Annotated in this window: 35 protein-coding genes and 1 riboswitch; of the genes, 19 read left to right on the top strand and 16 right to left on the bottom strand. The window is 54.4% G+C overall.

Annotated features, from left to right (window positions below):
- The coding region (locus HED65_RS21575; protein ID WP_147279780.1) for an IS3 family transposase at nucleotides 1-97 on the top strand (97 nt) is incomplete at its 5' end.
- Between the two features lie 515 nt (nucleotides 98-612).
- On the opposite strand, the gene rraA is transcribed toward HED65_RS21575, so the two are convergent.
- From rraA to priA, 7 genes are all read right to left on the bottom strand, one after another.
- A complete protein-coding gene (gene rraA, locus HED65_RS21570; protein ID WP_014172197.1) occupies nucleotides 613-1,098 on the bottom strand; it encodes a ribonuclease E activity regulator RraA in 486 nt (161 codons plus the stop codon).
- 92 nt (nucleotides 1,099-1,190) lie between these two features.
- Entirely contained in the window at nucleotides 1,191-2,117 is a 927-nt protein-coding gene (menA, locus tag HED65_RS21565) for a 1,4-dihydroxy-2-naphthoate polyprenyltransferase (RefSeq protein ID WP_168112424.1), read from the bottom strand.
- A gap of 62 nt (nucleotides 2,118-2,179) precedes the next feature.
- Nucleotides 2,180-3,514: an ATP-dependent protease ATPase subunit HslU gene (gene hslU / locus HED65_RS21560; protein WP_049004905.1), complete on the bottom strand. Its 1,335-nt coding sequence runs from the start codon at nucleotides 3,512-3,514 to the stop codon at nucleotides 2,180-2,182.
- Between the two features lie 9 nt (nucleotides 3,515-3,523).
- Nucleotides 3,524-4,054 (bottom strand): ATP-dependent protease subunit HslV, encoded by a 531-nt coding sequence (hslV, locus tag HED65_RS21555; RefSeq protein WP_014172194.1) that lies wholly within the window; start codon nucleotides 4,052-4,054, stop codon nucleotides 3,524-3,526.
- 94 nt (nucleotides 4,055-4,148) lie between these two features.
- Complete coding sequence (gene ftsN, locus HED65_RS21550) at nucleotides 4,149-5,144, bottom strand: cell division protein FtsN (RefSeq protein ID WP_114980098.1); 996 nt, start codon at nucleotides 5,142-5,144, stop codon at nucleotides 4,149-4,151.
- A 93-nt stretch (nucleotides 5,145-5,237) separates the two neighbouring features.
- On the bottom strand, nucleotides 5,238-6,263 hold the full coding sequence (gene cytR / locus HED65_RS21545) for a DNA-binding transcriptional regulator CytR (RefSeq protein ID WP_114980097.1): 1,026 nt from the start codon (nucleotides 6,261-6,263) through the stop codon (nucleotides 5,238-5,240).
- A gap of 119 nt (nucleotides 6,264-6,382) precedes the next feature.
- On the bottom strand, nucleotides 6,383-8,578 hold the full coding sequence (gene priA / locus HED65_RS21540; protein WP_114980096.1) for a primosomal protein N': 2,196 nt from the start codon (nucleotides 8,576-8,578) through the stop codon (nucleotides 6,383-6,385).
- Between the two features lie 200 nt (nucleotides 8,579-8,778).
- Between priA and rpmE the strand changes: the two genes are divergently transcribed.
- Nucleotides 8,779-8,991, top strand: a complete 213-nt coding sequence (rpmE, locus tag HED65_RS21535) for a 50S ribosomal protein L31 (protein ID WP_003862040.1) — start codon at nucleotides 8,779-8,781, stop codon at nucleotides 8,989-8,991.
- 48 nt (nucleotides 8,992-9,039) lie between these two features.
- On the opposite strand, the gene metJ is transcribed toward rpmE, so the two are convergent.
- The gene (metJ, locus tag HED65_RS21530) at nucleotides 9,040-9,357 is read right to left on the bottom strand and encodes a met regulon transcriptional regulator MetJ (protein WP_003862042.1); all 318 of its coding nucleotides are present in this window, start codon (nucleotides 9,355-9,357) and stop codon (nucleotides 9,040-9,042) included.
- 276 nt (nucleotides 9,358-9,633) lie between these two features.
- Here metJ and metB point away from each other — a divergent pair, with 276 nt between their 5' ends.
- From metB to katG, 4 genes are all read left to right on the top strand, one after another.
- Nucleotides 9,634-10,794 (top strand): cystathionine gamma-synthase, encoded by a 1,161-nt coding sequence (gene metB, locus HED65_RS21525; protein ID WP_114980095.1) that lies wholly within the window; start codon nucleotides 9,634-9,636, stop codon nucleotides 10,792-10,794.
- A 2-nt stretch (nucleotides 10,795-10,796) separates the two neighbouring features.
- Nucleotides 10,797-13,229: a bifunctional aspartate kinase/homoserine dehydrogenase II gene (locus HED65_RS21520; protein WP_114980094.1), complete on the top strand. Its 2,433-nt coding sequence runs from the start codon at nucleotides 10,797-10,799 to the stop codon at nucleotides 13,227-13,229.
- A 203-nt stretch (nucleotides 13,230-13,432) separates the two neighbouring features.
- Nucleotides 13,433-14,323, top strand: a complete 891-nt coding sequence (metF, locus tag HED65_RS21515; RefSeq protein WP_114980093.1) for a methylenetetrahydrofolate reductase — start codon at nucleotides 13,433-13,435, stop codon at nucleotides 14,321-14,323.
- Between the two features lie 207 nt (nucleotides 14,324-14,530).
- Nucleotides 14,531-16,702 carry a catalase/peroxidase HPI gene (katG, locus tag HED65_RS21510; RefSeq protein WP_114980092.1) on the top strand — a complete coding sequence of 724 codons (2,172 nt, stop codon included), beginning with the start codon at nucleotides 14,531-14,533 and terminating at the stop codon, nucleotides 16,700-16,702.
- 51 nt (nucleotides 16,703-16,753) lie between these two features.
- Here the strand turns inward: katG and gldA are convergent, their stop codons facing one another.
- Genes gldA through ptsP form a run of 3 tightly spaced genes read right to left on the bottom strand, consistent with a single transcriptional unit; the run spans nucleotide 16,754 to nucleotide 21,048 of the window.
- On the bottom strand, nucleotides 16,754-17,857 hold the full coding sequence (gene gldA / locus HED65_RS21505; RefSeq protein WP_114980091.1) for a bifunctional L-1,2-propanediol dehydrogenase/glycerol dehydrogenase: 1,104 nt from the start codon (nucleotides 17,855-17,857) through the stop codon (nucleotides 16,754-16,756).
- 12 nt (nucleotides 17,858-17,869) lie between these two features.
- A complete protein-coding gene (fsa, locus tag HED65_RS21500; RefSeq protein ID WP_114980090.1) occupies nucleotides 17,870-18,532 on the bottom strand; it encodes a fructose-6-phosphate aldolase in 663 nt (220 codons plus the stop codon).
- A 14-nt stretch (nucleotides 18,533-18,546) separates the two neighbouring features.
- Nucleotides 18,547-21,048: a phosphoenolpyruvate--protein phosphotransferase gene (gene ptsP, locus HED65_RS21495; protein ID WP_114980089.1), complete on the bottom strand. Its 2,502-nt coding sequence runs from the start codon at nucleotides 21,046-21,048 to the stop codon at nucleotides 18,547-18,549.
- Between the two features lie 306 nt (nucleotides 21,049-21,354).
- Here ptsP and HED65_RS21490 point away from each other — a divergent pair, with 306 nt between their 5' ends.
- Genes HED65_RS21490 through HED65_RS21470 form a run of 5 tightly spaced genes read left to right on the top strand, consistent with a single transcriptional unit; the run spans nucleotide 21,355 to nucleotide 26,316 of the window.
- Nucleotides 21,355-22,434, top strand: coding sequence for a PTS fructose transporter subunit EIIC (locus tag HED65_RS21490; protein ID WP_114980088.1), 1,080 nt, complete (start codon nucleotides 21,355-21,357; stop codon nucleotides 22,432-22,434).
- 14 nt (nucleotides 22,435-22,448) lie between these two features.
- Nucleotides 22,449-22,769, top strand: a complete 321-nt coding sequence (locus tag HED65_RS21485) for a PTS fructose-like transporter subunit IIB (RefSeq protein ID WP_114980087.1) — start codon at nucleotides 22,449-22,451, stop codon at nucleotides 22,767-22,769.
- Between the two features lie 52 nt (nucleotides 22,770-22,821).
- Nucleotides 22,822-25,116 (top strand): formate C-acetyltransferase, encoded by a 2,295-nt coding sequence (locus HED65_RS21480; RefSeq protein WP_114980086.1) that lies wholly within the window; start codon nucleotides 22,822-22,824, stop codon nucleotides 25,114-25,116.
- A complete protein-coding gene (locus tag HED65_RS21475; RefSeq protein ID WP_114980085.1) occupies nucleotides 25,082-25,957 on the top strand; it encodes a [formate-C-acetyltransferase]-activating enzyme in 876 nt (291 codons plus the stop codon). Before HED65_RS21480 ends, HED65_RS21475 begins: the two co-directional genes overlap by 35 nt.
- 2 nt (nucleotides 25,958-25,959) lie before the next feature.
- Entirely contained in the window at nucleotides 25,960-26,316 is a 357-nt protein-coding gene (locus tag HED65_RS21470; protein WP_114980084.1) for a PTS fructose-like transporter subunit IIB, read from the top strand.
- Here HED65_RS21470 and HED65_RS21465 read toward each other — a convergent pair.
- The 3 genes from HED65_RS21465 to argE all read right to left on the bottom strand — a co-directional run bounded on the left by HED65_RS21465 (nucleotide 26,303) and on the right by argE (nucleotide 31,255).
- On the bottom strand, nucleotides 26,303-27,151 hold the full coding sequence (locus HED65_RS21465) for a helix-turn-helix transcriptional regulator (protein ID WP_114980100.1): 849 nt from the start codon (nucleotides 27,149-27,151) through the stop codon (nucleotides 26,303-26,305). The genes HED65_RS21470 and HED65_RS21465 overlap by 14 nt on opposite strands.
- A 54-nt stretch (nucleotides 27,152-27,205) precedes the next feature.
- Nucleotides 27,206-29,857, bottom strand: coding sequence for a phosphoenolpyruvate carboxylase (ppc, locus tag HED65_RS21460; protein ID WP_114980083.1), 2,652 nt, complete (start codon nucleotides 29,855-29,857; stop codon nucleotides 27,206-27,208).
- A 246-nt stretch (nucleotides 29,858-30,103) separates the two neighbouring features.
- Nucleotides 30,104-31,255: an acetylornithine deacetylase gene (argE, locus tag HED65_RS21455; protein ID WP_114980082.1), complete on the bottom strand. Its 1,152-nt coding sequence runs from the start codon at nucleotides 31,253-31,255 to the stop codon at nucleotides 30,104-30,106.
- 88 nt (nucleotides 31,256-31,343) lie between these two features.
- Here argE and argC point away from each other — a divergent pair, with 88 nt between their 5' ends.
- The 4 genes from argC (at nucleotide 31,344) to oxyR (ending at nucleotide 35,809) form a co-directional block, all read left to right on the top strand.
- Nucleotides 31,344-32,348, top strand: coding sequence for an N-acetyl-gamma-glutamyl-phosphate reductase (argC, locus tag HED65_RS21450; RefSeq protein WP_114980081.1), 1,005 nt, complete (start codon nucleotides 31,344-31,346; stop codon nucleotides 32,346-32,348).
- A gap of 6 nt (nucleotides 32,349-32,354) precedes the next feature.
- Nucleotides 32,355-33,131, top strand: a complete 777-nt coding sequence (argB, locus tag HED65_RS21445; RefSeq protein WP_114980080.1) for an acetylglutamate kinase — start codon at nucleotides 32,355-32,357, stop codon at nucleotides 33,129-33,131.
- A 74-nt stretch (nucleotides 33,132-33,205) separates the two neighbouring features.
- Nucleotides 33,206-34,579: an argininosuccinate lyase gene (gene argH, locus HED65_RS21440; RefSeq protein WP_114980079.1), complete on the top strand. Its 1,374-nt coding sequence runs from the start codon at nucleotides 33,206-33,208 to the stop codon at nucleotides 34,577-34,579.
- Between the two features lie 303 nt (nucleotides 34,580-34,882).
- Nucleotides 34,883-35,809: a DNA-binding transcriptional regulator OxyR gene (gene oxyR, locus HED65_RS21435; RefSeq protein WP_028018090.1), complete on the top strand. Its 927-nt coding sequence runs from the start codon at nucleotides 34,883-34,885 to the stop codon at nucleotides 35,807-35,809.
- Here oxyR and sthA read toward each other — a convergent pair.
- Nucleotides 35,783-37,183 carry a Si-specific NAD(P)(+) transhydrogenase gene (gene sthA / locus HED65_RS21430; protein ID WP_114980078.1) on the bottom strand — a complete coding sequence of 467 codons (1,401 nt, stop codon included), beginning with the start codon at nucleotides 37,181-37,183 and terminating at the stop codon, nucleotides 35,783-35,785. The two genes, oxyR and sthA, sit on opposite strands and share 27 nt — an antisense overlap.
- Nucleotides 37,184-37,379: 196 nt before the next feature.
- Here sthA and fabR point away from each other — a divergent pair, with 196 nt between their 5' ends.
- Both fabR and HED65_RS21420 read left to right on the top strand, forming a co-directional pair.
- Nucleotides 37,380-38,018 (top strand): HTH-type transcriptional repressor FabR, encoded by a 639-nt coding sequence (fabR, locus tag HED65_RS21425; protein ID WP_028018088.1) that lies wholly within the window; start codon nucleotides 37,380-37,382, stop codon nucleotides 38,016-38,018.
- Between the two features lie 9 nt (nucleotides 38,019-38,027).
- On the top strand, nucleotides 38,028-38,387 hold the full coding sequence (locus HED65_RS21420; RefSeq protein ID WP_008501783.1) for a YijD family membrane protein: 360 nt from the start codon (nucleotides 38,028-38,030) through the stop codon (nucleotides 38,385-38,387).
- Nucleotides 38,388-38,477: 90 nt separating this feature from the next.
- On the opposite strand, the gene trmA is transcribed toward HED65_RS21420, so the two are convergent.
- The gene (gene trmA, locus HED65_RS21415) at nucleotides 38,478-39,578 is read right to left on the bottom strand and encodes a tRNA (uridine(54)-C5)-methyltransferase TrmA (protein ID WP_114980077.1); all 1,101 of its coding nucleotides are present in this window, start codon (nucleotides 39,576-39,578) and stop codon (nucleotides 38,478-38,480) included.
- Between the two features lie 104 nt (nucleotides 39,579-39,682).
- A riboswitch (cobalamin riboswitch) is annotated at nucleotides 39,683-39,858 on the top strand.
- A gap of 66 nt (nucleotides 39,859-39,924) precedes the next feature.
- On the opposite strand from trmA, the gene btuB reads away from it, so the two are divergent.
- Together btuB and murI are read left to right on the top strand one after the other, a co-directional pair.
- Complete coding sequence (btuB, locus tag HED65_RS21410) at nucleotides 39,925-41,772, top strand: TonB-dependent vitamin B12 receptor BtuB (RefSeq protein WP_114980076.1); 1,848 nt, start codon at nucleotides 39,925-39,927, stop codon at nucleotides 41,770-41,772.
- Entirely contained in the window at nucleotides 41,717-42,568 is an 852-nt protein-coding gene (gene murI / locus HED65_RS21405; protein ID WP_114980075.1) for a glutamate racemase, read from the top strand. The genes btuB and murI overlap by 56 nt, the downstream gene beginning before the upstream one ends.
- Nucleotides 42,569-42,805: the final 237 nt, after the last annotated feature.

The following is a 42,805-nucleotide window of genomic DNA, read 5'->3' as shown; positions in this document are numbered from 1 at the left end:
GTACATCCACTACTACAACAACGAACGAATCAAGCTAAAACTAAACGGCCTGAGTCCGGTACAATACCGAACTCAGGCCATGTCAGCCGCCAGTTAAGAAAGTGTCCAATATATGGGGTTCACTTCAAGAGGCGGCCTTAACGCTACTTGTCCTGCGCTGTCATAGTAAGAGCAATCAACACATTCGGTTCATCACTCTTTACTACGAGTACGCTGGCGACAATGAACGCAATACATAAATAGCGTTTCATTATGCGGTCCCTGCAGCTAACCGCTCCACCGTTCACCACCGGTGATAAGTCGGTGGACACAAGCCCTGGTGTTAGCCTGCTTTACGGTAGTGAATACACCTTTCCCTGGACCGATGCCCATGTGCGAGATGGCGGAAAGGGACGCTGTATCATAAAGAGCATCAACCGTGGCGTTAAGGTTTTCATAGACAAATAGGATTTTATAAAGGTTCTGAGGGGTTGCCCAAGGTTTAGACGAGAGTATGATGAAGTTCCTTGGTGTTAGTCTGTAATACTTCCCAACGGACCGCGAATCCCGAGGGACAAAAAAACCGCCACATTCCTGTTGGCGGTTTTTTTATGGCCCACGCTTACGGTTTTATTACTCAATATCCAGCGGATCTTCGGAAAGGATAATGCCGGTATTATCGGCGTAGAGATGGTCCCCGGAGAAGAAGGTCACGCCGCCGAAGTTAACGCGCACGTCGCTTTCACCAATGCCTTCACCCGCCGCTCCGACCGGAATGGCGGCGATGGCCTGAATACCAATATCCAGATCTTCAAGATCGTCTACCTGGCGCACGGAACCGTAAACCACAATCCCTTCCCACTCGTTTTGCACGGCAAGGCGAGCCAGTTCAGCATCAATAAGCGCGCGACGCACAGAACCCCCGCCATCAACTAACAGAACGCGGCCACGACCATTCTGTTCGAGCAGATCGTACAGCAACCCGTTGTCCTCGAAACATTTCACCGTGACGATTTGTCCGCCAAACGACGACCGCCCACCAAAGTTGGAGAACAGCGGTTCAACGACGTTGACATCTTCCTGGTAGATGTCACAAAGCTCGGAGGTATCGTATTTCATAGGTTTAACGCTCAGTTGCTGCGAATGTGTTCAGTATATCGTGCGAAATGCGTTGTTGGCAAAATCATCAATTGTTAATTGATATTTGTCAGCTAACGAAGTGTCTGGCTTAAGACAATCCCGATGACGAACAACAGGTTAGTCAGGAGTGCGCCTTTTACCGTGCGTTCCAGCATCGGTGGCATGGCTGCAGGGCTCAGTTCGCGCATGACAAATCGCGCCTGCTTAACTAGCAGAGGGGCGGCAAGTACAAACAGCCAGCCCCATACGCTGTGCAGCGAGATCAGGTTAAACAGTGCCAGGCAGACCAGCGCACCCATCAGCAGGCAGGCGTGGTAGCGGCGCGCGTTAACCGGACCCAGACGTACCGCCAGCGTGTTCTTACCGTTCTCACGATCGCTGTCGATATCGCGCAGGTTGTTGATGTTGAGCACTGCCGTCGCCAGCAGTCCGCAGGCGGTTGCAGGCAGGAATAGAGCAGGGATAAGGGTATGTGCCTGTAAGTACCAGCTCCCCATCACGCTCAGCCAGCCGAAGAACACCAGCACGGAAATATCACCCAGACCAATATAACCATAAGGACGCGTGCCGACGGTGTAGGTGATGGCCGCGACGATGGCCAATAAACCTAACACCAGGAAGCCAATAAAATCGCTGGTGGTTTTAGACGCCACCGTCACCAGTGCCAGACCCGATAAACAAATCAGCACCACGGTGATAATCAATGCGCGTTTCATCTGCGCCTGAGTAATCATCCCTTTCTGCATCCCGCGCAGTGGCCCGATACGGTCAGGTTTATCGCTGCCTTTTACTGCGTCACCATAATCGTTGGCGAGATTGGAGAGAATTTGCAGCAGGCCGGCGGTAATCAATGCCAGCGCGGCGACCAGCGGGTCAAAATAACCTTGCCACCAGGCAAGAGCCGTACCGACGACAATCGCAGCAAAGGCCAGAGGAAGTGTTTTAGGGCGCAGACTTTCGAGCCACGCCTGAGTACGGCTGATATCAGTCATAGTTATTTAGCCAATAAAAATGGGGGCATTAGCCCCCATTAAACGTGATGAGAATCCAGTAACCGCGATTATAGGATAAAACGGCTCAGATCTTCATCTGCCACTAACGCATCCAGATGTTTACTCACATATTCTGCGTCAATGGTAATAGTTTGACCGTTAAGGTCGCTCGCATCATAAGAGATATCTTCCACCAGACGTTCCAGCACGGTATGGAGACGACGCGCACCGATGTTCTCGGTGGTTTCGTTCACCTGCCATGCGGCCTGGGCGATACGTTTGATACCGTCTTGGGTGAACTCGAGGTTCACACCTTCGGTCGCCATCAGCGCTTTGTACTGTACGGTAGCAGAGGCATTTGGCTCGGTCAGGATACGTTCGAAATCTTCAGTGGTCAGCGCCTGCAGCTCAACGCGGATTGGCAGACGACCCTGCAATTCCGGGATCAGGTCAGACGGGCTGGCAACCTGGAATGCACCGGATGCGATAAACAGAATGTGGTCTGTTTTTACCATGCCGTGCTTAGTGGAAACGGTGCAGCCTTCAACCAGCGGCAGCAGGTCGCGCTGAACGCCTTCACGGGACACATCCGGGCCGGAGCTGTTGCCGCCACGTTTACAGATTTTATCGATTTCGTCGATAAACACGATACCGTGCTGCTCAACCGCTTCGATAGCATCCTGTTTCAGCTCTTCCGGGTTCACCAGTTTTGCCGCTTCTTCTTCGATAAGCAGCTTCATCGCGTCCTTGATTTTCAGCTTACGCGCTTTCTGCTTCTGGCCGCCCAGGTTCTGGAACATGGACTGCAACTGGCTGGTCATCTCCTCCATACCTGGAGGCGCCATGATTTCCACGCCCATCGGTGCGGCAGCGAGATCGATCTCAATCTCTTTATCATCCAGCTGGCCTTCACGCAGTTTTTTGCGGAACGCCTGACGTGCGGCTGAAGGTTCAGACTGTTGTTCAGCCTGGCCCCAGTTGTTTTTTGCCGGTGGGATCAACACGTCGAGAATGCGCTCTTCGGCCATCTCTTCTGCGCGGTAACGGTTTTTCTCAATCGCCTGAACGCGCACCATCTTGATAGCAGAATCGGTCAGATCGCGAATGATAGAATCCACTTCTTTACCGACATAACCCACTTCGGTGAACTTGGTGGCTTCAACTTTGATGAATGGCGCGTTCGCCAGTTTTGCCAGACGACGGGCGATTTCAGTTTTACCGACACCGGTCGGGCCGATCATCAGAATGTTTTTTGGTGTCACTTCGTGGCGCAGCTCTTCGTCAAGCTGCATGCGGCGCCAGCGGTTACGCAGGGCAATTGCCACGGAACGCTTGGCGTTATCCTGGCCGATAATGTGTTTGTTCAGTTCGCTGACAATTTCGCGTGGGGTCATTTCAGACATGGGAGATCCTTACGCTTTAGACGGTAATTCTTCGATGGTGTGGTTGTGGTTGGTATAAATGCAGATATCACCTGCAATATCCAATGCCTTCACCGCGATATCTCGCGCGTTCATGTCGGTATTTTCCAACAGCGCGCGGGCTGCAGCCTGGGCATAAGGGCCGCCAGAGCCGATGGCAATCAGGTCGTTTTCCGGCTGAATGACGTCGCCGTTACCGGTGATAATCAGCGACGCGGTTTCGTCGGCTACGGCCAGCAACGCTTCGAGCTTGCGCAGCATGCGGTCGGTACGCCAGTCTTTCGCCAGCTCAACGGCGGCTTTCACCAGATGACCCTGGTGCATTTCCAGTTTGCGTTCAAACAGTTCAAACAGCGTGAAGGCATCAGCGGTGCCGCCAGCAAAACCGGCGATCACTTTGTCGTTATAGAGACGACGTACTTTCTTCACGTTGCCTTTCATGACGGTATTACCCAGCGTGGCCTGGCCATCACCGGCGATTACCACATGGCCGTTACGGCGTACACTTACTATTGTTGTCACGAGCAGACCCCCTGGTTACAGAATCGGGAAACAGAAGCCCTGAGCCTGTGCTCAGGGCTGAATAGAATGATAGATGGGGGGGAAATTGGGGGTTTCAACCCCCGGATGCGAGTCGAATACAGTTTGTGTGACCGGCGACTTTCAAACGTGAAATGGTGCCATCAGCATTTTCTTTGCCTTTAACCGGGCCAATCACCACGCGATTCCAGCCATTGTTGGTGGTAATACGTGAATCAAACCCTTCAAAGGCCAGCTGTGCGCGCACCGTTTCCGCCTGCTCAGCACCTTTAAACGAACCGCACTGAACCATCCAGCGGCGCTCATCTTTTTTCTCCGCCGTCTGCTTCGGTGCATCGGTCTCTTTAGTGATCGGTGCGGCCTGCTGCGTTTTCGGCTGCTGAGCGGTGGTATGCGCTGGCGTCTGCAAGAGATCCTGATATGGCTGAGCCGTCTGCTTCTGCGGCTGAGCCTTCGGCTGTTGCTGAACCGGCTGGGACTGCACCGTACGCGTCTGCTGCTGGTAAGGCTGTTCCGTTACCCGCGGCTGTGCTTTCGGCTGCTGTACCGGCTGGGTTTGCGCCCACTGTTGTTGCTGTTGCTGCTGAATTTGCTGTTGCGCCTGACGTCGCTGTAACGTTTGCTGACGCTGTGCCGGAGTCTGTTCATTCCACGGAACTTCATTCAACTGTGTGGGTTGCTGGCGCATATCAGCCTGCATTTGTGCCAACAACTGACGCTGTTCATCCGTCAGCTGATTCGCATTCTGCACTTCTCCACCTGCGGAAGGCTCGGTTGGCGCACGTACGCCAGGCTGACGGCTTTCCAGCTCTTTGATATAGCGCCAGCGTTCTTCAGGCTTCGGAGGAAGACCGTTTCCGGCCACTTTGCTGGCCTGAAGCGCCTCAGACTCTTCTTTTTTATGGTGCGTAATAAAGTACAGTCCACCAATAAAGGCGACGACTACAGCCGCAGCAATAGCGACCATTGCTGGCGAGACAGCAGGCAGGTTACTCTGCTTTTTCCTTGAGCTACTCTTTTTGCGTCGCGAAGGTGCCGGCTGGCCGCGACGTACATAATCTCGTTGTGCCACTATCGTTTCGCTGTATTTATTCGTTCGTCAGTCCGCCATGTTACTTAAGCGGCGGGGCTTTGACCAGATAAGGGTGTCCTAAAGACGTTTACTTTAAGTCAATGCCTGGGTAGTGCCGCGAACAATCAGTTCGCAGTCCAGCAAACGCGAGCCGCTGCTAACTGTTTGACCGTGAAGCTGATCCAGCAGAAGAAGCATCGCTTCGCGGCCAATTTGATAGCGCGGCTGAGCGACCGTTGAGAGCGGCGGATCGCAAAATTCTGAAAGCGAAATATTATCGAATCCGATGATCGATAAATCTTTCGGTATCCGCAGACCACGACGTTTGGCATACGACAATGCACCCAACGCCATTACGTCGCTGTGACAGAATACGGCGGTGGGTGGCTCAGGCAGGTCCAGAAGTTTTTCCAGCGCCTGTCCACCCGCAGCGAAGGTGAAGTCACCACGAACAATATAGTGCGGATCGACAGTGACGCCGGTACGGCGCAGCGCCTGAACGTAACCCTGCAGGCGGTAGTGGCACAGTGGCATCTCTTCCGGCCCGGCAATGCAGCCAATACGTTTATGCCCCAATTCCTGGAGATAGTTGACGGCGTTGAATGCGGCGGTGAGGTTATCGATATGGACCGTCGGCAGCTCCAGCTCTGGCGCAAACTCGTTGGCCATGACCATCGGCGGTAAATTACGCTGCTCTTCAATGCTGGCATCAAACGGCAGGCGAGAGCCAAGCAGCAACATACCGTCGATCTGCTTGGTGATAATGAGGTCGATAAAGGTTTTTTCCTGCTGGTTCTGGTGCGCGCAGTCGCCAATCAGCACCAGATAACCCTGTTCAGCTGCGGTCACTTCAATACCGCGGATAATCTCGCTGAAAAAGGGATCGCAGATGTCCGGCACAATCACCAGGATGGTGCGCGACTCATTGCGCTTGACGTTACGCCCCATCGCCTGTGGAAAATAGCCCACTTCCAGCGCAGCCTGCTCAACCCGGTTGCGGGTCGCCTGGGAGACTTTATCCGGATTCATTAATGCGCGGGATACCGTTGCCGTAGAGACTTGTGCTTTCTGGGCAACGTCTTTCATGGTCGCCGGTGCAACCTCTTTGCTGGACTTCAACGTCTTCTCCTCGCCTGAACACCGAACTTCTGACATCACCATTTTTACAGATAGTTAATGGAATCGGTTACAGAATTTTCATAAAAAGTGTGAGGAACGTTAAATTTTTCGATCCGTCTTCAGCCTTCGATGGGATCGACGTCCAGTACCCACTTCACTTTTCGCGCTTCCGGAAGGGTGTTAATCAGTACCAGCGCGCCGCTGACGATATGCTGAAGACGAATTCTCGAGGGGTGCTGGAGCAAAATTTGCCAGCGAAAACGTCCGCCGCGTTTCGGAGCCAGTGCCGGAACCGGGCCCAGGATCCACAGCTGGTTATCCACCAGTGGACTGGCCTGCAGGAGGTTTCTCAGCTGCTGCAGGAAAAGAGGGGCCTGTTGGTTGTTATGATCTTCTGCACGAATGATCACGTGGCTGGTCCACGGCGGCAGCTGCAGGGTCTGGCGTTCTGCCAGCGCCTGTTCAGCAAAAGCATCGTAGCCTTTGTGTAGCAGGGTCTGGAGTAACGGGTGTTCAGGGTGGTGCGTTTGCAGAACCACTTCACCCTGTTTGCCCGCGCGTCCGGCACGACCGGCGACCTGGGTATAAAGCTGGGCAAAGCGTTCCGCGGAACGGAAGTCTGCTGAGAAGAGTGCGCCGTCGACATCCAGCAGGGCAACCAGCGTTACATCAGGGAAATGATGCCCTTTCGCCAGCATCTGGGTGCCAATCAAAATGCGGGCACCGCCACGATGCACTTCCGCCAGTTGCTGTTCCAGCGCGCCTTTGCGGCTGGTGGTGTCCCGGTCGATGCGGGAGAGAGGTACGCCAGGGAAGAAGGGGGCAAGAGCCTGTTCCAGCTGTTCCGTTCCCAGACCCACCGGCACGATATGCGTTGAGCCACACGAAGGACACTGGCGTGGAACAGGGCGCTGGCTGTCGCAGTGGTGGCAGCGCAAATGACGCTGGGCCTGATGGAAAGTGTAGTAATGGTCGCAGCGCGGGCACTCGGCAATCCAGCCGCAGTCGTGGCACAGCAGGGCTGGCGCAAATCCGCGTCGGTTGAGAAACAGAATGACCTGGTTCCCGGCCTGCAAATGCTGGCGCATCCGGGTGATAAGTGCGGGTGCTAACCCCGCCTGCACCTGCTGGCCTTTCAGATCCAGTACGTGCTGAATGGCCGGACGCGCATTTCCCGCGCGACGCGTCAGGCGCAGCATATGGTATTTACGCTGGCGCACGTTGTGTAGCGTTTCGAGCGCCGGTGTGGCGGAGCCGAGAATAATAGGGATTTGCTCACTGTGAGCACGATAAACCGCCAGATCACGGGCGTGATAGCGCCAGCCTTCCTGTTGTTTATAGGAGCTGTCGTGCTCTTCATCGATCACGATAACGCCGAGATTTTTAAACGGTGTAAACAGCGACGAACGGGTGCCGATCACAATCGCTGCTTCACCGTTTTTCGCTTTCAGCCAGGCGCTGAGGCGCTCGCTGTCGTTCAGGCCAGAGTGCAGTACCTCAACAGGCGCGTTAAAGCGTTCGCGAAAGCGGGCGATGGTCTGCGGTGTCAGGCCGATTTCCGGCACCATCACCAGCGCTTGTTTACCCTGGGCGAGCACATTTTCCAGCACGCTCAGGTAGACTTCGGTCTTACCGGAACCGGTGACCCCCGCCAGTAGCCAGGCGGAAAAATGATCGGAGGCGCTATGAATCGCACCCACGGCGGTGGCCTGCTCGGTATTCAGACGCAGTCTGTCGCCTGATACGGAAAAACTTGTTCGCCAGTCGTAAAGTGCAGGCGCTTCGCTGCCCAGTTCACTTAACCCTTTCTTTCTCAGAGCCTGTAGCGCCGTTTCGCTGACCTCAAGTTCGTCGACCTGATGACGCCAGATTTTCCCCTGGCGCAGCGCCGCAAGCGCCTGCTGCTGTTTCTGCGAGCGTTTGAGGCTGTTGATGTCGACTGCCTGACCTTCTTCGGTGGCAAACCAGTACCACATTGGCGCATGGCTGGCGCTTTTACCCTGGCGTAGCATAACCGGCAGGGCATGGAACAGGACGTCGCCGATGGGGTGGTGGTAGTAATCCGCCGCCCACAGCAGCAGGCGCCAGATGCTGGTGGAGTAAACCGGCTCACTGTCCAGCACCTCAACAATCGATTTCAGTTCATTGAGCGGTAACTCGCTCTTATCGCTGACCGAAACCACAATCCCCACGCGCTGCTGTTTGCCAAAGGGCACGGTCACGCGACAGCCCGCTTTGGCGCTCATGCTGTCAGGCAGCAGATAGTCAAAGGTGCGGGGAAGCGGAACGGGCAGGGCAACGTGAGCGACGGGCATCGAATCTTCCTGACTTGAAAAGTGGCGCGTTAGTATACACATTAGTAAAAGCGGCGTGCGGATCAGTTTGCATACGTTGGTCAAATTCTGTATGATTCGCCGCCTTTGGTGTACTTTGCGCCAAAGAACTTACAATCAACATCGCGTGGTGTCTGGCGTTAGGGCTGGAAGAGCGACGCGGCCTTAACTGAGGTTCTCCCATGAAAAAAGATATTCACCCGAAATACGAAATGATTACTGCAAACTGCTCTTGCGGTAACTCTATCCAGATCCGCTCTACCGTGGGTCACGATCTGAACCTGGACGTGTGCGGCAAATGCCACCCGTTCTACACTGGTAAGCAGCGTGATGTTGCAACCGGTGGCCGTGTTGACCGCTTCAACAAGCGTTTCAGCATCCCGGGCGCTAAATAAGTTTCCCGAAAAAAAGGCACCGCAAGGTGCCTTTTTTGTATCCGCTTTTCAGTATTCCCACGTCTCCGGGTCAATACCCAGTTCACGCATGATCACCTTCGCCTCTTCCGGGATTTCGTCGCTACGCTCTTTGCGCAGATCGTCATCGTTCGGCAACGGTTGACCGGTAAACGCATGCAGAAACGCTTCGCACAACAGTTCGCTGTTGGTTGCGTGGCGCAGGTTATTCACCTGACGACGCGTACGTTCATCGGTGAGGATCTTCAACACCTTCAGAGGAATGGAAACCGTAATTTTCTTTACTTGCTCACTCTTCTTACCGTGCTCAGCGTATGGGCTGATATATTCGCCGCTCCATTCAGCCATGAGATACCTTTAATCCTCTCAGTCATTTATCTAAGGGTGCAAAACCTGTAACTCTGGGTTTTGAACCGTAATCTTGCCTAGTTTACCGTAGAGACGATACCGTGGCACGGATATTGCCGCTGCAGCGTGCACTAAAGCATATAATTTTAACGGCTATTTGCGCATTGCTCAATCTATACGCAAAGAAGTTTAGATGTCCAGATGTATTGACGTCCATACTTTCAATGTTTACTCTGGTGCCTGACTTTTCACCTAATTAGCCAGGAAGCCTTCACCATGACGCGTAAACAGGCCACCATCGCAGTGCGTAGCGGATTGAATGATGACGAGCAGTACGGCTGTGTTGTTCCGCCCATTCATCTTTCCAGTACCTATAATTTCACCGGATTTAATGAACCCCGCGCGCATGACTACTCGCGTCGTGGTAACCCCACGCGTGACGTGACCCAGCGAGCGCTGGCAGAGCTGGAAGGTGGCGCAGGTGCAGTATTAACCAATACCGGTATGTCCGCCATTCATCTGGTGACCACGGTGTTCCTGAAACCGGGTGACCTGCTGGTTGCGCCGCACGACTGCTACGGCGGCAGCTATCGTCTGTTTGATAGTCTGGCGAAGCGCGGCTGTTATCGCGTGCTGTTTGTCGATCAAAACGACGAACAGGCGCTGAAACAGGCGCTGGCAGAGAAACCGAAGCTGGTACTGGTGGAAAGTCCAAGCAACCCATTGTTGCGCGTTGTCGACATTGCGAAAATTTGTCAGCTCACAAAGGATGCGGGAGCGATAAGTGTAGTGGATAATACGTTCCTCAGTCCGGCCCTTCAGAACCCATTAGCATTGGGTGCTGATCTGGTATTGCATTCATGCACTAAATATCTGAACGGCCATTCTGACGTGGTAGCGGGCGTGGTGATTGCAAAAGACCCCGAGGTTGTCACGGAACTGGCATGGTGGGCCAATAATATTGGCGTCACCGCGGGTGCCTTCGACAGCTATTTGCTGTTACGTGGCATTCGTACGCTGTCGCCGCGTATGGAAGTGGCGCAGCGTAATGCTCAGGCGATTGTCGATTTCCTGAAAACGCAGCCGCTGGTGAAGAAGCTCTATCACCCGTCGCTGCCGGAAAACCAGGGGCACGAGATCGCCGCGCGCCAGCAGAAGGGATTTGGCGCGATGTTAAGTTTTGAACTGGACGGTGACGAGCAAACGCTGCGTCGCTTCCTGAGCGGGCTGTCATTGTTTACGCTGGCGGAATCCCTGGGTGGGGTTGAAAGCCTGATTTCCCACGCCGCAACCATGACGCACGCAGGTATGGCACCCGAAGCACGTGCCGCCGCCGGTATTTCTGAGACGCTGCTGCGAATCTCAACCGGTATTGAAGATTCTGAAGATTTAATTGCCGATCTGGAAAATGGCTTCCGGGTCGCAGCCAAGGGGTAATCATGAGTGTGATAGCGCAGGCAGGGGCGAAGGGTCGTCAACTGCACAAGTTTGGTGGTAGTAGTCTTGCTGATGTGAAATGTTATCTGCGTGTCGCAGGGATCATGACAGAGTATTCGCAGCCGGGGGACATGATGGTTGTCTCTGCGGCGGGCAGCACCACCAACCAGTTGATTAGCTGGCTGAAATTGAGCCAGACCGATCGCCTTTCTGCGCATCAGGTGCAACAGTCCTTACGTCGTTATCAGAGCGAGCTGATTGCCGGCTTGCTGCCTGCAGACGTAGCAGACGGGCTGATCAGTGCCTTCACCCATGACCTTGAGCGTCTGGCTGCCCTGCTGGACAGCGGCATTACCGATGCGGTGTATGCCGAAGTGGTCGGTCACGGGGAAGTGTGGTCTGCTCGCTTGATGGCTGCTGTTTTGCAACATCTCGGCGTTGAAGCCGCCTGGCTCGACGCGCGTGACTTCCTGCGCGCTGAACGTGCTGCACAGCCGCAGGTCGACGAAGGATTGTCTTACCCGTTACTGCAACAGCTGCTGGTGCAGCATCCGGGTAAACGCATTGTGGTGACTGGCTTTATCAGCCGCAGCAACGCAGGTGAAACTGTGCTGCTGGGGCGTAACGGCTCCGACTACTCTGCAACCCAAATTGGGGCTCTGGCGGGCGTGTCCCGCGTCACCATCTGGAGTGACGTGGCCGGTGTTTACAGTGCCGACCCGCGCAAAGTGAAAGATGCCTGTTTACTGCCGCTGCTGCGTCTTGACGAAGCCAGCGAACTGGCACGTCTGGCGGCGCCGGTACTGCACGCGCGCACGCTGCAGCCAGTTTCCGGCAGCGATATTGACCTGCAGCTGCGCTGCAGTTATACCCCGGATCAAGGTTCTACTCGTATTGAGCGCGTGCTGGCGTCCGGTACCGGCGCTCGTATCGTTACCAGCCACGACGACATCTGCCTGATTGAGTTCCAGGTTCCGGCAGGACAGGATTTCAAACTGGCACATAAAGACATCGACCTGGTGTTAAAGCGTGCTCAGGTGCGTCCGCTGGCTGTTGGCGTGCACAACGACCGCCAGCTGCTGCAGTTCTGCTACACCGCTGAAGTGGCGGACAGCGCGCTGAAAATTCTGGATGAAGCGGGCTTGCCGGGCGAACTTCGTCTGCGTCAGGGGCTGGCGCTGGTGGCGATGGTTGGGGCGGGTGTCACCCGTAACCCTCTGCACTGCCACCGTTTCTGGCAGCAACTGAAGGGACAGCCGGTTGAGTTTACCTGGCAGTCCGAAGAGGGCATCAGCCTGGTCGCCGTGCTGCGTAAAGGGCCTACCGAGAGCCTGATTCAGGGTCTGCATACCTCTCTGTTCCGCGCGGAAAAACGCATCGGCCTGGTGCTGTTCGGCAAAGGCAACATCGGTTCCCGCTGGCTGGAGCTGTTCGCCCGCGAGCAAGTGACTCTCTCTGCACGTACCGGGTTTGAATTTATTCTCGCAGGCGTGGTGGACAGCCGTCGCAGCCTGTTGAATTACGAAGGGCTGGACGCCAGCCGTGCGCTTGCTTTCTTTAATGATGAAGCTGTCGAGCAGGATGAAGAGTCGCTGTTCCTGTGGATGCGTGCGCACCCGTATGACGATCTGGTGGTGCTGGACGTCACTGCCAGCGAACAGCTGGCCGATCAGTATCTTGATTTCGCCAGCCATGGGTTCCACGTCATTAGCGCCAATAAGCTGGCGGGGGCAAGCAGCACCGATAAATACCGTCAGATCCACGACGCGTTTGAAAAAACAGGGCGTCACTGGCTCTATAACGCCACCGTGGGCGCGGGCCTGCCGGTTAACCACACCGTGCGTGACCTGATTGAAAGCGGCGATAGCATTCTGGCGCTGAGCGGTATCTTCTCCGGCACGCTCTCCTGGCTGTTCCTGCAGTTTGACGGCACCGTACCGTTCACCGACCTGGTAGATCAGGCATGGCAACAGGGTTTAACCGAGCCCGATCCGCGTGTTGACCTCTCCGGTAAAGACGTAATGCGTAAGCTGGTGATCCTGGCGCGTGAAGCCGGTTACGACATCGAACCGGATTCGGTACGCGTCGAATCACTGGTGCCTGCTGGCTGTGAAGAAGGTTCTGTAGATCATTTCTTTGAAAATGGTGAAGAGCTTAACGAACAGATGGTACAGCGTCTGGAAGCGGCGAACGAGATGGGACTGGTACTACGCTATGTGGCGCGTTTTGAGGCCAACGGTAAAGCGCGTGTGGGCGTTGAGGCGGTGCGTCCTGAACATCCGCTGGCAGCACTGCTGCCGTGCGATAACGTCTTCGCAATAGAAAGCCGCTGGTATCGTGATAACCCACTGGTGATCCGTGGACCGGGTGCGGGGCGCGATGTGACCGCTGGCGCAATTCAGTCCGACATCAACCGTCTGGCTAAGCTGCTGTAATACCTAAAGTTCCCTCTCTCGCCGGGAGAGGGAATTACCCTCATCATGAATTTTCCTCATATTCCCTGAGCAAACCTCACCTTTATTGTTGATTATTTCTGTTGACGTCCCTCCGCTTTTCCGTCATTTTTACATCTGGACGTCTAAACGTATAGAAGTTCACAATACAACAAACAACGACACGCGAAAGATAGAGGTACGGTATGAGCTTTTTTCACGCCAACCAGCGGGAAGCCCTGAATCAGAGCCTGGCCGAAGTAAACGGCCAGATTAACGTCTCTTTTGAATTTTTCCCGCCGCGCACCAGTGAAATGGAGCAAACCCTGTGGAGCTCTATCGATCGTCTCAGCAGCCTGAAACCGAAGTTTGTCTCCGTAACCTACGGGGCAAACTCTGGCGAGCGTGACCGTACGCACAGCATCATTAAAGGCATTAAAGATCGTACCGGTCTGGAAGCGGCCCCACATCTCACCTGCATCGACGCAACCCGTGAAGAATTGCGTGCTATCGCCCAGGATTACTGGAACAACGGCATTCGTCATATTGTTGCCCTGCGCGGTGACCTGCCGCCGGGTAGCGGTAAGCCGGAAATGTATGCTGCCGACCTGGTCGCGCTGCTGAAAGACGTGGCCGATTTTGATATCTCCGTTGCCGCTTATCCTGAAGTTCACCCGGAAGCGAAAAGCGCCCAGGCCGATCTGCTTAACCTGAAGCGTAAAGTGGAGGCGGGTGCAAACCGCGCGATTACCCAGTTCTTCTTTGATGTGGAAAGCTACCTGCGCTTCCGCGACCGTTGTGTTTCAGCGGGCATCGACGTTGAAATTATCCCGGGTATTCTGCCGGTCTCTAACTTCAAACAGGCGAAGAAATTTGCTGACATGACGAATGTGCGCATTCCGCTTTGGATGTCTAAAATGTACGAAGGGCTGGACGATGACCCGGAAACACGCAAGCTGGTGGGCGCAAATATCGCGATGGACATGGTGAAGATTTTAAGTCGTGAAGGGGTGAAGGATTTCCACTTCTACACGCTGAACCGTGCGGAGATGAGTTACGCTATATGCCACACGCTCGGTGTTAGACCAGGCGTGTAACAAAAAAGCCCTCTTCGGAGGGTTTTTTGATTTATAAGGGTTTTATTTTCCTGTCACATCGGCAATCCTGCCAAAGACGTACAAAAGTCACAAATTTTCAAAGTGTAATTAAACGGAATTAACTATCGAATCTGTGGGTTATCCCAACTGTACCTTATCAATAAGGGCGTATATCGTAACGGTAACACTGTAAAAGGGAGCATAGCGATGAGCACGTCAGACGATACCAATAAAGTCGGCAAATGCCCGTTCCATCAGGGCGGTCACGATCAGAGCGCGGGGGCAGGTACCAGCAGCCGTGACTGGTGGCCAAAACAACTCCGTGTCGACCTTCTTAACCAACATTCCAACCGTTCGAACCCTCTGGGTGAAGACTTCGACTACCGCAAAGAATTCAGCAAACTTGATTATTCCGCGCTTAAAGGCGACCTCAAAGCACTTTTAACCGACTCTCAACCATGGTGGCCAGCCGACTGGGGCAGCTATGCCGGTCTGTTTATTCGTATGGCCTGGCACGGTGCAGGCACCTATCGCTCCGTTGACGGGCGCGGTGGTGCAGGACGCGGTCAACAGCGCTTTGCGCCGCTGAACTCCTGGCCTGATAACGTCAGTCTGGATAAAGCACGTCGCCTGCTGTGGCCAATTAAGCAAAAATACGGGCAAAAAATCTCCTGGGCTGACCTGTTTATCCTTGCGGGTAACGTGGCGCTGGAAAACTCGGGCTTCCGCACCTTTGGTTTTGGTGCCGGGCGTGAAGACGTCTGGGAACCGGATATGGACGTTAACTGGGGCGATGAAACGACCTGGCTGAAGCACCGCGATCCGGAAGAGCTGGCGAAGCGTCCACTGGCCGCAACCGAAATGGGCCTGATTTACGTTAACCCGGAAGGGCCAAATGCCAGCGGTGAACCGCTGTCAGCGGCAGCGGCGATCCGCGCCACCTTCGGTAACATGGGTATGGATGACGAGGAGACCGTCGCGTTGATTGCGGGGGGGCATACTCTCGGTAAAACCCACGGCGCAGGTGAAGCGACCCATGTAGGTGCTGATCCGGAAGCCGCACCGATTGAGGCGCAGGGTCTTGGCTGGCATAGCACGCACGGCTCTGGCGTTGGCGAAGATGCCATTACCTCTGGTCTGGAAGTCATCTGGTCACAAACCCCGACCCAGTGGAGCAACTATTTCTTCGAGAACCTGTTCAAATATGAGTGGGTGCAGACACGTAGCCCGGCCGGTGCCATTCAGTTTGAAGCCGTAAATGCGCCGGACATTATGCCTGATCCGTTCGACCCATCGAAAAAACGCAAACCAACCATGCTGGTCACCGACCTGACGCTGCGTTTCGACCCGGAATTCGAGAAAATTTCCCGTCGTTTCCTGAACGATCCGCAGGCCTTCAATGAAGCCTTCGCACGTGCGTGGTTCAAACTGACCCACCGTGATATGGGGCCAAAAGCGCGGTACATTGGTCCGGAAGTGCCGAAAGAAGATCTGATTTGGCAGGATCCGCTGCCACAGGCGGTGTTCAACCCTTCGAAAGAAGATATTGAAAGTCTGAAAGCGGAAATTGCGGCATCGGGTCTCTCCGTAAGCGAACTGGTTTCTGTTGCCTGGGCGTCTGCTTCAACCTTCCGCGGCGGCGATAAGCGCGGCGGTGCGAATGGTGCACGTCTGGCGCTGGCACCTCAGCGTGACTGGGATGTGAACGCCGCAGCGGTTCGTGCACTTCCTGCTCTGGAAGCTATTCAGCGCACCACTAACAAAGCTTCCCTGGCAGATATCATCGTGCTGGCGGGTGTAGTGGGCGTGGAGCAAGCCGCGAAAGCGGCAGGCGTTTACGTCACCGTACCGTTCACGCCGGGCCGTGTGGATGCTCGTCAGGATCAAACGGATATCGAGATGTTTAACCTGCTCGAACCGATTGCCGATGGCTTCCGCAACTACCGTGCACAGGTTAATGCCTCGACCACGGAATCACTGCTGATTGATAAGGCCCAGCAGCTGACGTTGACCGCGCCTGAGTTGACGGTGTTGATCGGCGGCCTGCGCGTACTGGGGGCAAACTTTGATGGCGGCAAGAATGGCGTGTTCACTGACCGTGAGGGCGTGCTGAGTAATGACTTCTTCGTCAATCTGCTGGACATGAATACCCAGTGGAAAGCGACCGATGAGTCAAACGAACTCTTTGCCGGTAGCGACCGCATCAGCGGTGAAGTGAAATATACTGCGACCCGCGCTGACCTGGTCTTCGGCTCTAATGCCGTCCTGCGCGCGCTGGCAGAAGTTTATGCCAGCAGCGATGCCAGCGAGAAGTTTGTCCGTGACTTCGTTGCAGCATGGGCGAAGGTGATGGATTTGGATCGTTTCGACCTGCAGTAATAAAAAATCCCCGCTTCGGCGGGGATTTTTTTCACACCATGTGGGCTGCGACTATTCCCACTCCTGTAAGAACCGCTGTCCGTACTGATCGGCAACCAACAGTGCCGCGTAAACCTGGTCCGGCGACACGCCGCCCGGCATGTTATGAATGGTTTCGCCTTCCGCGCAGGAGGCTTCCGCAATCAGACGCATTTTAGCCGGGATATCCTCTTTGATGTTCAGCTGTGCCAGCGTGATGGGCAAACCAACGCTGTGACAAAGCGCCGCGACGGTCTCTATTTCTTCTACCGGGGCGTTTTCCAGTACCAGCTGCGTCAGCGTACCGAATGCGACTTTTTCACCATGATAGAAGTGATGTGCGTCCGGCACTGCTGTCATGCCGTTGTGAATGGCGTGTGCTGCAGCCAGCCCGCCGCTTTCAAAACCGACGCCGCTGAGATACGTATTGGCTTCAATGATGCGTTCCAGCGCCGGTGTTACGACGTGCTGTTCCGCCGCCAACATCGCTTTTTCACCCTCTTCAATCAGCGTGTTGTAGCACAGCTCGGCGAGCGCTAACGCAGCCTGCGTACATTTGCCCCCTGCCATGGTGGTTGCGCCACTGCGGGAACAGGCTCGTGCTTCAAACCAGGTGGCCAGTGCATCGCCAATCCCCGCAGCAAGCAGACGTGGTGGTGCTCCTGCAACCACATTGGTGTCGACGATAACCATGTTCGGGTTGTGCGGTAGCATCAGGTAGCGATCGAACTCGCCGTTGTCGGTATAAATCACGGAAAGCGCGCTGCACGGCGCATCAGTGGAGGCGATAGTCGGGGCAATGGCGACCGGCACGTTCATAAAGTGTGCCAGCGCTTTGGCGGTATCCAGCGTTTTTCCGCCGCCGATACCCAGTACCGCCATACAGTCAGCACTGTCTGCCAGTTTTTTCAGTCGATCGATTTCATTTTGCGAACATTCGCCACCAAACGGTGCGATTTCAGCATGCAGTTCTGCGTTTTTGAAACTCTGCCGTAAAGTCTCTTCAGCAAAGCCCAGTACAAATTTATCGCCGACTACCAGCCAGCGCTGTGCTAGTGGCTTCAGATAGTCGCCGAGACGGGTAAGCACATTAGCGCCCTGGATGTATTTCCCCGGCGATTGAATGATACGGTCCATAACAGTTCTCCCTTAGAGGTTGAGGTTACCAAACGCGTTTTTCCAGTCTTGCTCGAACTTCTCTATGGCTGACTCTACCGCCGGGGTGCCGAGCATTTGTTGCGCTACATCTAAAGGAAGCGTGATTGCTTCACAGCCGGCAAGCAGGCAGTCCAGCGCCTGTCGCGGAGTTTTAAAGCTGGCGGCAAGTACCTTGCTCTCTGGCGCATGCATTTCAAGCAGGGATTGCAGTTCTTGCACCATACGAATACCGTCACCGCCTTGAGCGTCGACGCGGTTGACATACGGGGCCACATACTTTGCTCCTGCCAGTGCGGCGAGTAACCCCTGTGCTGCGCTGTATACGGCGGTTCCCAACGTGGTAATGCCCTCTTTTTTCAGAGCCTGAATCGCGATAAGGCCCTGAGCCGTCACCGGGATTTTGACCACGATGTCCGGTATGACATTACTCAGGCGTTTAGCTTCCGCCACCATGCCCTCTGCATCGCGGCTCATGGTTTGGGCAAACAGCGTGCCGTCCGGCCCGATGGCCATTTGCAGACGCGGCAGCACCTTCCAGATGGATTCACGGCTGGCAGCGATAATGCTTGGGTTAGTGGTCACGCCCGCAATGGGAAAAATGCGTGCAAGGCGTTCGACTTCCGCCACATTGGCGGTATCCAGATACAGTTCCATCACTCTTCCTCGTATTAAAGTTCTAATTCGTGTTGCAGCAGAGAAGCAATAGCCTCCCCGGAGCTGGCGTTCACCAGCGCGTTGCGGAAATCTTCATGCATGATGCGACGTGCCAGGCGTGAGAAAATTCGCATGTGCTGGTCGCCTGCGGCGTGTTTGTTCAGCGTCAGCATGATGATGAATTGCGCTTCCTCATCTCCCCACATGACGGGGGCTTTCAGGCGTGCAACGCTGATGGTGGATTGCTCAATATGCTCCGATTTGCTGTGTGGGATGGCAAAACTAAAACCCAGCCCGGTAGAAAATACGGCCTCGCGCGCCCACAGATCGGCTTCCAGCTTGCGCGGATAGCGGCAACGCCCGGCGAGCAAAAGGTTATCGGTCATGCCTTTCATGACCTCTTCTTTACTGTTCCAGTCGTTATCCAGAGAAATGCAGCGTGGCGTCACCAGCGGCGTATCCTGCTGATTCATGCGGAACTGGGCGAGCAGGTGTTCCACTTCAAGTGAGGTGCGACACGCCATGGCCTGGTTCAACAACTGGCGGCAGGCGCGACTATCAAGCTGTGCCAGGCGCGCTTTGGTCGCCGGGATAGCAGGCGACCCCATACTGAGCTCGTCCAGGCCCAAACCTACCAGCAATGGCAACACAGAACCTTTTGCACCCAGCTCACCGCACAGGCCAATCCATTTTCCCTGGCGATGGACGGCCTGTACCGCGTAATCCAGAGCGCGCAGGAAAGCCGGGTTCAGGCTGTTGTAATGGCGTGTGACTTTGGCGTTGTCGCGGTCGACGGCCAGGAGATACTGCGTCAGGTCATTGCTGCCGATACTAAAGAAATCTATTTCTTCGCAGCATTGATCGATGATGAACATCACCGAGGGCACTTCCAGCATGATGCCGAGAGGGATTTTTTCATCAAAAGGAATATGTTCAGTACGAAGCTGCTGCTTCGCTTCGGCAAGCTTCTCTTTAACCCACAGGATCTCTTCCATGGAGGAGATCATCGGGATCATGATCTTCAGGTTGCCGTGAGCAGAGGCGCGCAGGATCGCCCGAAGCTGGGTGGTGAAAAGCGTTGCATATTCTTCGTAGATACGTACTGCGCGGTAGCCGAGGAAGGGGTTGTTTTCTGCCGGTATGTTCAGGTACTCCACCGGTTTATCGCCGCCGATATCCATAGTACGCACGATAATGCTGCGCTCATTTGCACTTTCAAGTGCCTGGCAGAAAATGTTGTACAGCTCGTTTTCACCGGGGGCGCTGGTGCGATCCATATACAGCATTTCGGTGCGGAACAAGCCAACGCCTTCGGCACCGTTACCAAATGCCGCCACGGCTTCCACTGCATGAGCGATGTTCGCGGCAATCTCAATGCGCAGGCCATCTGATGTTCTGGCTTCCCGATCAAGCCAGATGCGTTGCTGCTCGCGGATCGCCTGTTGTACTCGTGCTTCCTGCTGATAGTAGCGCACCACCGCATCACTGGCATTGACCACAACCGCGCCCGCATTGCCATCCACGAAGACAGGCTGGTTGTGCCATTGAAGAAGACCTTCGCTATCGACGCCGACCAGTGTGGGAATATTGAAGGAGCGCGCAAGAATAACGGTGTGCGAAGTGGTTCCGCCGCTCTTTAACAGCAGTCCTTTGAGTAATGTTTTATCCAGTTCCAGGAACTGACCGGGAGTGAGGTCGTCAGCAAGGCAGACGGTCGGCTGCGTCAACTGGCCTGGCGCCGGGAAGCGCTGTTCCCCATAAATGTGTTGTAGAAGTTGATAGCAGACATCGCGCACATCCAGTACCCGCTCCTGCAGGTAGTTGCTGCTGGAACGAGAAAACGCATCACAGAAATGGTTTGCAGTAGCGATTATTGCTTGCGCGCAGCTCAGTCCCTGGCTTACGCCTGCAAGAAGATGCTGGCGTAGTGAGGTATCCGTTGCCAGCGATCGATGCGCATCGAGAATGGCGCTGGCGGTACTCTCGCTGTCCAGTGCGCGCAGCTCAATGTTTTTCACCAGCAGGGTGAGGCCGTTATCCAGCGCTGACTGCTCTTCTTCCACGTTTTTCGCGTCGGGTAAATCTGTTAGTGCATTGAGATCCAGCGAGGTCAGCAAGGTCAACACGCCCTGGGCGCTACCACTGCAAACGGGCAAGGCGCGAAACAGGGTGGGATTGAGGCGCGTGAGAGATTCTGGCAGCGGATCAAGCTCGGTATTGAGAGCTTCTGCCAGCGGTGCGTCGCAGTGGGGAAACTCTTCCCGGAGCCATTGTTCCAGTTGTTGGTGGGCGCTCTGCTCATCTTCACCGTGGATCACCAGACGACAGGCGTCGCCTGCTAGCGTGTCGGTGCCAATAAGTGCCAGTGCGCTCTTGGCATTCCCTTTGCGGTCTGTGCGCAGGTTATGCCACTCGATTTGCGAGATAAACGTATTGCACAGCGTCTCCACATGACTTGCCGGACGCGCGTGAACCCCGTTGGGTAATTCACAGGTAAATTCCACTACCAGAGCCATACACACACTCCTCAAACCAATCATCATTCATTGGAGAACAGGATACGAGTGTGGTGATGACCCGCGCCATGTGACAAATCTGCCAAAAACTGGACAAATGTAATATCACGCGAAAAGTGAGATTTGACTCACAGGTTGTGATGGTTTGTCTTACGCTTCCGTCTGTACGAAATGTCGAGGTGGATCGCATTTTTATTCCGACATTACAAAAATCCAGTAAATGGCCTTTTTGTCTCCTGTCCGCCGACTTTCTGATTGCCTATTGTTTGCCACAACATCTTTAGGGTTTTAGGCCAGGAGCGACATATGAAAGAGTTGGTGCATATTCTCAAGAACACGCGGCAGCATCTGATGACAGGTGTGTCGCACATGATTCCGTTCGTGGTTGCAGGCGGAATTTTGCTGGCGGTTTCAGTCATGCTGTACGGCAAAGGCGCGGTACCGGATGCAGCAACCGATCCCAACCTGAAAAAACTGTTCGATATCGGCGTGGCCGGGTTAACGCTGATGGTCCCCTTCCTGGCCGCCTATATTGGCTATTCCATTGCTGAGCGTGCCGCGCTGGCACCTTGCGCCATTGCGGCCTGGGTCGGTAACAGCTTCGGTGCGGGTTTCTTCGGCGCCATTATTGCCGGGATACTCGGCGGAATTGTGGTCTGGTATCTGAAGAAACTGCCGGTTCCGAAAGTGCTGCGCTCAGTCATGCCTATCTTCATCATCCCTATCATCGGCACTTTTCTCACCGCGGGCATCATGATGTGGGGCCTGGGTGAGCCTGTCGGGGCGTTGACCACAGGGTTAACTCAGTGGCTGCAAGGAATGCAGCAGGGCAGCATTGTTGTGCTGGCCGTCATTATGGGGCTGATGCTGGCCTTCGATATGGGGGGGCCAATTAACAAAGTGGCCTATGCCTTTATGTTGATCTGCGTTGCCCAGGGTGTCTACACCGTGGTGGCAATCGCGGCGGTGGGTATCTGTGTGCCTCCGCTGGGGTTAGGCCTGGCGACGCTCATTAATCGCAAGAATTTTACTGGTGAAGAGCGTGAAGCGGGTAAAGCTGCACTGGTGATGGGCTGCGTGGGGGTCACCGAAGGGGCGATTCCATTTGCTGCAGCCGATCCTCTGCGTGTGATTCCTTCCATCATGTTGGGTTCCGCGTGCGGCGCAGTGACGGCTGCCGTGATGGGCGCACAATGCTATGCCGGATGGGGTGGGCTTATCGTTCTCCCTGTGGTGGAGGGCAAACTGGGCTACATCACAGCGGTAGCCGTAGGTGCGGTGGTTACCGCCATCAGCGTTAACGTGCTGAAGACTATTGCCCGCAAGAATACAAAGCAGATCGAGGAAAAAGAGGACGACCTGGATCTGGATTTCGAAATTAACTGAATGAGGAAGAGAACATGGCCCGAATTATCGCAGTAACGGCATGCCCGTCAGGCGTTGCGCATACCTACATGGCGGCTGAAGCGCTGGAAAGTGCCGCTAAGGCCAAAGGCTGGGAGGTGAAGGTTGAAACGCAGGGGTCGATAGGTCTTGAGAACGAACTGACAGCCGAGGATATCGCCGCAGCGGATATGGTGATCCTGACTAAAGATATCGGCATTAAATTCGAAGAGCGTTTTACCGGGAAAACCATCGTGCGCGTCAACATTAGCGACGCGGTAAAGCGTGCTGACGCCATTATGAACAAAATTGATGCCCACCTGACACAAACTGCCTGATGCTCTCCCGCCCTTCGGGGCGGGTTCGTTTTTCCGTTACAGGAGTTACCTCATGACGAATCGTACCCAGCGTCTGAAAGACGCACTCTTTGCTAACCCGCGCGAAATCTCACTTGAGCGTGCTTTACTGTATACCGCCAGTTATCAGCAGACGGAAGGCGAGCCGGTTATGCTCAGGCGCGCGAAAGCCACGGCGTACATTCTTGACCAGGTGAACATCGCCATTCGTGATGAGGAACTGATTGCCGGAAACCGCACTGTTAAACCGCGAGCAGGGATTATGTCCCCTGAGATGGACCCGTACTGGCTGCTTAAGGAGCTGGATCAGTTTGCCACGCGACCCCAGGATCGCTTCAACATTAGCGACGAGGATAAGCAGACCTACCGCGAGGTGCTGTATCCCTGGTGGGAAAAACGGTCGATGAAGGATTTCATCAACAGTCAGATGACGGATGAAGTGAAAGCCGCCGTGGGGACACAGATTTTTAGCGTCAACCAGACGGATAAAGGGCAGGGGCATATCATCATTGATTACCCACGCCTGCTGAATAATGGTCTGGGTGCACTGGTAGAAGAAATGCGTGAACACTGCACCCGCGATACGGAGAACACCTTCTATGCCGCGGCGCTGATTCTACTTGAAGCCTCGCAGCGTCACATTCTGCGCTATGCAGTGCTGGCAGAAGAGGTCGCTACCGTCAGCCATGGATCTCGACGTGAGGAATTACTGAAGATTGCGGAAAACTCTCGTCATAACGCTCAGCATAAACCGCAAACGTTCTGGCAGGCGTGTCAGCTATTCTGGTACATGAACGTTATTTTACAGTACGAATCTAACGCCAGCTCGCTCTCCATCGGGCGCTTTGATCAGTATATGTTGCCGTTTTATCAGGCTTCGCTCTCGCAAGGTGACGATCCCGCGTTTTTGAAAGAGCTACTGGAATCACTGTGGGTGAAGTGCAATGACGTGGTGCTATTACGTTCGACCAGCAGCGCACGTTATTTTGCCGGATTTCCGACGGGATATACTGCACTGCTGGGCGGCCTGACGGAGAGTGGTCGCAGTGCGGTGAATGTGCTTTCCTTCCTGTGCCTGGATGCCTACCAGAGCGTTCAGCTTCCGCAGCCCAACCTTGGCGTGCGAGTGAACGAACTTATTGACCGACCTTTCCTGCTTAAAACTGCAGAGACGATCCGCCTGGGAACCGGTATTCCGCAGATATTTAACGATGAAGTGGTGGTGCCAGCTTTCCTGAATCGTGGTGTGTCACTTGAAGATGCGCGTGATTACGCCGTTGTCGGCTGCGTTGAACTGTCCATTCCGGGTAAAACCTACGGCCTTCACGATATCGCGATGTTTAACCTGCTGAAAGTCATGGAAATCGCGATGCAGGAGAACGAAGGTAATGCGGATCTCAGTTATGAAGAGTTGCTGAGGCATATTCGCGCCAAAATTAATCACTATATTGCGCTGATGGTCGAGGGGAGCAATATCTGCGATATCGGCCACCGCGACTGGGCGCCCGTGCCGCTTCTCTCTTCGTTTATCAGTGATTGCCTGGTTACGGGGAGAGATATTACCGACGGCGGTGCACGCTATAACTTCTCTGGCGTGCAGGGGATAGGGATAGCGAATTTGAGTGACTCATTGCATGCTCTGAAAGGGCTGGTTTTTGAACAGCAACGCTTAAGTTTTGATGAGCTATTAGCTGTGTTAAAAGCCAATTTTGCCACCCCTGAAGGCGAGAAAGTGCGTGCAAGGCTGATCAACCGCTTCGAAAAATACGGCAATGATATTGATGATGTCGACAATATCAGCGCTGAATTGCTGCGCCATTACTGCAAAGAGGTCGAAAAATACCGCAACCCGCGTGGTGGGCAATTTACCCCCGGTTCATATACCGTGTCGGCACACGTACCGCTGGGCGCAGTCGTGGGTGCCACACCGGATGGTCGCCTGGCAGGTGAGCAACTGGCAGACGGTGGACTCTCTCCTATGCTCGGGCAAGATATGCAGGGCCCGACGGCGGTACTGAAATCGGTGAGTAAGCTGGATAACTATTTATTATCTAACGGTACACTTCTGAACGTTAAATTCACGCCTGCGACGCTGGAAGGCGATGCCGGACTGCAAAAGCTGGCGGATTTCCTTCGCGCCTTCACCCAGCTTAAGTTGCAGCATATTCAGTTCAACGTGGTTAACGCGGACACGTTACGCGAAGCGCAGCAGCGTCCTCAGGATTTTGCCGGGTTGGTCGTCCGGGTTGCCGGATACAGTGCCTTCTTTGTTGAACTATCGAAGGAGATCCAGGATGACATTATTCGTCGCACAGCGCATCAGCTGTGACGGGGTTGAAACACGCGCCGATGTGGCGCGTATTTTCAACATCCAGCGCTATTCGTTGAATGATGGGTGTGGCATTCGCACGGTAGTCTTTTTTAAAGGTTGTCCTCACCGCTGCCCCTGGTGTGCTAATCCTGAGTCGATTTCGCCGAAAATCGAAACGGTGCGCCGTGAGAGCAAATGCTTGCACTGTACTCCCTGTCTGCGGGATGCCGATGAGTGCCCTTCTGGCGCGTTCGAGCATATTGGAAGAGACGTTACCCTCGATGTGCTCGAACGTGAGGTAATGAAAGACGATGTGTTCTTCCGTTCTTCGGGTGGTGGCGTCACCCTCTCAGGAGGGGAAGTGTTGATGCAGGCACCTTTTGCGACACTGCTTTTGCAGAGGCTGCGTCGATATGGCGTGCATACAGCCATCGAAACGGCAGGAGATGCACCTTTATCTCGCTTACTGCCACTGGCGCGCCAGTGTGATGAAGTGTTGTTTGATTTGAAAATAATGGATACGGAGCAGGCGCGTTCAGTGGTAGCAATGAATCTGCCCAGAGTGCTCGATAATTTTACGCAACTGGTGGCTGACGGAGTAAACGTGATCCCTCGCGTGCCGCTTATTCCGGGTTTTACGCTCAATGAAACGAACATGGCTCGCGTGCTGGCATTTCTGTTACCTTCTGGAATACGGCAACTGCATTTACTGCCGTTCCATCAGTACGGGGAACCAAAGTATCGTCTCCTTGGTCAGGGGTGGGGGATGCGGCAAGTGGTTCCACCAACAGAAAGTGAGGTTGTAGCAATGCGTCAAATGGCTGAGCGCGAAGGTTTCCATGTCACCGTAGGAGGTTAAGCATGGCAGCGATAACGGAACGTCATCTGGTGGCGGTGACTGCTTGTGTTAGTGGTGTTGCACATACCTATATGGCGGCCGAACGGCTTGAAAAACTCTGCCAGCAAGAGAAGTGGAGCGTTCATATTGAGACGCAGGGAGCTCTGGGCGTTGAAAGCGAGCTCACGGATGACGATATTCGTCGCGCCGATGTTGTGCTACTGATCACGGATATCGAACTGGCTGGCAGTGAACGCTTCGAACATACCCGCTACGTGAAGTGCGGGATTAATTCCTTTTTACGTGACCCGCAAAAGGTGATGGGAGCGGTGCGTAAAATGTTTTCCGCACCGCAGCATACTCAGGTCATTCTGGACTAGTCACTTTCCCGGTGAGCTGGCTGTGATACTGGCGACGGTATTCTGACGGGGAGCGTTCTGTATTTCTTCGGAACAACCGGCAGAAATAGTTACTGTCAACAAACCCGCAGGCATGCGCCACTTCTTTCACTTTTAAATCATACCCTTTCAGCAACTGACGCGCGTGTTCCAGCCGGGTATGTGTCAGGTATTCGTTGAAACCCACTGAGCCCGTTTTCTGGAAAAGATGCGACAGGTAATTCGGGGAGATGTAAAACACCTGCGCGACTGATTCCCGGGTAAGTGGAGTGGCGTAGTGTTCGTCAATATAGACCCGAATCGCTTCAAACAGAGCCTGACTACGAGAGGCGGTTTGGATCTGGCTACCCAGAAGGTCGACGCAGTGGCTAAGCAGGCTGGCGATAATCAGCCTTGCGGTTTGCTGCTCATGCGGCTGCATCTGCATTTCATGGAGCGTTTGCAGCAGGAATGAGCCAATACGAGGACCTCTGCGGGCAACATGCTGTTTTGCCAGGTTACGGACTTCAACGCCATCCCACTGCAGGAGGCTAAACCCAAGCTGTTGTTTGCCAAACAGAATGCTCAACGTCGTCGCGGACTTTTGCCATTGCGGATCATTCCAACTGCCAGCAGGAACGTATAAAACATCACCCTGCTGTAAAACGGAAGCAGCCTGGTCTTTCACCGAACCTTCGAGCACGATCTCCAGACGAGGAAAATCGACTTGAAAGGCAAGTTCGGGTGCAGAGGAGGCTGGATTTGCAAAATGCACCTGACGTAGCGGCGACGTGCCGTTTATCAGGTCAGTCAGGATGTGGGGGATATCATGGTGCATGATGTGAATACCGAGGTATTGCCCGGCAAGCGCAGCGCCGCCGGGCATAAGGCATTAGCCGGTGTTACGCATACCTGCCGCAACGCCTGCAATCGTCACCATCAGCGCCTGTTCAACGCGTGGGTCCGGCTCTTTACCTTCTTCTTCCGCCAGACGCGAGCGGTGCAGCAATTCTGCCTGCAGGACGTTCAACGGGTCGGTATAGATGTTACGCAGCTGAATAGACTCGGCAATCCACGGCAGGTCTGCCATGAGGTGTGAGTCGTTGGCGATATCCAGCACTACTTTGATGTCGCCTTCCAGCAGCTCGCGCAGCTCTTTACCCAATGCCCACAGCTCAGGTTTCACCAGACGCTGATCGTAGTATTCCGCCAGCCACAGGTCAGCTTTCGAGAAGACCATCTCCAGCATACCCAGACGGGTTGAGAAGAATGGCCAGTCGCGACACATAGCTTCCAGCTCGCTCTGTTTGCCATCTTCTACCACTTTCTGCAGCGCGGCACCGGCACCCAGCCAGGCTGGCAGCATTAAACGGTTCTGCGTCCAGGCGAAGATCCACGGGATAGCACGCAGAGATTCTACGCCACCGGTTGGGCGACGCTTAGCAGGACGTGAGCCCAGCGGCAGTTTACCCAGCTCCTGCTCAGGCGTCGCTGAACGGAAGTAAGGTACGAAGTCTTTGTTTTCACGCACGTAGCCACGGTACAGATCGCAGGAGATATCTGACAGCTCGTCCATAATATGACACCAGGACGCTTTTGGCTCCGGCGGTGGCAGCAGGTTCGCTTCCAGAATCGCGCTGGTATAAAGCGACAGACTGCTGACGGTCACTTCTGGCAGGCCGTACTTGAAGCGGATCATCTCGCCCTGTTCGGTTACGCGCAGACCGCCTTTCAGACTTCCCGGTGGTTGTGACAGCAGTGCGGCATGAGCCGGTGCACCGCCACGGCCAATCGAACCACCACGCCCGTGGAATAGGGTCAGTTCAATACCGGCTTTCTCGCAGGTTTTAATCAGAGCATCTTGCGCCTGGTACTGGGCCCAGGATGCCGCCATCACGCCCGCATCTTTTGCGGAGTCGGAATAGCCAATCATGACCATCTGTTTGCCCTGAATAAAGCCACGATACCAGTCGATGTTCAGCAACTGGGTCATGACATCATTGGCATTGTTCAGGTCATCGAGGGTTTCAAACAGCGGCGCGACCGGCAGGGCGTAGTCGATACCCGCTTCTTTCAGCAGGAGATGAACGGCCAGCACGTCGGACGGCGTTTTCGCCATGGAGATCACATAGGCCGCCACTGATCCTTTCGGCGCATCAACGATCGCTTTGCAGGTGTTGAGTACTTCGCGGGTGTCGTTGCTTGGCTCCCAGTTACGAGGCAGCAGAGGACGTTTGGAGTTCAGTTCGCGGATCAGGAAGGCCTGCTTGTCGGCTTCGGACCAGCTTTCATAATCTCCGATGCCGAGATAGCGGGTCAGTTCACCCAGGGCTTCAGTATGACGGGTGCTCTCCTGACGCACATCGATACGCACCAGCGGCACGCCAAAACACTTCACGCGGCGCAGGGTGTCAAGCAACTCACCGTTGGCGATGATGCCCATCCCACAGGCCTGCAGAGATTTATAACAGGCGTACAGAGGTTCCCAGAGCTGTTCGTTCTGGCTCAGAAGACCTTCTGGTTTTGGCAGACGCTGGCCTTTAAGACGTGCTTCCAGCCAGGCCTGAGTAGCCATCAGCTGACTGCGCAGTTTTTTCATCAGGAAACGATACGGCTCGCTGGCACCTTCTTCACCAGCCAGCTCGCGCAGCTCTGGTGTTGCTTCAACCATCGACAGTTCGGAAATCAGCACCTGAATGTCTTTCAGGAACAGGTCGGTGGCCTTCCAGCGGCTCAGCAGCAGGACATGACGGGTGATCTCTGCGGTAACGTTCGGGTTGCCATCGCGGTCTCCGCCCATCCAGGAGGTGAAGCGCACTGGCACAAAATCCACCGGCAGGCGGTAGCCCAGGTTCTCTTCCAGCTGTTCGTTCAGTTCGCGCAGATAGTTCGGAACCCCTTCCCACAGGCTGTTTTCTACCACCGCAAAGCCCCATTTGGCTTCGTCAACCGGGCTTGGGCGATGCTTACGAATTTCATCGGTGTGCCAGGATTGGGCAATCAGCTGGCGCAGGCGGCGCATCAGCTGGTTGCGTTCGTAGTCAGCGATGTCTTTGTTATCCAACTGCTTCAGGCAGTTGTTCACTTCCACCATTTTGTGGATCAGGGTACGACGGGTGATTTCGGTTGGGTGAGCAGTCAGTACCAGCTCCAGCGAAAGGGACTCCACCGCTTTTTTGATGGTGTCTTCGTTGAGGCCTGGCTGATCTTTAAGTTTACGAAGCGTACGGGCAATGACTTCCGGGTTGCTGGCAGCTTCACCATTTGGCGAAATGCTGTGGTATTGCTCAGCGGTATTTGCCAGGTTCAGGAACTGGCTGAATGCGCGTGCAACGGGTAACAGCTCATCGTTAGAGAGGTTCTGCAACGTGGTTAGCAGCTCCTGACGATTGGCCTCATTACCTGCACGAGAAGATTTCGATAGCTTGCGGATGGTTTCAACGCGGTCGAGGATGTTCTCCCCCAACGCATCTTTGATGGTATCTCCAAGCACTTTGCCGAGCATACTGACATTACTTCGCAACGCGGAATATTGTTCGTTCATAAAAACCCAGTCACCCCATCATTTTTGTTTATGCTCAGTCGAAAATCTTCTGAACATTATTTTGTCATCTCCCTTTATAAAGCCACGTAAAACCCCCGTCGTCAATTGCTGCGAAAACGGTTCAGCAAACGAATAAATGTGGGCAATTTACGAAATTTAATTCGCTTCGCGTCAGATAAGTGATGCTTATGGGAATGTGACGGAGATCGCGAGATTTTCCCCTCTCAGATGAGAGGGGAAGCGTCATTAATGCCAGCAGAAGTGATGAACAACCTGGGTAATCAATTCGCGGGTTGGTTTGATAAAGCGGGTTTCCAGATACTCATCCGGCTGGTGGGCCTGGTTGATGGAGCCAGGACCAAGGACCAGCGTCGGGCAGAGCGTTTGAATAAACGGTGCTTCGGTGCAGTAGTTCACCACATCGGTTTTCTCGCCGAGCAGTTTTTCCACCACTTCGACCAACTGGTGATCCGGCGGGCACTCGTAGCCTGGGATTGGTGGATGTAGCTCGGAAACTGTCAGGCGACCAGGCCAGCGTTCACTCACCGGTGCCAGGGCTTCTGTCAGCAACCCGTTCAGATCGCTCAGCGTCATGCCCGGTAGCGGGCGGATATCCATATGCAGCTCGCAGCAGGCGCAGATACGGTTGGAGGCATCGCCGCCGTGCAGGCTGCCGAGGTTCAGCGTCGGGTAAGGAACAGTGAACGAATCATGGTGATAGCGCTCTTTCAGGGAATCACGCAGCTGCATGATGTGGCCGATGGCATCATGCATCAGCTCAATGGCGTTCACGCCGCGCGCCGGATCGCTGGAGTGCCCGGACTGGCCCAGTACACGTACCGCCGTCGAGATATGGCCTTTGTGCGCACGAATCGGTTGCAGAGATGTTGGTTCGCCGATAATGGCGCAATCCGGGCGAATCGCCGTATTTTCTGAGAAGTAGCGTGCGCCTGCCATGCTGGTTTCTTCATCGGCAGTCGCCAGAATGTAGAGTGGTTTCTTCAGTTTTGTCACGTCGACGTCACGCAGCGCGTCGAGGATAAAGGCAAAGAAGCCTTTCATATCGGCAGTGCCCAGACCGTAAAGTTTGTTGTCGTGCTCGGTCAGGGTGAAGGGATCGCGGGTCCAGCGGCCATCGTCAAATGGCACGGTATCGGTATGTCCGGCCAGCAACAGGCCGCCTGCGCCGGTTCCGGTGCTGGCGAGCAGGTTAAATTTATGGCGTGTTCCGGGGACAGGCTGAACCTCAACGTTAAACCCAAGATCGCTAAACCAACCCGCCAGCAGATTGATTAAAGACTCATTGCTCTGATCCAATGCTTCTTCGGTTGCACTGATGGACGGTGTGGCGATCAGGGCGCGGTAGATCTCGATAAATGGCGGTAAGTTCATTTTCATTGTTGACACACCTTAGGTCGTGATAGTATCAATATTCATGCAATAAATGTGAATAAAAATACACTAACGTTGAGCATAAAGGAACCCGATGTTGAATACGCTGATTGTAGGCGCTAGCGGTTATGCGGGCGCAGAGCTTGTAAGCTACGTGAATCGCCATCCACATATGACCATAACCGCTTTGACCGTGTCAGCGCAAAGCAATGATGCAGGAAAGTTAATTTCTGATTTGCATCCGCAACTTAAGGGCATTGTTGATCTGCCGTTGCAGCCAATGTCTGACATCAGTGAGTTCACCGACGGTGTCGACGTGGTGTTTTTGGCCACTGCGCACGAAGTCAGCCACGACCTGGCACCGCAATTTCTGGCGGCCGGTTGTGTGGTGTTCGACCTCTCTGGCGCGTTTCGTGTTAACGATGGCGCGTTCTATGAAAAATATTACGGTTTCACCCATCAGCACCCGGATCTGCTTGAAAAAGCGGTATACGGCCTGGCGGAGTGGAGCGCAGACAAACTGAAAGAAGCGGAGCTGATTGCTGTCCCGGGTTGCTACCCGACGGCGGCGCAGCTTTCACTTAAGCCATTGATCGACGCAGGTCTGCTGGATCTTAATCAGTGGCCGGTGATCAACGCCACCAGTGGCGTGAGCGGTGCCGGGCGCAAGGCCGCTATCTCCAACAGCTTCTGCGAAGTGAGCCTTCAGCCGTATGGCGTGTTTAACCACCGTCATCACCCTGAAATTACCACCCATCTGGGCGCGGAGGTGATTTTCACCCCGCACCTGGGCAGCTTCCCGCGTGGGATCCTCGAAACTATTACCTGCCGCCTGAAACCGGGCGTAACCAAAGAACAGGTGAACGAGGTCTTCACTCAGGCATACGCGGATAAACCGCTGGTGCGTTTGTACGATAAAGGCGTGCCGGCGCTGAAAAACGTGGTCGGTCTGCCGTTCTGCGATATCGGCTTTGCTGTGCAGGGCGAACACCTGATTGTGGTCGCCGCAGAAGATAACTTACTCAAAGGCGCTGCCGCCCAGGCCATGCAGTGCGCAAATATTCGTTTTGGCTTCGCTGAAACGCAGTCTCTTATTTAAGGTGTGATGATGAACCCATTAATTATCAAACTCGGTGGTGTACTGCTGGACAGCGAAGAAGCGCTGGAGCGTCTTTTTACCGCGCTGGTTAACTATCGCGAATCTCACCAACGTCCGCTGGTGATTGTTCACGGTGGCGGTTGCGTGGTGGATGAACTGATGAAAGGACTCAATCTGCCGGTGAAAAAGAAAAATGGTCTGCGCGTCACGCCTGCCGATCAGATTGACATCATCACCGGTGCGCTGGCGGGGACGGCGAACAAAACGCTACTGGCATGGGCGAAGAAACACCATATTGCTTCCGTAGGCCTCTACCTGGGCGATGGCGATAGCGTAAAAGTGACCCAGCTCGACGAAGAGCTCGGCCATGTTGGACTGGCACAGCCAGGTTCGCCTAAGCTGATTAACACACTGCTGGATGGTGGTTTCCTGCCGGTGGTCAGTTCTATCGGTGTCACCGAAGAGGGCGAACTGATGAATGTGAATGCGGACCAGGCGGCAACGGCACTGGCGGCAACGCTGGGCGCAGACCTGATCCTGCTTTCCGACGTGAGCGGTATTCTGGACGGCAAAGGTCAGCGCATTGCAGAAATGACGGCGGCGAAAGCCGAGCAGCTGATTGCGCAGGGCATTATTACCGACGGCATGATCGTCAAAGTGAACGCTGCACTGGATGCCGCGCGCACGCTCGGTCGCCCGGTAGATATCGCGTCCTGGCGTCACGCGGAGCAACTCCCGGCGCTGTTTAACGGCATGCCGATTGGCACGCGTATTTTAGCGTAAGTTTTTATTGAATGACCGTAGGCCGGGTAAGCGCAGCGCCACCCGGCGGAACTAACGAATAAAGGAACGATGTTATGGCACTTTGGGGTGGGCGTTTTACACAGGCAGCGGATCAGCGGTTCAAACAGTTCAACGACTCTTTGCGCTTCGACTACCGCCTGGCCGAACAGGATATTGTCGGCTCTGTGGCCTGGTCCAAAGCGCTGGTGACAGTTGGCGTACTGACCGCAGAGGAACAGCAGCAGCTGGAAGAGGCACTGAATAATCTGCTGGAAGAAGTGCGCCTGAACCCGGAGCAAATCCTCCAGAGCGACGCCGAAGATATTCACAGTTGGGTGGAAGGGAAGCTCATCGACAAAGTTGGCCAACTGGGTAAGAAGCTGCATACCGGCCGTAGCCGTAACGACCAGGTCGCAACTGATCTGAAGCTGTGGTGTAAAGATACCGTTGGCGAACTGCTGGCCGCTAACCGTCAATTGCAGAGTGCGCTGGTGGAAACCGCGCAGAACAACCAGGACGCGGTTATGCCGGGTTACACCCACCTGCAACGTGCGCAGCCAGTGACGTTTGCGTACTGGTGCCTGGCCTATGTCGAGATGCTGGCACGTGATGAAAGCCGTCTGCAGGATACCCTGAAACGTCTGGACGTGAGTCCGTTGGGTAGCGGCGCGCTGGCCGGTACGGCGTACGAAATTGATCGTGAACAGCTGGCAGGCTGGTTGGGCTTTGCCTCTGCCACCCGTAACAGCCTGGACAGCGTGTCTGACCGTGACCATGTGCTGGAACTGCTCTCAAATGCTTCAATCGGCATGGTCCACCTGTCGCGTTTCGCAGAAGACCTGATCTTCTTCAACTCCGGTGAGGCCGGGTTTGTCGAGTTGTCTGACCGTGTGACTTCAGGTTCTTCCCTGATGCCGCAGAAGAAAAACCCGGATGCGCTGGAGCTTATCCGCGGTAAGTGTGGCCGTGTTCAGGGCGCACTGACTGGCATGATGATGACCCTGAAAGGGCTGCCGCTGGCGTATAACAAAGATATGCAGGAAGACAAAGAAGGGCTGTTCGACGCGCTCGACACCTGGCTGGACTGTCTGCATATGGGCGCACTGGTGCTGGATGGTATTCAGGTGAAACGCCCGCGTTGCCAGGAAGCTGCGCAGCAGGGTTACGCTAACTCCACCGAACTGGCGGACTACCTGGTAGCGAAAGGTGTTCCGTTCCGTGAAGCGCACCATATTGTGGGCGAAGCGGTAGTGGAAGCGATTCGCCAGGGTAAACCGCTGGAAGACCTGGCGCTTGCCGAGCTGCAGAAGTTCAGCGCGGTTATCGGGGATGATGTTTATCCGATTCTGGCGTTGCAGTCTTGCCTGGATAAGCGTGCGGCGAAAGGCGGCGTGTCACCTAAGCAGGTCGCGCAGGCGATTGCGGATGCGAAAAACCGGTTAGTTTAAACTGTGCGGCCGGGTGTCCTCACCCCGGCCCTCTCCCTGTGGGAGAGGGAGAAAAACGGAGCCTGGCTTAACGCCAGGCTTTTTTACGCAAAAAAAAGCGGACCACGGGGTCCGCAAAAGTTCACGTTGGCTTTAGTTGTTCGAGTTTTGAGAGAAACTCGCTGACGGAGCGGGGACGTCAAGGGTCAAACACGTGCCGCCTCGTCTATGTGGCGTATTATTCAACAGAATGCTTGATAGGGATAATCGTTCGTTGCTATGCTATCTATCGCCATGAACTATCGTGGCGACGGAGGATGAATAATGAATATTCGTGATCTTGAATACCTGGTAGCGTTAGCCGAGCACCGTCATTTTCGCCGCGCGGCAGATTCCTGCCACGTCAGCCAGCCTACGCTGAGCGGTCAGATCCGCAAGCTGGAGGATGAGCTGGGGGTGATGCTGCTGGAGCGCACCAGTCGTAAGGTACTGTTCACCCAGGCCGGTCTGCTGCTGGTTGATCAGGCGCGCACCGTGCTGCGCGAGGTCAAAGTGCTCAAGGAAATGGCAAGCCAGCAGGGGGAAACGATGTCCGGCCCACTGCATATTGGCCTGATCCCAACCGTTGGCCCGTACCTGTTGCCGCACATCATTCCGATGCTGCACCAGACGTTCCCGAAACTTGAAATGTACCTGCATGAAGCGCAGACCCATCAACTGCTGGCGCAGTTAGATAGCGGCAAACTCGACTGCGCCATTCTTGCGCTGGTGAAAGAGAGTGAAGCCTTTATTGAGGTGCCGCTGTTTGACGAGCCGATGATGCTGGCGATCTATCAAGATCACCCGTGGGCGAACCGCGATCGTGTGCCGATGGCCGATCTGGCCGGCGAAAAACTGCTGATGCTGGAAGATGGCCACTGTCTGCGCGATCAGGCGATGGGTTTTTGCTTTGAAGCGGGTGCTGATGAAGATACCCATTTCCGCGCAACCAGCCTGGAAACGCTGCGTAATATGGTGGCTGCGGGAAGTGGTATTACACTGCTGCCTGCGCTGGCCGTACCGCGAGAACGCACGCGAGATGGCGTGGTGTACCTGCCGTGCATTAAGCCAGAGCCACGCCGTACGATTGGCCTGGTTTATCGCCCTGGTTCGCCGCTGCGCAGCCGCTATGAGCAGCTGGCAGAGGCCATCCGGAGTTCAATGGATGGCCACTTTGACAGCGCGTTAAAACAGGCGGTTCAGACCGTTTAGTGCCGCTACCCGATAGGCTTCTGCCATGGTCGGGTAGTTAAAGGTGGTGTTAACGAAGTACTCGATGGTGTTACCACCCCCTTTTTGCTCCATTATCGCCTGGCCGATATGAATGATTTCCGCCGCGCGTTCACCAAAGCAGTGAATACCGAGGATCTCTTTCGTCTCGCGATGGAACAAAATCTTCAGCGTTCCCACACTCATCCCCACGATTTGCGCGCGCGCCAGATGTTTAAACTGCGCACGACCCACCTCGTAAGGCACTTTCATGGCCGTCAGTTGCTGTTCGGTTTTCCCGACTGAGCTAATTTCCGGGATGGTGTAAATCCCTGTCGGAATATCTTCAATCAGATGCGCCGTTGCTTCGCCTTTCACCAGCGCCTGAGCCGCAATGCGTCCCTGGTCGTAGGCTGCTGACGCGAGACTTGGATAGCCAATAACATCACCGACTGCGTAAACGTGCGGCAGGGCGGTCTGGTACATACTGTTGACCTTCAACTGACCACGGCTGTCGGTTTCCAGACCAATGTTTTCCAGCGCCAGTGAATCGGTGTTACCGGTACGGCCGTTGGCATACAGCAGACAGTCGGCTTTGAGCTTCTTGCCAGATTTCAGGTGCATGATCACACCGTCATCGCAGCCTTCGATTTTCTCATACTCTTCGTTGTGGCGAATGACGACACCGCTGTTCCAGAAGTGATATGAGAGGGAATCCGACATCTCCTGGTCGAGGAAAGCCAGCAGGCGATCGCGGGTGTTGATCAGGTCAACTTTGACCTCCATGCCCCGGAAGATCGACGCATATTCACAGCCAATCACCCCTGCGCCGTAGATAATCACATGGCGTGGTTCGTGGTGCAGGCTGAGGATGGAGTCGCTGTCATAAATACGTGGGTGCGAGAAGTCGACGTCGGTAGGATGGTACGGGCGCGAGCCGCAAGCAATAACGAATTTTTCAGCGGTAATGGTTTCAACCGAACCGTCGTGGCATTCGAGTGCCAGGGTGTGCTCATCAACAAAATGCGCGTTGCCCTGCAAAATTTCACAGTGGTTACGCTCATAAAACCCCTGACGCATGCGTGTCTGCTGGTTAATGACGGTATCCGCATGATTCAGGATGTCGGCAAAGGATGAACGAAGAAGTCGGGAGTGGTCGCTGTAGAGAGGGTTCTGGTTAAATTCAATAATGCGGCTAACGGCGTGGCGAAGGGCTTTCGAAGGGATGGTGCCCCAGTGGGTGCAACCGCCGCCAACATTATGGTAGCGCTCAATGACCGCTACTCTGGCTCCCTGTTTCACCAGACCCATAGCAGCACCTTCGCCGCCGGGGCCGGAACCAATAACTATTGCGTCGTAATCGTAGGAATGTGGCATGGCAAGGCTTACCTGTTCTTATACATAAAAGCAACAGAATCATAACATCATTGCCAGAGTAACCCAATTATCGTTGTGCTTTTTTCGGGCAGTGGAGCACAAACCGCACGTAAACAATCATTCACAAAGCCAGGCAAACAGATTAATTTTATTCTCTGGTATAGTGCCATTAGGCCTTTGGAAGGATTCAACTATCGTGATGGGCGTAAGAGCACAACAAAAAGAGAAAACCCGGCGTTCGCTGGTGGAAGCCGCATTCAGTCAACTGAGTGCCGAGCGTAGTTTTGCCAGTTTGAGCCTGCGTGAAGTTGCGCGCGAGGCCGGGATTGCGCCAACGTCCTTCTATCGTCACTTCCGTGATGTGGATGAACTGGGTCTGACCATGGTCGACGAAAGTGGTCTGATGCTTCGCCAGCTCATGCGCCAGGCGCGTCAGCGTATCGCAAAAGGTGGCAGCGTGATCCGCACCTCCGTGTCGACCTTTATGGAATTTATCGGCAATAACCCCAACGCGTTTCGTCTGCTTCTGCGCGAGCGTTCCGGAACCTCTGCGGCGTTTCGTGCTGCCGTCGCGCGTGAAATTCAGCATTTCATCGCGGAACTTGCCGACTATCTTGAACTCGAAAACCATATGCCGCGTGCGTTTACAGAAGCACAGGCTGAGGCGATGGTGACGATTGTTTTCAGCGCGGGTGCCGAAGCGCTGGATATCAGCATTGAACAACGCAAGCAGCTCGAAGAGCGACTGGTATTACAGTTGCGCATGATTTCTAAAGGTGCGTACTACTGGTATCGCCGTGAACAAGAGAAACTGGCACATCAAACCGAAGAGTGAAGGTGAGTAATGAAACAGTCAGGTCAGGATAAAGGGACGCTGTTGCTGGCATTGATCGCTGGCTTATCCATTAATGGTACGTTTGCCGCTATTTTTAGCTCAATCGTGCCATTTTCGATTTTCCCGCTAATTGCACTGGTGCTGACGGTTTACTGTCTGCATCAACGTTACCTGAACCGCACTATGCCGGTCGGGTTACCGGGGTTGGCTGCCGCCTGCTTTATTCTGGGTGTGTTGCTGTATAGCACGGTGGTGCGTGCCGAGTATCCGGATATCGGCTCTAACTTCTTCCCTGCGGTACTGTCTGTGGCGCTGGTGTTCTGGATTGGCTCGCGCATGCGTAGCCGTAAGAGCCAGTTACCAGAGTAAAAGGTTTTGTCATTGTAGGCCGGATAAGCGAAGCGCCATCCGGCTTTTTTGGCAGGTGGCGCTTCGCTTACCTGCCCTACAAGGCCCACATTACTTTGCCGTGAGCAGTACACCGCACTCCATATGGTGCGTATACGGGAATTGATCGAACAGCGCCAGACGTTCAACCTTGTGCGTCTGGCCTAATGTTTCGAGGTTCTTGCACAGCGTCTCCGGATTGCAGGAGATGTACAAAATACGCGGGTACGCCTGCACCATCTTCTCGGTTTCGCTGTCCAGGCCACTGCGCGGCGGATCGACAAAAATCGTCTCACACTGGTAACTCTTCAGGTCGATACCCTGTAATCGATTGAACTCACGTACGCCGTTCATTGCCTGCGTAAACTCTTCTGCGGCCATACGAATGATCTGCACGTTGTCGATATGATTGGCCGCGATGTTGTACTGTGCAGCCGCAACCGATGGTTTGGCGATTTCTGTGGCCAGCACGCGTTCGAAATTTCGCGCCAGCGCCAGCGAGAAGTTGCCGTTACCGCAGTACAGCTCAAGCAGATCGCCCGTCGACCCTTCCGTCGCCTTCAGCGCCCATTCCAGCATCTGCACGTTCATCGCAGCGTTCGGCTGGGTGAAGCTGTTCTCGACCTGACGATACACCATCTCTTTACCTGCCACCGGCAGACGCTCGTCGATGTAATCCTGATCCAGCATGATTTTGGTTTTGGTGGCACGGCCAATCAGATGAACATTGATGTTCTGCGCGCGCAGTGCATCGCGCAGGGCTTCTGCCTGCTCACGCCACTCGTCATTCAGCGCTTTGTGATACAGCAGAGAGACAATCGCCTGGTTACTTTGAGTAGTCAGGTAGTCAATCTGGAACAGCTTATTGCGCAGCACTGGGTTGGTGCGCACACCGTCCATAATGAGGGTCATGAGCTGGTTAATCAGCTCGCTTGCCGCCGGAAAACTGTCTACGCGGATACGGGATTTTGTCTGCTGATCAAAAATGATGTGGTACAGGTCGTCACCGTCGTGCCAGATGCGGAATTCAGCGCGCATGCGGTAGTGGCTGACAGGAGAGCGGAACACCTCGGGAACGGGCGCGTTGAAAGGCGTCATAATACTTTGCAGGCGGACAACTTTCTCTGCCAGCTGCGCGTCGTACTGTTCTGTCGGGAGGTGTTCTGGGGTCATGATGCGTCCTGAGTGATAAAGAATTACGCGGGGATTGTAGGCATTGTTCAGGGGATGTCCAGATTTAATGGCTAATAGCTATCTGGACATCTATACGTGTCTAATTGTAGCATTCTGTTTCCGGTCTCCTGAGAGTGAAAAGGGAATCCAGTGTAAATCTGGAGCTGACGCGCAGCGGTAAAGACTGGCGGGATGAGAGTTGTAGACACTGTGAAAATGGGAAGTCTTCATCCTTATAAAGCCACCTAGCCCGAAGACCTGCCGGGATCACGTCGCATTTGGTTTCATTATCGCGTGCTATAGATGAGGCCTGCGGCATCCTTCTTATATTGTGGATGCTTTAACAATGATTAAAAAAGTATCGCTGCTGACGGCGTTGTCCGTCACGGCATTTTCGGGCTGGGCGCAGGATAGCGAAGACTCGTTGGTGGTGACTGCAAACCGTTTTGAACAACCGGCAAAAACCGTTCTGGCTCCGACATCTGTTGTGACGCGTGAAGATATTGAACGCTGGCAGGCAAAGAGTGTGGTGGAAATCATGTCACGTCTGCCTGGCGTGGATATCGCGCAAAGCGGTGGAATGGGCACGAACTCTTCGACTTTTATTCGCGGAACCGAATCTCGCCATGTGCTGGTGCTGATTGACGGTATTCCTTTGAATAACGCCGGGATCAGCAACGTTCCTGACCTGAGCCAGATCCCGACTTCCCTGATTCAGCGTATTGAATACATTCGTGGCCCACGTTCGGCCCTGTATGGCTCCGACGCGATTGGCGGTGTGATCAACATCATTACCGGGCGCGATAAACCGGGCGCGGAAATATCTGCGGGTGTGGGGTCTAAGGGTTACCAAACCTATGATGGCTCTTTCCAGCAGGTTCTTGATAAAACCAAAATCACCATGGCGGGTAACTACACCTATACCCGTGGTTTTGATATTGCTGCGAACGATGTCCCGCGCCAGCCGGATCGTGATGGCTTTATGAGTAAGTCGTTATACGGCTCTGTGGAACAGCAGATCACCGATAGCGTGAGCGGCTTCTTCCGTGGTTTTGGTTATGACAACCGCACGGCGTATGACGGTTACGATACTTACAATGATGATTACACGGCGATACTCGGCACCCCGGACACGCGTCAACTGTATAGCCAGAACTGGGATACCGGTCTGCGCTTTAGCCAGGGAATTTATCAATCTCAACTGGTGGCAGGCTATGGTCGCAGCAAAGACCTGAACTATGATCCGAGCAAAGGTCGCTATGCAGCCTCTTCCAGCATGGATGATGTGAAGCAATACACCGCTCAGTGGATGAACAATGTGGCCGTCGGTCACGGTAATATCGGAGCAGGTCTGGACTGGCAGAAACAGAAAGCCCAGCCGGGGACGGCATCTCTGAAGAAAGGCTACGAGCAGCACAATACGGGTGTTTTCCTCTCCGGTATGCAGCAGTTTGATAGCGTGACGCTGGAAGCCGCCGCCCGTAATGATGACAACTCGAACTTCGGCAACCACAGCACCTGGCAAACCAGCGCGGCCTGGGAGTTTATCGAAGGATATCGCTTCATTGCCTCCTACGGTACGGCCTATAAAGCGCCAACCATGAGCCAGATCCACAGTACGAAGTACGGCAACCCGGATCTTAAACCTGAAGAGAGCAAGCAGTGGGAAGGCGGATTTGAAGGCTTAACCGGCCCGGTGAGCTGGCGTGTTAGCGCTTACCGTAACGATGTCGATAATCTGATTGGTTACGATCAGATGAACCGTCCTTACAACGTGGACAAAGCGCGTATCGAAGGGGTTGAAGCCACCGCTCAGTTTGATACCGGTCCGGTAAGCCATCAGGTCTCTTATGACTATGTTGATCCGCGCAATGCAAACACCAATGAAGTGCTCAAGCGTCGCTCTAAACAGCAGGTGAAATATCAGCTCGACTGGCAAACCTGGGATATTGACTGGGATCTTGCATACCGTTATCTGGGCACTCGCTACGACGATGACTTCAGCGGCTACCCTTCTCGCGAAGTGAAAATGGGCGGTGTGAGCCTGTGGGATATCGCAGTTTCATATCCTGTCACCTCTCACCTCACAGTTCGTGGTAAAATAGCCAATCTGTTCGATAAAGATTACGAGACAGTTTATGGCTACCAAACTGCAGGACGGGAATACACCTTGTCTGGCAGCTACACCTTCTGATCCGCGTCCCACTGTGCTGGTGTTTGATTCCGGCGTTGGTGGGCTTTCGGTCTATGATGAGATTCGGCATCTCCTGCCGAATCTCCATTACATCTACGCTTTTGATAACGTCGCTTTTCCGTACGGGGAAAAAAGCGAAGAGTTTATTGTTGAGCGTGTGGTTGAAATTGTCACCGCGGTACAAAAGCGTTACCCCCTTGCGCTGGCGGTCATCGCCTGCAATACGGCGAGTACGGTTTCCCTTCCTGCCTTGCGTGAAAAATTCCAGTTCCCGGTTGTGGGTGTCGTTCCTGCAATAAAGCCAGCCGCGCGTCTGACGGCGAACGGTATCGTTGGTTTGCTGGCAACACGTGGCACGGTGAAGCGTCCTTATACGCGTGAACTGATCGAACGCTTTGCTAATGAATGCCAGATTGCAATGCTCGGATCGGCGGAGCTTGTGGAAATGGCTGAAGCGAAGTTGCATGGACACGCTGTTTCGCTGGAAGAGCTGCGCCGCATTTTGCGCCCCTGGTTGCGGATGCCGGAGCCGCCAGACACCGTTGTTCTGGGATGTACCCATTTCCCTCTTTTACAGGAAGAGCTTCTGGCTGTTCTGCCAGAGGGGACTCGTCTGGTGGATTCCGGTGCGGCAATTGCGCGTCGTACCGCCTGGTTGCTGGAACATGAAGCGCCAGATGCAAAATCTACCGATGCAAATATCGCTTTTTGTATGGCGATAACAAAAGAAACTGAACAACTTTTACCCGTTTTACATCGTTACGGCTTTGAAACGCTCGAAAAACTGGCGTTGTAACACGGTTTTGAGCAAAAAAGAGGCGGTTGAAAGTTTTTTTTAAAAGAGGGGTTGTCAACGTCTGAGAACTCCCTATAATGCGCCTCCACTGACACGGAACAACGGCTTGCAAGCCGCCGGGTTAGCGGGGTTCAGAGATGAACGCCAACAGAGAAAAGTGAAAATAATCGCTTGACTCTGAATGAGGAAAACGTAATATACGGGACCTCGCAACGGTGAGCTGAAAGCCGCGTTGCA

It is taken from the genome of Pantoea sp. LS15 (assembly GCF_012241585.1).
Lineage (GTDB): Bacteria > Pseudomonadota > Gammaproteobacteria > Enterobacterales > Enterobacteriaceae > Enterobacter.
The sequence above is the reverse complement of the archived record's forward strand: the minus strand, read 5'-3'. Positions and strand labels throughout refer to the sequence as shown.

Excerpts from the sequence above, each read along its gene's own strand:
- rraA (WP_014172197.1), bottom strand. The coding sequence starts at position 1,098 with ATGAAATACGATACCTCCGAGCTTTGTGACATCTACCAGGAAGATGTC.
- hslU (WP_049004905.1), bottom strand. The coding sequence starts at position 3,514 with ATGTCTGAAATGACCCCACGCGAAATTGTCAGCGAACTGAACAAACAC.
- priA (WP_114980096.1), bottom strand. The coding sequence starts at position 8,578 with ATGCCCGTCGCTCACGTTGCCCTGCCCGTTCCGCTTCCCCGCACCTTT.
- rpmE (WP_003862040.1), top strand. The coding sequence starts at position 8,779 with ATGAAAAAAGATATTCACCCGAAATACGAAATGATTACTGCAAACTGC.
- metJ (WP_003862042.1), bottom strand. The coding sequence starts at position 9,357 with ATGGCTGAATGGAGCGGCGAATATATCAGCCCATACGCTGAGCACGGT.
- metB (WP_114980095.1), top strand. The coding sequence starts at position 9,634 with ATGACGCGTAAACAGGCCACCATCGCAGTGCGTAGCGGATTGAATGAT.
- HED65_RS21520 (WP_114980094.1), top strand. The coding sequence starts at position 10,797 with ATGAGTGTGATAGCGCAGGCAGGGGCGAAGGGTCGTCAACTGCACAAG.
- metF (WP_114980093.1), top strand. The coding sequence starts at position 13,433 with ATGAGCTTTTTTCACGCCAACCAGCGGGAAGCCCTGAATCAGAGCCTG.
- katG (WP_114980092.1), top strand. The coding sequence starts at position 14,531 with ATGAGCACGTCAGACGATACCAATAAAGTCGGCAAATGCCCGTTCCAT.
- gldA (WP_114980091.1), bottom strand. The coding sequence starts at position 17,857 with ATGGACCGTATCATTCAATCGCCGGGGAAATACATCCAGGGCGCTAAT.
- fsa (WP_114980090.1), bottom strand. The coding sequence starts at position 18,532 with ATGGAACTGTATCTGGATACCGCCAATGTGGCGGAAGTCGAACGCCTT.
- ptsP (WP_114980089.1), bottom strand. The coding sequence starts at position 21,048 with ATGGCTCTGGTAGTGGAATTTACCTGTGAATTACCCAACGGGGTTCAC.
- HED65_RS21490 (WP_114980088.1), top strand. The coding sequence starts at position 21,355 with ATGAAAGAGTTGGTGCATATTCTCAAGAACACGCGGCAGCATCTGATG.
- HED65_RS21485 (WP_114980087.1), top strand. The coding sequence starts at position 22,449 with ATGGCCCGAATTATCGCAGTAACGGCATGCCCGTCAGGCGTTGCGCAT.
- HED65_RS21480 (WP_114980086.1), top strand. The coding sequence starts at position 22,822 with ATGACGAATCGTACCCAGCGTCTGAAAGACGCACTCTTTGCTAACCCG.
- HED65_RS21475 (WP_114980085.1), top strand. The coding sequence starts at position 25,082 with ATGACATTATTCGTCGCACAGCGCATCAGCTGTGACGGGGTTGAAACA.
- HED65_RS21470 (WP_114980084.1), top strand. The coding sequence starts at position 25,960 with ATGGCAGCGATAACGGAACGTCATCTGGTGGCGGTGACTGCTTGTGTT.
- HED65_RS21465 (WP_114980100.1), bottom strand. The coding sequence starts at position 27,151 with ATGCACCATGATATCCCCCACATCCTGACTGACCTGATAAACGGCACG.
- ppc (WP_114980083.1), bottom strand. The coding sequence starts at position 29,857 with ATGAACGAACAATATTCCGCGTTGCGAAGTAATGTCAGTATGCTCGGC.
- argE (WP_114980082.1), bottom strand. The coding sequence starts at position 31,255 with ATGAAAATGAACTTACCGCCATTTATCGAGATCTACCGCGCCCTGATC.
- argC (WP_114980081.1), top strand. The coding sequence starts at position 31,344 with ATGTTGAATACGCTGATTGTAGGCGCTAGCGGTTATGCGGGCGCAGAG.
- argB (WP_114980080.1), top strand. The coding sequence starts at position 32,355 with ATGATGAACCCATTAATTATCAAACTCGGTGGTGTACTGCTGGACAGC.
- argH (WP_114980079.1), top strand. The coding sequence starts at position 33,206 with ATGGCACTTTGGGGTGGGCGTTTTACACAGGCAGCGGATCAGCGGTTC.
- oxyR (WP_028018090.1), top strand. The coding sequence starts at position 34,883 with ATGAATATTCGTGATCTTGAATACCTGGTAGCGTTAGCCGAGCACCGT.
- sthA (WP_114980078.1), bottom strand. The coding sequence starts at position 37,183 with ATGCCACATTCCTACGATTACGACGCAATAGTTATTGGTTCCGGCCCC.
- HED65_RS21420 (WP_008501783.1), top strand. The coding sequence starts at position 38,028 with ATGAAACAGTCAGGTCAGGATAAAGGGACGCTGTTGCTGGCATTGATC.
- trmA (WP_114980077.1), bottom strand. The coding sequence starts at position 39,578 with ATGACCCCAGAACACCTCCCGACAGAACAGTACGACGCGCAGCTGGCA.
- btuB (WP_114980076.1), top strand. The coding sequence starts at position 39,925 with ATGATTAAAAAAGTATCGCTGCTGACGGCGTTGTCCGTCACGGCATTT.
- murI (WP_114980075.1), top strand. The coding sequence starts at position 41,717 with ATGGCTACCAAACTGCAGGACGGGAATACACCTTGTCTGGCAGCTACA.